53 protein-coding genes (2 of these 53 only partly in view) are annotated in these 55,826 nt (G+C 70.1%); 31 read left to right on the forward strand and 22 right to left on the reverse strand.

The annotated features are described in order from the left end of the window. On the reverse strand, positions 1–438 hold the 5' end (the start) of the coding sequence (locus ACWEQG_RS35115) for a SpoIIE family protein phosphatase (RefSeq protein WP_452291460.1). The gene continues 1,041 nt to the left of window position 1, outside the view; the window shows 438 of its 1,479 coding nt (coding positions 1–438); its start codon is at positions 436–438; the stop codon falls past the left edge of the window. A 384-nt stretch (positions 439–822) separates the two neighbouring features. On the opposite strand from ACWEQG_RS35115, the gene ACWEQG_RS35120 reads away from it, so the two are divergent. The 3 genes from ACWEQG_RS35120 to ACWEQG_RS35130 all read left to right on the forward strand — a co-directional run bounded on the left by ACWEQG_RS35120 (position 823) and on the right by ACWEQG_RS35130 (position 3,580). Beyond that, on the forward strand, positions 823–1,641 hold the full coding sequence (locus tag ACWEQG_RS35120; RefSeq protein ID WP_452291462.1) for a glycerophosphodiester phosphodiesterase: 819 nt from the start codon (positions 823–825) through the stop codon (positions 1,639–1,641). Positions 1,642–1,746: 105 nt separating this feature from the next. After that, positions 1,747–2,976 carry an MFS transporter gene (locus tag ACWEQG_RS35125; RefSeq protein WP_452291464.1) on the forward strand — a complete coding sequence of 410 codons (1,230 nt, stop codon included), beginning with the start codon at positions 1,747–1,749 and terminating at the stop codon, positions 2,974–2,976. A gap of 91 nt (positions 2,977–3,067) precedes the next feature. Beyond that, the gene (locus ACWEQG_RS35130) at positions 3,068–3,580 is read left to right on the forward strand and encodes an SRPBCC family protein (RefSeq protein ID WP_452291466.1); all 513 of its coding nucleotides are present in this window, start codon (positions 3,068–3,070) and stop codon (positions 3,578–3,580) included. Between the two features lie 46 nt (positions 3,581–3,626). On the opposite strand, the gene ACWEQG_RS35135 is transcribed toward ACWEQG_RS35130, so the two are convergent. Next, a complete protein-coding gene (locus tag ACWEQG_RS35135; protein WP_452291468.1) occupies positions 3,627–4,286 on the reverse strand; it encodes a class I SAM-dependent methyltransferase in 660 nt (219 codons plus the stop codon). Positions 4,287–4,457: 171 nt separating this feature from the next. Further along, complete coding sequence (locus ACWEQG_RS35140) at positions 4,458–5,105, reverse strand: PadR family transcriptional regulator (RefSeq protein WP_452291470.1); 648 nt, start codon at positions 5,103–5,105, stop codon at positions 4,458–4,460. A gap of 138 nt (positions 5,106–5,243) precedes the next feature. Here ACWEQG_RS35140 and ACWEQG_RS35145 point away from each other — a divergent pair, with 138 nt between their 5' ends. Continuing rightward, positions 5,244–5,822, forward strand: coding sequence for an RNA polymerase sigma factor (locus ACWEQG_RS35145; RefSeq protein ID WP_363468143.1), 579 nt, complete (start codon positions 5,244–5,246; stop codon positions 5,820–5,822). 2 nt (positions 5,823–5,824) lie between these two features. Next, a complete protein-coding gene (locus ACWEQG_RS35150; protein ID WP_452291472.1) occupies positions 5,825–6,877 on the forward strand; it encodes an LCP family protein in 1,053 nt (350 codons plus the stop codon). A gap of 31 nt (positions 6,878–6,908) precedes the next feature. Here the strand turns inward: ACWEQG_RS35150 and thrS are convergent, their stop codons facing one another. After that, complete coding sequence (gene thrS, locus ACWEQG_RS35155; protein ID WP_452291474.1) at positions 6,909–8,204, reverse strand: threonine--tRNA ligase; 1,296 nt, start codon at positions 8,202–8,204, stop codon at positions 6,909–6,911. 207 nt (positions 8,205–8,411) lie between these two features. Between thrS and ACWEQG_RS35160 the strand changes: the two genes are divergently transcribed. Genes ACWEQG_RS35160 through ACWEQG_RS35170 form a run of 3 tightly spaced genes read left to right on the forward strand, consistent with a single transcriptional unit; the run spans position 8,412 to position 10,222 of the window. Next, positions 8,412–9,146, forward strand: a complete 735-nt coding sequence (locus ACWEQG_RS35160; RefSeq protein ID WP_452291476.1) for a CPBP family intramembrane glutamic endopeptidase — start codon at positions 8,412–8,414, stop codon at positions 9,144–9,146. Positions 9,147–9,176: 30 nt separating this feature from the next. After that, the gene (locus ACWEQG_RS35165; protein ID WP_193201864.1) at positions 9,177–9,515 is read left to right on the forward strand and encodes a PadR family transcriptional regulator; all 339 of its coding nucleotides are present in this window, start codon (positions 9,177–9,179) and stop codon (positions 9,513–9,515) included. Beyond that, entirely contained in the window at positions 9,512–10,222 is a 711-nt protein-coding gene (locus ACWEQG_RS35170; RefSeq protein ID WP_452291478.1) for a hypothetical protein, read from the forward strand. Before ACWEQG_RS35165 ends, ACWEQG_RS35170 begins: the two co-directional genes overlap by 4 nt. A gap of 9 nt (positions 10,223–10,231) precedes the next feature. On the opposite strand, the gene ACWEQG_RS35175 is transcribed toward ACWEQG_RS35170, so the two are convergent. Together ACWEQG_RS35175 and ACWEQG_RS35180 are read right to left on the reverse strand one after the other, a co-directional pair. Next, positions 10,232–11,368: a serine hydrolase domain-containing protein gene (locus ACWEQG_RS35175; protein WP_452291480.1), complete on the reverse strand. Its 1,137-nt coding sequence runs from the start codon at positions 11,366–11,368 to the stop codon at positions 10,232–10,234. Between the two features lie 59 nt (positions 11,369–11,427). Beyond that, a complete protein-coding gene (locus ACWEQG_RS35180) occupies positions 11,428–12,099 on the reverse strand; it encodes a DUF4097 family beta strand repeat-containing protein (RefSeq protein ID WP_452291482.1) in 672 nt (223 codons plus the stop codon). Positions 12,100–12,320: 221 nt separating this feature from the next. Here ACWEQG_RS35180 and ACWEQG_RS35185 point away from each other — a divergent pair, with 221 nt between their 5' ends. Together ACWEQG_RS35185 and ACWEQG_RS35190 are read left to right on the forward strand one after the other, a co-directional pair. After that, positions 12,321–13,049, forward strand: a complete 729-nt coding sequence (locus tag ACWEQG_RS35185) for a helix-turn-helix domain-containing protein (protein ID WP_452291586.1) — start codon at positions 12,321–12,323, stop codon at positions 13,047–13,049. A gap of 121 nt (positions 13,050–13,170) precedes the next feature. Continuing rightward, positions 13,171–14,337 (forward strand): methyltransferase, encoded by a 1,167-nt coding sequence (locus ACWEQG_RS35190; RefSeq protein ID WP_452291484.1) that lies wholly within the window; start codon positions 13,171–13,173, stop codon positions 14,335–14,337. On the opposite strand, the gene ACWEQG_RS35195 is transcribed toward ACWEQG_RS35190, so the two are convergent. After that, positions 14,338–15,204: a DUF72 domain-containing protein gene (locus tag ACWEQG_RS35195; RefSeq protein ID WP_452291486.1), complete on the reverse strand. Its 867-nt coding sequence runs from the start codon at positions 15,202–15,204 to the stop codon at positions 14,338–14,340. Positions 15,205–15,432: 228 nt separating this feature from the next. On the opposite strand from ACWEQG_RS35195, the gene ACWEQG_RS35200 reads away from it, so the two are divergent. The 3 genes from ACWEQG_RS35200 (at position 15,433) to ACWEQG_RS35210 (ending at position 17,713) form a co-directional block, all read left to right on the forward strand. Further along, positions 15,433–16,065, forward strand: a complete 633-nt coding sequence (locus ACWEQG_RS35200; protein WP_452291488.1) for a bifunctional 4-hydroxy-2-oxoglutarate aldolase/2-dehydro-3-deoxy-phosphogluconate aldolase — start codon at positions 15,433–15,435, stop codon at positions 16,063–16,065. Beyond that, the gene (locus tag ACWEQG_RS35205; protein ID WP_452291490.1) at positions 16,062–17,006 is read left to right on the forward strand and encodes a sugar kinase; all 945 of its coding nucleotides are present in this window, start codon (positions 16,062–16,064) and stop codon (positions 17,004–17,006) included. Before ACWEQG_RS35200 ends, ACWEQG_RS35205 begins: the two co-directional genes overlap by 4 nt. Positions 17,007–17,233: 227 nt before the next feature. Then, positions 17,234–17,713, forward strand: a complete 480-nt coding sequence (locus tag ACWEQG_RS35210) for a hypothetical protein (RefSeq protein ID WP_452291492.1) — start codon at positions 17,234–17,236, stop codon at positions 17,711–17,713. Positions 17,714–17,736: 23 nt separating this feature from the next. Here the strand turns inward: ACWEQG_RS35210 and ACWEQG_RS35215 are convergent, their stop codons facing one another. After that, positions 17,737–21,981, reverse strand: a complete 4,245-nt coding sequence (locus tag ACWEQG_RS35215; RefSeq protein ID WP_452291494.1) for an nSTAND1 domain-containing NTPase — start codon at positions 21,979–21,981, stop codon at positions 17,737–17,739. Between the two features lie 367 nt (positions 21,982–22,348). On the opposite strand from ACWEQG_RS35215, the gene ACWEQG_RS35220 reads away from it, so the two are divergent. From ACWEQG_RS35220 to ACWEQG_RS35230, 3 genes are all read left to right on the forward strand, one after another. Next, positions 22,349–22,897 carry a dihydrofolate reductase family protein gene (locus tag ACWEQG_RS35220; RefSeq protein ID WP_452291496.1) on the forward strand — a complete coding sequence of 183 codons (549 nt, stop codon included), beginning with the start codon at positions 22,349–22,351 and terminating at the stop codon, positions 22,895–22,897. A 38-nt stretch (positions 22,898–22,935) separates the two neighbouring features. Beyond that, positions 22,936–23,475, forward strand: coding sequence for an NUDIX domain-containing protein (locus tag ACWEQG_RS35225; protein WP_452291498.1), 540 nt, complete (start codon positions 22,936–22,938; stop codon positions 23,473–23,475). A gap of 108 nt (positions 23,476–23,583) precedes the next feature. After that, positions 23,584–24,132 (forward strand): dihydrofolate reductase family protein, encoded by a 549-nt coding sequence (locus ACWEQG_RS35230; RefSeq protein ID WP_452291500.1) that lies wholly within the window; start codon positions 23,584–23,586, stop codon positions 24,130–24,132. Between the two features lie 7 nt (positions 24,133–24,139). On the opposite strand, the gene ACWEQG_RS35235 is transcribed toward ACWEQG_RS35230, so the two are convergent. Further along, a complete protein-coding gene (locus tag ACWEQG_RS35235; RefSeq protein WP_452291502.1) occupies positions 24,140–24,565 on the reverse strand; it encodes a nucleoside deaminase in 426 nt (141 codons plus the stop codon). Continuing rightward, the gene (locus ACWEQG_RS35240) at positions 24,562–25,413 is read right to left on the reverse strand and encodes an LLM class flavin-dependent oxidoreductase (protein WP_452291504.1); all 852 of its coding nucleotides are present in this window, start codon (positions 25,411–25,413) and stop codon (positions 24,562–24,564) included. Before ACWEQG_RS35240 ends, ACWEQG_RS35235 begins: the two co-directional genes overlap by 4 nt. A gap of 93 nt (positions 25,414–25,506) precedes the next feature. Here ACWEQG_RS35240 and ACWEQG_RS35245 point away from each other — a divergent pair, with 93 nt between their 5' ends. After that, positions 25,507–25,953, forward strand: coding sequence for an Lrp/AsnC family transcriptional regulator (locus tag ACWEQG_RS35245; RefSeq protein ID WP_452291506.1), 447 nt, complete (start codon positions 25,507–25,509; stop codon positions 25,951–25,953). A gap of 11 nt (positions 25,954–25,964) precedes the next feature. On the opposite strand, the gene ACWEQG_RS35250 is transcribed toward ACWEQG_RS35245, so the two are convergent. Then, positions 25,965–26,483 carry an SgcJ/EcaC family oxidoreductase gene (locus ACWEQG_RS35250; protein WP_452291508.1) on the reverse strand — a complete coding sequence of 173 codons (519 nt, stop codon included), beginning with the start codon at positions 26,481–26,483 and terminating at the stop codon, positions 25,965–25,967. Positions 26,484–26,573: 90 nt separating this feature from the next. Between ACWEQG_RS35250 and ACWEQG_RS35255 the strand changes: the two genes are divergently transcribed. Beyond that, positions 26,574–27,026, forward strand: coding sequence for a MarR family winged helix-turn-helix transcriptional regulator (locus ACWEQG_RS35255; protein WP_452291510.1), 453 nt, complete (start codon positions 26,574–26,576; stop codon positions 27,024–27,026). 24 nt (positions 27,027–27,050) lie between these two features. Here ACWEQG_RS35255 and ACWEQG_RS35260 read toward each other — a convergent pair whose 3' ends face one another. Next, a complete protein-coding gene (locus tag ACWEQG_RS35260; RefSeq protein ID WP_452291512.1) occupies positions 27,051–27,563 on the reverse strand; it encodes a MarR family winged helix-turn-helix transcriptional regulator in 513 nt (170 codons plus the stop codon). A gap of 92 nt (positions 27,564–27,655) precedes the next feature. Between ACWEQG_RS35260 and ACWEQG_RS35265 the strand changes: the two genes are divergently transcribed. Both ACWEQG_RS35265 and ACWEQG_RS35270 read left to right on the forward strand, forming a co-directional pair. Continuing rightward, the gene (locus tag ACWEQG_RS35265) at positions 27,656–29,926 is read left to right on the forward strand and encodes an LLM class flavin-dependent oxidoreductase (RefSeq protein WP_452291514.1); all 2,271 of its coding nucleotides are present in this window, start codon (positions 27,656–27,658) and stop codon (positions 29,924–29,926) included. Between the two features lie 94 nt (positions 29,927–30,020). Continuing rightward, positions 30,021–31,139, forward strand: coding sequence for a hypothetical protein (locus ACWEQG_RS35270; protein ID WP_452291516.1), 1,119 nt, complete (start codon positions 30,021–30,023; stop codon positions 31,137–31,139). Positions 31,140–31,158: 19 nt separating this feature from the next. Here ACWEQG_RS35270 and ACWEQG_RS35275 read toward each other — a convergent pair whose 3' ends face one another. Next, positions 31,159–32,112: a helix-turn-helix transcriptional regulator gene (locus ACWEQG_RS35275; RefSeq protein WP_452291518.1), complete on the reverse strand. Its 954-nt coding sequence runs from the start codon at positions 32,110–32,112 to the stop codon at positions 31,159–31,161. A 94-nt stretch (positions 32,113–32,206) separates the two neighbouring features. Here ACWEQG_RS35275 and ACWEQG_RS35280 point away from each other — a divergent pair, with 94 nt between their 5' ends. The 3 genes from ACWEQG_RS35280 (at position 32,207) to ACWEQG_RS35290 (ending at position 35,582) form a co-directional block, all read left to right on the forward strand. After that, positions 32,207–32,764, forward strand: coding sequence for a DinB family protein (locus tag ACWEQG_RS35280; protein WP_452291520.1), 558 nt, complete (start codon positions 32,207–32,209; stop codon positions 32,762–32,764). A 620-nt stretch (positions 32,765–33,384) separates the two neighbouring features. Further along, entirely contained in the window at positions 33,385–34,992 is a 1,608-nt protein-coding gene (locus tag ACWEQG_RS35285) for an ABC-F family ATP-binding cassette domain-containing protein (RefSeq protein ID WP_452291521.1), read from the forward strand. A gap of 158 nt (positions 34,993–35,150) precedes the next feature. Then, the gene (locus ACWEQG_RS35290) at positions 35,151–35,582 is read left to right on the forward strand and encodes a hypothetical protein (protein WP_452291523.1); all 432 of its coding nucleotides are present in this window, start codon (positions 35,151–35,153) and stop codon (positions 35,580–35,582) included. 60 nt (positions 35,583–35,642) lie between these two features. Here the strand turns inward: ACWEQG_RS35290 and ACWEQG_RS35295 are convergent, their stop codons facing one another. The 3 genes from ACWEQG_RS35295 to ACWEQG_RS35305 form a co-directional block, all read right to left on the reverse strand. Continuing rightward, entirely contained in the window at positions 35,643–36,485 is an 843-nt protein-coding gene (locus ACWEQG_RS35295; RefSeq protein ID WP_452291525.1) for a carbohydrate ABC transporter permease, read from the reverse strand. Positions 36,486–36,495: 10 nt separating this feature from the next. Then, positions 36,496–37,455 carry a carbohydrate ABC transporter permease gene (locus tag ACWEQG_RS35300; RefSeq protein WP_452291527.1) on the reverse strand — a complete coding sequence of 320 codons (960 nt, stop codon included), beginning with the start codon at positions 37,453–37,455 and terminating at the stop codon, positions 36,496–36,498. A 72-nt stretch (positions 37,456–37,527) separates the two neighbouring features. Further along, positions 37,528–38,805 carry an ABC transporter substrate-binding protein gene (locus ACWEQG_RS35305; protein WP_452291528.1) on the reverse strand — a complete coding sequence of 426 codons (1,278 nt, stop codon included), beginning with the start codon at positions 38,803–38,805 and terminating at the stop codon, positions 37,528–37,530. A gap of 514 nt (positions 38,806–39,319) precedes the next feature. Here ACWEQG_RS35305 and ACWEQG_RS35310 point away from each other — a divergent pair. After that, positions 39,320–40,252, forward strand: coding sequence for a helix-turn-helix domain-containing protein (locus ACWEQG_RS35310; RefSeq protein WP_452291530.1), 933 nt, complete (start codon positions 39,320–39,322; stop codon positions 40,250–40,252). A 170-nt stretch (positions 40,253–40,422) separates the two neighbouring features. On the opposite strand, the gene ACWEQG_RS35315 is transcribed toward ACWEQG_RS35310, so the two are convergent. Then, on the reverse strand, positions 40,423–40,728 hold the full coding sequence (locus tag ACWEQG_RS35315; protein WP_452291532.1) for a hypothetical protein: 306 nt from the start codon (positions 40,726–40,728) through the stop codon (positions 40,423–40,425). A gap of 799 nt (positions 40,729–41,527) precedes the next feature. On the opposite strand from ACWEQG_RS35315, the gene ACWEQG_RS35320 reads away from it, so the two are divergent. Next, positions 41,528–41,668 carry a hypothetical protein gene (locus ACWEQG_RS35320; RefSeq protein ID WP_452291534.1) on the forward strand — a complete coding sequence of 47 codons (141 nt, stop codon included), beginning with the start codon at positions 41,528–41,530 and terminating at the stop codon, positions 41,666–41,668. A 22-nt stretch (positions 41,669–41,690) separates the two neighbouring features. Here the strand turns inward: ACWEQG_RS35320 and ACWEQG_RS35325 are convergent, their stop codons facing one another. Next, complete coding sequence (locus ACWEQG_RS35325) at positions 41,691–42,947, reverse strand: MFS transporter (protein ID WP_452291535.1); 1,257 nt, start codon at positions 42,945–42,947, stop codon at positions 41,691–41,693. Positions 42,948–43,031: 84 nt separating this feature from the next. Here ACWEQG_RS35325 and ACWEQG_RS35330 point away from each other — a divergent pair, with 84 nt between their 5' ends. Beyond that, positions 43,032–43,670, forward strand: coding sequence for a FadR/GntR family transcriptional regulator (locus ACWEQG_RS35330; RefSeq protein ID WP_452291537.1), 639 nt, complete (start codon positions 43,032–43,034; stop codon positions 43,668–43,670). Between the two features lie 544 nt (positions 43,671–44,214). On the opposite strand, the gene ACWEQG_RS35335 is transcribed toward ACWEQG_RS35330, so the two are convergent. Further along, positions 44,215–44,556 (reverse strand): transcriptional regulator, encoded by a 342-nt coding sequence (locus ACWEQG_RS35335; RefSeq protein ID WP_452291539.1) that lies wholly within the window; start codon positions 44,554–44,556, stop codon positions 44,215–44,217. Further along, a complete protein-coding gene (locus tag ACWEQG_RS35340; protein ID WP_452291540.1) occupies positions 44,553–44,975 on the reverse strand; it encodes a hypothetical protein in 423 nt (140 codons plus the stop codon). The genes ACWEQG_RS35335 and ACWEQG_RS35340 overlap by 4 nt, the downstream gene beginning before the upstream one ends. Positions 44,976–46,398: 1,423 nt before the next feature. On the opposite strand from ACWEQG_RS35340, the gene ACWEQG_RS35345 reads away from it, so the two are divergent. From ACWEQG_RS35345 to ACWEQG_RS35355, 3 genes are all read left to right on the forward strand, one after another. Further along, complete coding sequence (locus tag ACWEQG_RS35345) at positions 46,399–46,929, forward strand: RICIN domain-containing protein (protein WP_452291542.1); 531 nt, start codon at positions 46,399–46,401, stop codon at positions 46,927–46,929. 801 nt (positions 46,930–47,730) lie between these two features. Then, complete coding sequence (locus ACWEQG_RS35350) at positions 47,731–48,705, forward strand: phosphotransferase (protein ID WP_452291544.1); 975 nt, start codon at positions 47,731–47,733, stop codon at positions 48,703–48,705. Positions 48,706–49,104: 399 nt separating this feature from the next. Then, positions 49,105–49,323 carry a helix-turn-helix transcriptional regulator gene (locus tag ACWEQG_RS35355; protein WP_452291546.1) on the forward strand — a complete coding sequence of 73 codons (219 nt, stop codon included), beginning with the start codon at positions 49,105–49,107 and terminating at the stop codon, positions 49,321–49,323. A gap of 586 nt (positions 49,324–49,909) precedes the next feature. On the opposite strand, the gene ACWEQG_RS35360 is transcribed toward ACWEQG_RS35355, so the two are convergent. Beyond that, positions 49,910–50,833 carry an NADP-dependent oxidoreductase gene (locus ACWEQG_RS35360; RefSeq protein WP_452291548.1) on the reverse strand — a complete coding sequence of 308 codons (924 nt, stop codon included), beginning with the start codon at positions 50,831–50,833 and terminating at the stop codon, positions 49,910–49,912. A 267-nt stretch (positions 50,834–51,100) separates the two neighbouring features. Between ACWEQG_RS35360 and ACWEQG_RS35365 the strand changes: the two genes are divergently transcribed. Together ACWEQG_RS35365 and ACWEQG_RS35370 are read left to right on the forward strand one after the other, a co-directional pair. Beyond that, on the forward strand, positions 51,101–51,421 hold the full coding sequence (locus ACWEQG_RS35365; protein WP_452291550.1) for a type II toxin-antitoxin system Phd/YefM family antitoxin: 321 nt from the start codon (positions 51,101–51,103) through the stop codon (positions 51,419–51,421). Continuing rightward, positions 51,418–51,828: a PIN domain-containing protein gene (locus tag ACWEQG_RS35370; RefSeq protein ID WP_452291551.1), complete on the forward strand. Its 411-nt coding sequence runs from the start codon at positions 51,418–51,420 to the stop codon at positions 51,826–51,828. Before ACWEQG_RS35365 ends, ACWEQG_RS35370 begins: the two co-directional genes overlap by 4 nt. A gap of 627 nt (positions 51,829–52,455) precedes the next feature. Here ACWEQG_RS35370 and fxsT read toward each other — a convergent pair. Continuing rightward, positions 52,456–55,826 carry the 3' portion of an FxSxx-COOH system tetratricopeptide repeat protein gene (fxsT, locus tag ACWEQG_RS35375; protein WP_452291553.1) on the reverse strand. 190 nt of this gene lie beyond the right edge of the window, so the window shows 3,371 of its 3,561 coding nt (coding positions 191–3,561); its start codon lies beyond the right edge, outside the window — the gene reads right to left on this strand; it ends in the stop codon at positions 52,456–52,458.

Raw genomic sequence — 55,826 nt, forward strand, 5'->3', positions numbered from 1 at the left:
TTCGGCCTCGCCGGTGATGAGGCTCCAGTGCCCCCATCCGAGGTGGCCCAGGCGCTCGGTGTGGAGCAGCCGGGCCGACAGGCGCTCCTCCCTGTCGTGGCGCACCCAGGAGGCGAACAGGCCGCCGTGCAGCCGGGCGAGGCGGACGCCGTAGGTGGACAGGTGAGCGACGCCTTCCCCGGTCTCCCGGTGGACGTAGGGATCGACGTCCTCGGGTTCCCCCGTCTCCATGACACGGAGGTAGGCATCCCACAGCGGGGAACCGTCGACGCCCGGATACGCCTCGAGCGTGCGCAGACCGACGAGCTCCTTGCCGGTCCGGTCGCGGACGTCCCTCGCGTCGGGACTGGCGGCGAGCACCTCGAAATCGGCGATCGCGCCGGCCTTGTCGCGGATGGGCACCAGCCAGACACCCTGAATGGAGACCGCATCAAGCATGGCTTGCACCAGCCCGGCCATCACCTCGACAGACGACTCGCCCGCGTCGACAGACGGGCCGCTCACTGGAGTAAGCCGCAGGATGCGATCACCTCCGCTCATCGATCCGCCGGCCACCTTTCGCAAGGCATCCGCAAGAGCGGACTGTAGGGAGGATCGCTCTTGCCTTCCCGAAGAGGTTACCTGCCTCGGCCCAGGATAGGTGCTGGACGCCCTTTGGTATCCCGGCGGTGTTCCGTCACGTCCTGCCCTTCCGCCCTGGGCACACGCGCTTTGTCGGCGCTTGAAAGTTAGAGAATTTTTTACTTTTCGTGTCCTTGTGCCCGGTCGCCCGGCGCCCCGCATCCGCGCACAATGCCTGCTGGCCGGCAATCGGGAGGAACGATGACCGGGGCATGCGCGGGTGTGGCGCTGACCCTCGCGGCCGCGGTGCTCGCCGCTCCCGCGCCCGCCGCGGACCTGCCGCCGTGCCCGCTGGTCTTCGGTCACGGCGGCTACCCGAAGAGCGCCGGGGCCAAGGCGAAGGACGCGATCCGTCAGCCCAACGTGCTGCGGGCGGTCGACGACCAGTGGTCGTGGGGCGCCGACGGCGTGGAGGCCGACGTCCAGCTGACGAGGCAGGGCGCGAAGGCCGTCATGTGGCACAACAGGACGACCAACGGGCTGACCGGCCCCCGGCAGGAGATCCGCGAGACCTGGTGGGCCGACGGGCCGGGCGACCTGCGGGACCGCCGCGTCGCCCGCGGCCCGTACGCGGGCGAGCGTGTGCCGACGCTGCGGGAGTGGCTCGACCACGTCCGCGCCCGGGGACTGGTCGCGCTGCTCGAGATCAAGAAGTCCGCGGCGCCCGTCCTGGCCGACCCGGCGTACGGACCCTCCGCGTGGCGGGAGATCGTCGATCCCGTCGTCGAACGGCAGGACGCCCAGCCGATCCTCGTCTACTCGCGGGACCCGTGGATCAAGGCGGAGCTCGCCGACCGGCTGCCCGGGCATCTGCGCGGCTCGGCGGCGAAGTGGACCGACGGCGTCACGTGGGACGAGCCACCACCTCCCTGGCAGCTCAACGTGCCGCGGTGGCAGGCCGTGTTCGACGAGGCCCCCACCAGCGTGATGACCAGTCACACCCCCGACTACCGCGCCTGGCTCGGCGCCAGATGCCGCCGCCATTCCGCTTCCACTGCCGTCGGCGCGCCCACGGCGTAAATGAGGTGACGAGCGCGGGCGGGGACGGCACGATGGAGTGTCCCCCTCTTCGTGTTCCACGTCATCCGGAGTTCTCTCATGCCTGGCTTCCGCCATGATCTCGGCATGCTCAGGGATCGGCGGTTCGCCCTGTTGCTGGCGGCCCGGACGATCTCCGTGCTCGGCACCGCCTTCGCGCCGGTGGCCCTCGCCTTCGGCGTGCTCGGCCTCCCGGGCGCGGACGGCAGGACGCTGTCGGCCGTGCTCACCGCCGAGGCGTTGCCGATGGTGCTCTTCATGCTGGTGGGCGGGGTGATAGCCGACCGGCTGCCGCGCCACCGGGTCATGACGGCGGGGGAGTCGATCAACGCGCTGGCGTACTTCTGCCTGGCCGCGATGATGCTGACGGGGTGGACCCCGCTGCCCGCGCTGGTGATCGCGAGCGCGGTGAGCGGCGTCGCGACCGCGATCCTGTTCCCCGCCCTGACCGGCATCATCCCCGACGTCGTGCCCGCCGACCGGCTGCAGACCGCCAACGCCCTGCTGGGACTGGGACAGAACATCTCCCGGGTCGCCGGCCTGGTGCTGAGCGGCGCCGCCGTGGTCCTGCTCGGCGGAGGGTGGGCGCTGGCCGTCAGCGGGGCGATGTTCGCCACGGCCGGCGCGCTGATCACGCTGCTGCGTCTCACCCCCGCCGAGCGGACCTCGGCCGGCGGGCACTCGGTGCTGGCCGACCTGCGGGCCGGCTGGCGCGAGTTCGTCTCCCGGCAGTGGCTGTGGGTGGTCGTCGCCCAGTTCTCGATCCTGGTCATGGCGTTGCAGGCCGCCCACGGCGTGCTCGGGCCGCTGGTCGCCAAGGAGTCGCTCGGCGGGGCGCCCGCCTGGTCGGCGGTCCTGGCGGGCGAGGCCGTCGGCATGATCGTCGGGGTGGTCGTCACGCTGCGGCTGCGGCCGCGGCGGCCCATCCTGCTCGGAACGCTCGTCACCCTGCCCACGGCTCTGCCGTACCTGCTGCTGGGCATGAGCGCGCCCCTGTGGACGGTCGTCGGCGGCGCGTTCGTGATGGGGGTGTGCTTCGACATCTTCGGCGTGCTGTGGCAGACCACCATGCAGCGCGAGATCCCGGCCGAGTCGCTGTCGCGGGTGAGCTCCTACGACGCGCTCGGGTCCCTGATGTTCGGGCCGCTCGGCCTGCTGCTGGCCGGGCCGGCGGCCATCGCGGTCGGGCCGCGACCGGCGCTGGTCGCCTGCGGGACGATCATCGTGCTGGTCACGCTGGCCGCGCTGCTGGCCCCCGGCGTACGCCGGCTGCGGGTCGCCGACGAGGAGCCCGCCGCCGTCGCGGCCGTGTCCTGAAACCGCGCATTCTGCGATAACAGCCGGTCTGTTCACCGGCACGCCGTTGGTCCATGGTGAGGGGAACGGGACGCCGCACACGGAGGTCAGCATGGAGGACTACGGCATCACCGGCTCGCGGGTGGACCTCGAGGTCGTCGTCGACATGCCGCGGGAGCGGTTGTGGGACCTGATCACCGCCGTCCACCGGGTGAGCGAGTGGAGCCCCGAGTGCGAGCACACCGCCCTGCTCGACGGCGGCGAGGGACCGGTCACCGTGGGAACCCGCTTCGAGGGGCGCAACCGCCGCGAGGACCGGGTCTGGACGGTGAACTGCGTCGTGACCGAGGTCGAGAAGCCGCGTTCGTTCGCCTGGCTGGTGCTCGACCGCGCCGCCGACCCGGAGCGCCCGTCGTCGTCCTGGCGCTACGACCTCGAACCCGGCGACCTTCCCGGCCAGACCCGGGTGCGGCACAGCTTCGTGCACGGCCCGGGGCACAGCGGCCTGCGCGAGATGATCCACAGCCACCCGGAGATCGCGCCGATCATCCTCGACGTACGCCTCGGGGAGCTGCGCACGCACATGACCGAGACGCTCGGCGCGATGACCGCCGCGTACGTCTGACGGTACGCCCGGGGCGGGGCCGGGAGCCCCGCCCCAGGCTCTGGACCTACTTCGTCAGCCGGACTTCGGCGGTGATCCCCTCCGTGCGGATCTCGCAGGCGCCGAACGCGCTCTCGGCGGCGAGGCGGGCGAACAGGTCGCGGGAGTAGGCGCGGCGGCGCAGCATCAGCAGCGGCACCTTGGTCAGGACGGAGTTCAGCGGCGTCAGCCCCATTCCCCTTACCTCCTCGTCGATGTTGGCCCGGGACGCCTCCCTGCTCATGTCGTGCACCACGGCGGTGCCACCGGGACGCAGCACCCGGTGCATCTCGTCCAGCGCGCGGACGGGCCGCCCGAAGTTCTTGAACGCGGCCTGGCAGACGACCAAATCGAACGAGCCGCCGGGGAAGGGGAGGTCGGCGGCGTCGCCCCGCCGCACGTCGACGCGCACCCCCGCCCGCCGGGCGTTGTCCGCGGTGATCTCCACGAACGTGCGGCTGAGGTCGAGCGCGGTCACGGCGAAGCCGAGCCGTGCCATCTCGACGGCCAGGTAACCGGGCCCGGGAGCCACCTCCAGGACGGCCGCCCCGGCGGGCAGCCCGGCGGTGACCCGTGCGGCGTACCGCCGTACGACGGCGATCTGGGGTGCCGAGGCACGCTGCCGCGCGTACCACCGGGCCATCGCGCCCTCCATGCCGGGCGCCTGGGTCTTCGTGATCTTTTCCATGGTTCTCCTCCGGTTCCGGATCGTGCGTGTCCGAACCGGCCCGCGGAGGGAGCCCGGTTATCCTTGCGGTTGCCACCTTCCGGCCGGATTCCGCCCGCGGTTTCGGTTCGGGGGTCACGGGCCCCGGCCGGGTGTTCCCGCACCTCGCCGGGGTCCGTCTTCTTCCGGGGTTCAGTCCGTCGTACGGCCCCTTTCCGCGAGTTCGGCCGCCTCCGGCGGCATCCGCCCGGACTCGTGCCAGGCCCGCCACAGCTCCAGGCCGGGGAACGACCCCGTGGTCAGCTCCTCCAGGAAGGAGCGGACCCAGGACGCCTCGGCCTCGCGGACGGCGAGTTCGTACTCCGCCTCCACGAGGAACAGCCGCGGCACCTCCCGGCGTGAGGTGTCGAGCATCTCCCGCTGGGCCGCGATGTCCTTGTCGAGCAGGGCCAGCCGCCGGCGCAGCAGGCCGGCCAGCTCGTCCGGCGGGAGCACGGCGCCCACCGACAGACCGGCCAGGAACCGCGACTGCTCCCGCTCCGGCGTCGCGATGAGGTCGCGCGCCCAGTCGGTTAGCTCCGCCCGTCCGGCGTCGGTGATGCGGTAGATCGTGCGCTCGGGGTGCGCCCCCTCCCGCACGGTCTCCTCCACGGCCAGGAACCCGTGTTTCTCCAGGTTGCGCACGACCGTGTAGAGCGAGCCCCACTTGACGCCCATGTCGCGGTCCTTGCCGCGGGCGCGGATCAGCGTGGCCATCTCGTACGGGTGCATCGGCCGCTCGACGACGGTGGCGAGCACGGCCAGGCCCAGCAGGTTGTTCACCTTCCGCCGTCCGGCCATTCCCCTCACCTCATCTTGATACTCGTTTGCGAGTATACGTCGACGAGTAGCGCCCGTGAACTCCCCATGGCACGAGTGGCGAGACATGGCTGTCGGATCCCCGAGGATTAGGTGCGGCTCGATGCCATGGTGTCGTTGATGATCCCCCTTGCCACCCCACGCCAGGACTCGGACCTGATCGCCGAGTCCAGGGCGCGGCCCGAGGCGTTCGCGGCGCTGTTCGACCGCTACGCGTCGATGCTCTACCGCTACGTGTCCCGCCGCCTCGGCCCGGAGGTCGCCGAGGACCTGGTGGGCGAGACGTTCCTCGTCGCGTTCCGGCGCCGGGACCGCTACGACCTCACCCGCCCGGACGCCCGCCCCTGGCTGTTCGGCATCGTCAGCAGGCTCGTCTCCCGGCACCACCGCGACGAGGCCGCCCGCTATCGCGCGCTCACCCGCAGTCCTCTCGACGACGTCGCGGAGTCCCCCGCCGAACGGGTCGAGGACGGCGTGCGCGCGACAGCCGTCCGCCCGCTACTCGCCTCCGCGCTCGCGCGCCTGCCGAAGGGCGACCGCGACGTCCTGCTGCTCATCGCGTGGGCGGACCTGTCGTACGACGAGGTGGCGCAGGCCCTCGGCATCCCCGTGGGCACGGTGCGCTCACGCCTGAACCGGGCCCGCCGCAAGGTGCGCGAGGCGCTCGGCCACACCAATCCGCTGCGGGACGAGGAGTGACCATGGACGACCTCACGACGCTCCGCGATCTCGGCCGGGGCCTCGAGCACGAGCCTCCCGCCGGGCTCGTACGCCAGCGGGCCCGCCTGCTCGACGTGGCGGCGGGCGGGCGCGGGCGGCGCCCGGCGAGATGGCCGCGCGGCCGCCGGGCGGGCTGGATCGCCCTGGCGGCGGTCGCCGTGGTGACCGCCGCGCTGGTCGTGGTGCCGACCGTGCTGCTGCGCGGGAGCACCGGCGCGCACCTCCTGACGCCGGCCACGGGAGACCGTCCGTTCAAGCAGGGCCAGGCGCTGACCGTGCTGCTCCTCGGCACCGACCAGCCGCCCCCGCACGGCGCACGCGACCTCGGCGATCGCAGCGACCTCATGGTCCTGCTGCGGTTGTCCGCGGACCGGAAACGGGCGACGGCCGTCAGCCTGCCCCGTGACTCCCTGGTCCGGATTCCGCAGTGCCGGTCCGCCGACGGCCGGACCGTCGCCGCGCACCGCGACATGATCAATCAGGCGTACGCGATCGGCGGTCTGTCCTGCGCGTGGAAGACGGTGGAGACCACGACGGGCGTGCGCGTCGACCACGCCGTCGCCATCCGCTACGACGGCCTGGCGAAGCTGGTCGACGCGCTCGGCGGCGTCGCGGTCACCCTCCCCCGCGCGGTGGACGACCCCAAGTCGAAGCTGAAACTGCCGGCCGGCCGCTCCATCGTGAACGGCGAGACCGCGGTGGCGTACGCGCGCCTGCGGTACGTGGGCGACGGCTCCGACAGCGCCCGCATCAAGCGGAACATGGCTCTGATGCAGGCGATGCTGAAGAAGGCCTCCCGTCTCGACGAGCCCGCCGCCCTGGTCTCCTTCATCCGCGTGGCCGCCGCGTCGGTCACCACCGACGCGGGGCTGGACCTGGACGCCATGGTCACGCTGGCCGTGGACGTGCAGCGGGCCGGCACCCGGATCACGGCCCTGACCGTGCCGTGGCGGCCCGCGGCGCGGGATCCGAACCGGATCGAGTGGAAGCAGCCCGACGCCTCCCGCCTGTTCGCCCAACTCGCCGACGACTGAAGCCGCGGCGCCGCCGGCGCCGGCGGCGCGGTCAGGCCCGCTGGACGGCCGGTTCCCACAGGTCGGCGGAGCGGGCCTCGGCGAGAGCGCCGATGCGGGCCAGCGCCTCGGCGGCGGGCATCGGCTCCAGCGCGCGCCCGCCGCGCAGGCGCAGCGCCACCTGGCCGCTCCCGGCCTCCTTCGCGCCGATCACCGCCTGGTACGGCGCCAGACGGGCGGCCCGGACGCGGGCGCCCAGGCTGCCGTGCTCGGGGCCGGAGATCTCCGCCCGCAGGCCCAGCTCGGCGCAGCGCCGTACGAGCGCCTCGGCCGGGGCCGCCTCGGCCTCGGTCACCGGCAGGACCACGACCTGGGTGGGGGCGAGCCAGGCGGGGAAGGCGCCGCCGTACACCTCGATGAGGTGCGCGACCGCCCGCTCCACGCTGCCGATGATGCTGCGGTGGACCATGACGGGCCGGTGCCTGCCGCCGTCCGGGCCGATGTAGCGCAGATCGAACCGCTCGGGCTGGTGGAAGTCGACCTGCACGGTGGACAGGGTGGCCTCGCGCCCGGCGCCGTCGGCGATCTGCACGTCGATCTTCGGGCCGTAGAACGCCGCCTCGCCCTCCACGGCCTCGTACGCCAGCCCGGACCGGTCGAGCACCTCGGTCAGCATGGCGGTCGCCCGCCGCCACATCCCGGGTGCGGCGACGTACTTCCCACCGGCCCCCGGCAGCGAGAGCCGGTAGCGGACCGGGCGGATGCCGAGCACGGCGTACGCCTGCCGGATCATCTCCAGGGCCCCGGCCGCCTCGCCGGCGACCTGGTCGAGAGTGCAGAAGATGTGCGCGTCGTTGAGCTGGATCGCCCGCACCCGGGTGAGCCCGCCGAGCACGCCCGACAATTCGGAGCGGTACATGCCGCCCAGCTCGGCGACGCGCAGCGGCAGCTCCCGGTAGCTGTGCGCGCGGGAGCGGTAGATCAACGCGTGGTGGGGGCACAGGCTCGGCCGCAGCACGACCTGCTCGCCACCGAGGGCCATCGGCGGGAACATGTCGTCGCTGTAGTGGGACCAGTGCCCCGACATCTCGTACAGCTCCCGTTTGCCCAGCACGGGGGAGTACACGTGCCGGTAGCCCGCCCGCCGTTCGGCGTCGCGGATGTACTCCTCCAGGGTGTGCCGGATGACGGCGCCGTCGGGCAGCCAGTAGGGCAGCCCCGCGCCGATCAGCGGGTCGGTGTCGAACAGGCCGAGCTCGCGGCCCAGCTTGCGGTGGTCGTGCATCGCGGTCTCCTCGCGTGTCGTCCGCGGCGAGGCGAGTGACCGGACGACGAAGCCCCGGGGCACTCGCCCCGGGGCTTCGGTGAAAGGTACGTGTCAGCGCGCCGGGACGGTCTCCGGCGTCGTCGTCAGGCAGGCGCGCTTCATGTCGCGAACGCTAGCACGGCCGTCGATCGTCTCCGGGCTAATTCCGCCTTCGCTACCTAGGTTGCAATCCTAACTAGCTCGCTTTATCGTCTAAGTCGCCAATACGGGTAAGAAGGACGGCAATCCATGAACATCTCCGCGAGCTTCTCGCCCCCCGGCCTGCTCCTGGCGGTCGCGCTGACCGCCTATCTGGCCTTCGTCGCCCCCCTGCTGGGCAAGCGTCAGTACGACCGGCTGGCACGACGCCGCGACCACGAGCCCAGGGCGCTGGTGCGGGCCTACCGGCTGTGGATCACCGAGGAGTGGGCCTGGGTCGCCGTGACGGCCGCGGTCCTCGTGCTGTCCCCGGGGGCCCGCCCCGCGGACCTGGGCTTCGCCATGCCGAGCAACTTCGGCGCGGTCGCCCCAGCGGTCGCCGGCATGTCCGGTGCCCTCGTGATCAGCGTCGCGATGGCGCGCCGGCTGGCGAGCTCCGGCCGGGAGATGCCCGGTCAGGCGGGTGTGCGGGAGCTGCTGCCGCGCACGTCCGCCGAGCGGTGGCACGCCCTCGCGATGTCGGTGACCGCCGGCGTCTGCGAGGAGATCGTCTACCGTGGCCTGCTCATCGCGCTCGGCGTCGGCGCCCTGGGGCTGAGCACCACCGCGGCCGCCGCCCTGGCCCTGGCGGTCTTCACGGCGGGCCACCTCTACCAGGGATGGAGGAGCATGCTCGCGGTGGCCCTCGCGGGTTGCGCGCTCACCAGCCTCTACCTCGCCACCGGCAGCCTGCTGCTGCCGATCCTGATGCACGTCCTGATCGACATCCGGGGCCTCGTGTGCACGCCGCAGCCCGCCCCGAAGACGGTCGGCCACGCGGCCTAGGTAGCAGTCCTACCGTGCGAGGATGGGCACATGGCGACCGACCGCCGCGCGAGCTGGCTCAAGGGAGTCCTCGACCTGCTGGTGCTGGCCAGCCTGACGGAGGGCGAGAACTACGGCTACGAGATCGCCAAGATGCTCGCAGGCTCGGGGCTCGGCCAGATCCGGGGAGGCACGCTCTATCCCGTGCTCAACCGGCTGGAGGAGGCGGGCCTGGTGTCGGCCGAGTTCCGGGTGACCGAGCGCGGGCCGGGCCGGCGCTACTACCGGCTGACCGAACAGGGCAGGCAGACGCTGGCCGAGCAGGGCCGCCTGTGGCTGGCGTTCGACGAGTCCGTACGCACAGTGCTGGCCTCGGGAGGGCTGAAGTGAGCACCTACCTCGACGAGTTGAAGGCCCTGCTGCGCGAGGGCGGCGTGCCCCCGGAGCAGGTCGAGGCCACCGTCTCCGACCTCGCCGCGTACGTCGCGGAGACCGGCGCCGACCCGGAGGAGGAGTTCGGTCCTGCCGGCGACTTCGCGGGGCAGTTGCTGGCGGCGCGCGCGCCCGAGGCCGACCCGGCGGACGCGACCGAATGGCGGTGGACCGCGGACATCTTCGCCGACCGGCAGACATTGGCCCGGTTCGGCGACCAGGGGTGGGAGATCGACCGGATCGACCATCTCGGCAGGTTCGTCAGCCACCGCGATCCGGAACGGCCGCAGCGATGGGAGTACCGCAGGGAACTGGTGCCGCCGGGCGGGGGCCGCGCGCTGGCTGCGCGGCTGGCGCCCGAGGGCTGGGAGCCCTGCGGCACCTGGATGTACTACCGATACTTCAAGCGGCCCAGGGCCGCCAGCGTGGGACCTGCCGCGCAGCTCGACTCCCCGCCCGTGGCCCCCGCCCGCAACGTCTTCTTCAGCCGGCGGTTCTATCTGCTGATGGCCGTGGTCCTGCTCGCCGTGGTCGTGCCCGGGATCCTGTGGGGGCCCTCCGACAGTGACGGGCCGGGTTTCCTCGCCGGCATGGCCGTCGGGGGCTGCGTCGCGATCGCCGCCCTGACGTCGCTGTGGTTCTGGATGGCCCGCCGCCGCCCCTGAACGCCGTGCTCAGCCCGTCTGCCGAGCCGACCCGGCCGCGTCAGCCGCCCCGGCCCGCTCACCGCCGAACACCTCGGCGACGAGGCGCTGCGTCGCCTTCTGGAACGCCTCGCCCATGGACAGCGCGGCGTCGTCGACATAGTTCAGCGCGGCGGTCAGGGTCCTGCCGCCATCGGGCGTGCTGTACATCAGCGCCGCGTGACCGGCGGCGCCTCCGTTGTGGCTGATGACGGTGCCACCGCCCGGCGCCTGCTGCACGAACACGCCCAGGCCGTAGCCGGCCTTGGAATCCGGCGTGCACATCTCGGCCAGCAACTCGGCCGGCAGCAGCCTTCCGCCGCACAGCGCGGAGATGAACGTGTGCAGGTCGTGCGTGGTGGAGATCATGTCGCCGCCGCTGGAGATCCAGGACGGATTGTGGCGGGTGACGTCGACCGTCCGGGTCCGGCCGTCCTCCTCGTACCGGTAGTAGGCGTGGGCGTGCGGCTCGGGGATGTCCTGCTCGGAGGTCGGCTGGATGGTGCCCGACAGGCCGAGCGGCCCCAGGATCAGCCGCTGCATCTCCTCGGCGACCGGGCGGCCGGTGACCTTCTCGATCAGCAGCCGGGCCAGCACGTAGTTGGTGTTGGAGTAGCTCCAGTCGGTGCCCGGCTCGAACCTCGCCGGCTTGGACAGCGCCAGCCGTACCAGCTCCTGCGGCCGGTAGGTCGTGAACCGGTTGTCCACCCACTCCTTGCCCGCGGGGGTGGCGGGGATTCCCGGCACGAACGTGCCGTCCTCGAAGTACTCGCCGGTGAAGTTGAACACCCCGCTGGTGTGCTGCAACAGCATCCGCACGGTGATCCGCCGGTCCAGCCCGAACTCGGGCAGGTAGTCGTCCACCGGGGTGTCCAGCTCGATCTTGCCCTCGGCCACCAGCCGCAACACCAGGGTGGCGACGAAGGTCTTGGTGTTGCTGCCGATCCGTACGTGTCCGTTCACCGGCGGCTCGGCGGCCTGGCCCAGCTCGCGCGCCCCGGCGCCGCCGGTCCACTCGCCCCGCTCGTCGTGCACGCGCAGCGACACTCCGACGAAGCCCGAGTCGACCATCTCCTCAATGATCTTCTGCAGCTCCGGGCGATCCTGGCCGGTGAAAGTGTTGGACATGGTGGGGCTCCTCAAGGTCTGCGATGGCTCCGCTTTGACGGACGGATGGAGGCTGCGGGTCAGAGGCTGCGGGCGACGATGTCGCCGTAGGCGGTGGTCGCGTGGATGTCGAGCTGGGCGTCCGCGCCTCGCGTGTTGCTGAGCGCGTTGCGGATCCGGCCGTGGGAGGTGCCGGCGTCCAGCGAGGCCGAGACTCCGGCGGCGGCGCCGACCGACACCTCGCCGGCCTCGGTACGGAGCACAACCGTGCCTCGCACGGCCTCGGCGATGCGGATGTCGCCCTTGCCGGTGCTGATCTCCGCGGGGCCGTTGAGCCGGCCGACCGAGATGTCACCGGCAGCGGCGGTGAGGCGGGCGTTCGCGGCCTCGTCGAGTGTGATCGCGCCGTACGCGCCCTCTACGGCGACGTCTCCGAGCCGTCCGACCGCCCGGAATTCGGCGGCGGCCACCTTCGCCTCGACCCGGGAACCGGCGGGCAGCCGGACCGTCACCTCGATGGATCCGGAGGGTCCGAGGATCCGGCTCTTCCCCTCCGGGGCCTCGATCCGCAGGACACCGTCGCCGTATTCGACCTCGACCTGCTCCGCCGCCTTCACGTCGCGGCCCTTCGCGGCGTTGGCGGGCAGGACCTCGACCACGGTGTCGGCCCGATCGGCCGCGATGAACTGGACCCGCCCGGCGGGGACGTCGAGGACGACGGAGATGGGGGCGGGGGTGTCGAACTTCTGCATCGTGCTCTCCGGTGACTCGTTGTTTCGAACACCGGAAACGCTACGTTGCATTTCCTGATCGCACAACGCTGTTGTTGCGTCTGTTCGCCATTCAAGCAGCTCAAGGATGAGAAATCGTTGCGATGGGTTGAGATTTAACGCAACATGTCCCCTTTGTTCGTTGCAACGGATTGAGAGTGAACGCTATGCTGCGGAGGCCACGGAGCATGAAGGAGACCGCGATGCCGGGAGGCAGGCTCACCCAGCAGGACCGCCAGCAGATCGCCCTGGGACTGGCCGACGGCCTCGCCTACGCGGAGATCGCCAGACGCCTCGACCGCCCCACTTCGACGATCACGCGTGAGGTCATGCGCAACGGCGGCCCCACCGCCTACCGCGCCGACCTGGCCCACCGCGCCACCGAACGCCGCGCCCACCGTCGGAGGAAGGCCGCGCCCCGGAACCCCGGCACACCTCCGCAGCCCCACGGACGCGATGCCGAGGCGGTGCGCGAGTACGAGGAGGTGTTCGCCACCGTCTTCATGCAATCGGGCCTGCCCAAGATGACGGCACGAGTGCTGGCAGGCCTCTACACCACCGACGCCGGCAGCCTCACCGCCTCCGAGCTCGCCGGACGCCTGCAGGTCAGCCCGGCGTCCGTCTCCAAAGCGACCACGTTCCTCGAGAGCCAGGGCCTCATCCGCCGGGAACGCGACGAACGCCGCCGCGAGCGCTACCTCGTCGACGACGACGTCCTGTACCAGTCGATGATGGCCAGCGCCCGCGCGACCGCCCACCTCGGCGAGGTCGCACGACAGGGCGTCGGCATCCTGGGCGCCGGAACCCCCGCCGCCGCCCGCCTGGAGAACATCGCCCGCTTCGTCGCCTTCGTCTCCGAGAGCATCGTCCGTGCCGCGGACCAGGCCCGCGAGATCCTCCACACGAAAGTCGAGACGACATCGGACAGCTGAGCGTGCCCGGGTCCCGACGGCCTCGGCCACCACCGCGGGACGCCTGCCGCGAGGCGTCACGCGCGGCTCAGGGGGACTCATCGCACGGACCCGAGCGGCGGGCCCACTAGCCTGAGCGGCGATGGACCGTATGACGACGGCGCGGGGAGATTTCGACCTCGCCCGCTTTCCCGAGGACCCCCGCGACCCGCTCCGCGCGTGGGACGCGGCCGACGAGTACCTGCTGCGGCACCTCGACGAACGCGAGGGCGGGCCGGTGGACCTGTCGGGGACCGTGGTCGTGCTGGGCGACCGGTGGGGCGCCCTCGTCACCGCGCTCGCCGCGCGCCGCCCCGTCCACCGGCCGGTCCAGATCAGCGACTCCTTCCTCGGTCAGCAGGCCACCCGCGCCAACCTGGAGCGCAACGGCCTGGACCCGAGCGCCGTACGGATGCGCACGACCAGGGACGCGCCGCCGGACCGGATCGACGTGCTGCTGGTGCGGGTGCCCAAGAGCCTCGCCCTCCTGGAGGACCAGCTGCACCGCCTCGCCCCGCACGTGCACGAGGGCACCGTGGTCGTCGGCACGGGCATGGTCACCGAGATCCACACCTCGACGCTGAAGCTGTTCGAACGCGTCCTCGGGCCGACCCGGACCTCGCTGGCCGCGAAGAAGGCGCGGCTGATCTTCTGCTCGCCCGGCCCCGGGCCGTCCCGAGGCGTGAGCCCGTGGCCGCGGAGCTACCCGCTGCCCGCCGACGTCGGGGTCGTCTCCGGCCTGACCGTCGTCAACCACGCGGGCGTCTTCTCCGCCGAGCGCCTCGACGCCGGCACCCGGCTCCTGCTCCGCAACCTGCCCGCGCGTACGGGACCCGAGCACGTGGTCGACCTCGGCTGCGGCAACGGGGTCGTCGGGCTCGCCGCCGCGCTGTCCAACGGCGAGGCCGAGGTGACGTTCATCGACGAGTCCCACCAGGCGCTGGCCTCGGCGGAGGCCACCTTCCGGGCGAACGCCCCGGCGGGCGCCACCGCCCGGTTCGTGGCGGCCGACGGCCTGTCGGGCTTCCCTCCGGGCACGGCCGACCTGGTCCTGAACAACCCGCCGTTCCACTCCCACCGGGGCAGGACCGACGCGACCGCCTGGCGGATGTTCAACGGCTCGCGTGCGGCGCTGCGCCGGGGCGGCGAGCTGTGGGTGGTGGGCAACCGCCACCTCGGCTACCACGTCAAGCTGCGCCGGCTCTTCGGCGGCTGCGAGGTCGTCGCGAGCGACCCGAAGTTCGTCGTGCTGCGGGCCGTCAAACGGTGATCAGAACAGGGTGAGCGGCTCGTCCGGCGCCGGCCCCCGCGTAACAGGCTCGGGCAGCGGCTCCACGCCGGGCACCTCGGCGCGCACGTCGTCGTGGAACCGGCGGGCGAGCGTCAGCGCGTCGGCATTGTCGGGCGTGTGGACGAACACCGTCGGCGAGCGGCCCTCGCGCAGCCACCCGGCCACCGCGTCCACCCAGTGCCGCCAGCCCTCGGCCGTACGCTCCGGGTCGTCGCGGCCGATGTAGCGGACGATCGGGCGGTCGGTGAGCGCCGCCGTACGCAGCGGCACGCGCGGCTTCTTCGACCAGGCGTCCCGTTCGGCGTCGCTGGTCGGCGGGCTGCGGAACAGGACGGTCGTGTCGAAGGGGACCCACTCCGCACCGGCCGCCGACAGCACCCGCTCCAGGAGACGCGCGGCCCGGGGGTCGTCGAAGAACGCGCGGTGACGGACCTCCACGGCGTACCGGTACGCGCGGGGAAGGCGGCCGAGGAAGGCCGCCAGCGCGCCGGTGTCCGCCGGGCCGAACGAGCCCGGAAGCTGGATCCACAGCGCGTGGGCGCGCGGGCCCAGGGGCTCGATCGCGTCGAGAAAGGCGTGCAGGTCCTCGTCGGCCCCCGTGAGGCGGCGCTCGTGGGTGATCGGCTTGGGCAGCTTGACCACGAAGCGGAAGCCGGGATCGGTCTGCCCCGCCCACGACTCGACCGTGCTCCGCGAGGGCGTCGCGTAGAACGTCGTGTTGCCCTCGACCGCGTTGCACCAGGTCGCGTAGGCCCGCAGCCGCTCGCCGGGAGGAAGCGGATGCGGCAGCAGACGCCCCCGCCACGGCGCGTGCGTCCACATCGCGCATCCCACATGAAGCCGCATGGCCCAGACGCTATCCAAGCCGGGCGTCGGCTTCCGCGCGCAGGTCCTGCGGCCCCGTGTCCGCGGACGACTCGCCGAGCCACACGTCGGACCGATGCACGGGCCGCCAAGGGGTCTCGGAGCACCACCCGCGGCCGGAAGATGTGGTAGACGATGACACGGCAGCCCGAGGCCGACCAGCCCGAGCCGGCGCCACCCGGCCGCTTCCTACGCAGAATGGTGACCGGCGTGCACCCACACGATCTGCTCGACCTACTCCGTTCCCGGCGGCTCCTGGCGATCGTCCGCGGCGACGACCCGGCGGCGGCGCTGCGCAGCATCGACGTCCTCGCCGAGGAGGGCGTGACCCTGATGGAGGTCTCGCTCAGCGGCGCCGGCGCGCTGCCGGTCATCCGAGAGGCGGCTTCCTCCCTCGGCGAAGGAGTGCACCTCGGCGCCGGGACCGTGCTGACCGCGCGGGACGCCGTCGCGGCCCGGGACGCGGGCGCGACGTTCGTCGTCACGCCCGGCCTGGGCGAAGGAGTGGACGAGGCGCTGCGCCTCGGACTGCCCGTGCTCGCCGGGGCGCTGACCCCCACCGAGGTCATCGCCGCGACCGCGCGGGGCGCCGCCGCCGTCAAGCTCTTCCCCGCCTCGGCGGGAGGGGCCCGCTATCTGCGCGCGCTGCGCGACCCGTTCCCCGCCGTGCCGTTCGTTCCGGTCGGCGGTGTCGGGCTCGACGGCGTGCGCGACTATCTGGAGGCCGGGGCCGTCGCGGTCGGCCTCGGCTCGCCGCTGCTCGGCGACGCCCCACGGGGTGGCGGCCTGGACGACCTGCGCCGCCGCGTGCGCAAGGCGCTCGACCTGGTGGGCGCGCCATGAGGGCGGACGTCCTGACGATCGGCGAGGCGATGGTCACGGTCCGCTGCGCCGGGCCGCTGCGCCTCGGCGGCGACTCGCGGGTGTCCGTGGCCGGCGCCGAGGCCAACGTCGCCATCGCCCTTTCCCGGCTCGGGCACACCGCCCGCTGGACCGGCGCCCTCGGTCGCGACGAGCCGGGCGAGCTCGTCCTGCGCACACTGCGGGCCGAGGGCGTCCTGACCGACCACGTCGTGCGGCGAACCGACGCCCCGACAGGCCTGCTGCTCCGGGACGTGGCCGCCGGGGGCCGGGCCCGCGTCCACTACTACCGCAAGGACTCCGCCGCCTCGACGCTGTCGTGGGACGAAGTCCGCCCCGCCGTCGAGGCGGGTCAGGCGGGCCTGCACCTCACCGGCATCACGCCGGCGCTCGGGCCCGCACCGCTGGAGACGGTCGCCGCCGCCGCCCGGCAGGCGCACCGGTCCGCCGCCTGGGTGAGCCTCGACGTCAACCACCGATCCCTGCTCTGGTCCCGGGAGGCGGCCGCCCGGGCGCTGCGCCCGCTGCTGCCGTACGTCACGGTGCTGATCGCGTCCGACGACGAGCTGGACCTGGTGGCGGACGGCGACGGCGAACGCGACCGCGTGGCGGCCCTGCTGGACGCCGGCGTGGAGGAGGTCGTCGTCAAGCGGGGCGCGGCGGGCGCGAGCTACCACGACGCGCGGACCTCGTTCGACGTCCCGGCTCGTACGGTGCCCGTGGTGGACGTCGTCGGCGCGGGCGACGCGTTCACCGCCGGATACCTGTCCGGGCGGCTCGACGGGCTCGACGCGTACGGCCGGCTCGAACGGGCGACCCTGCTCGGCGCCGCCTCCGTGGCCTGCTCCGGGGACTGGGAAGGGCTGCCCGCCCGAGCGGAGCTGCCCGCCCTGGCCCTGCCGGAAGGGGAGCCGCTGCGCTGACTCGTGACGTGGCGCCCGCGTGAAGGAACCTCAGGCGGCCCACGACCGTATGGAGAACGACATCGCGGCGGTCCCGGACGTGGACGCGGAGCCGGTCGGGCAGCACCCCTGCCGCCGGTACGGACGACGTTCGCAGGCCGGGAGCCGCCGCAGCGTTTTCGACGGGGCCCCGCCGTCCTCCCGCGCAGGCGGGGACGGGCCGCGGGTTCCCCCACGAGGAGGTCGGTGTGGTGATCAGACGGGGCCTGTGTGCCCTGAGCGCACTCGTCGCGGCCGCCGGATGCGCGGCGGGTGGTCAGGCCCCCGAGGCCCGGGACGCCGGGCGGCCGTCGGGCTCGTGCGCGTCCGAGATCAGCCGGGACGCGCTGCCGGCCTGGGCGCGCGGGGGCTTCAGCGACGACGGATCGGGGATTCCGCACGTGTTCGGCGAGCGTGGCGACATACTCGCCGTGCTGTTCGAGTATCCGCCGAAGGCGTCGTCCGATCCCGACGAGAGCAACAAGATCCTGTGGGTCTCGCGGCTGCCGCAGCAGCCGATGCGGCCGCTGACGATCGAGGCGCGTCTCGACGGGACGACGACCTCGGTGACCCGCGAGATCACGGGAGGCGCCGGGCCCTCGTCGGTCAGCCTGCCCACGCCCGGCTGCTGGCGCCTGACCTTGAACTGGTCGGGACACACCGACGCCATGGCGCTCACGTTCATCTGACCGCGCGCTCTTGTCGGCACCTGTCAGCACGTCGGGCGGTAGTCCAGCGCGGGGAAGTAGGCGGTCCACTCCGCGCGGGTGAGGCCGCGGCCGATCTCCGCGCAGAGCCGCCCGACGAGCGCTTCGGGCCGGAGCCCCCAGCGGATGATCCTGCCGTCCTCGCCGCCGGAGATCAGGTCTCCGTCGGCGGTGAAGGCCAGGCCCCTGATCGGAGCCGTGTGACCGGTCAGCGTGGCCGACGGCCGCATCGTCCGGAGGTCCCACACGACGATCGTGCGGTCGTCCCCCGCGGACGCGAGCGAACGGCCGTCCCGGCTGAAGGCGAGGGCCTGGATCGGGGCCGTGTGGCCGGTCAGCGTGCCGCGGCCCGCCCCGGTCCGCGCGTCCCAGAGCTTGACGGTGCGGTCGGCGCCCGCCGTGGCGATCGACGTGCCGTCCGGGCCGAAGGCGACGTCGAGCACCGAGCCCTGTCCGGTCCTGAGGGCGCGTACCTCCCGGTCCCGGGCCAGATCCCAGACGACGAGGTCGCCGGCGGGGCCGGTCGTGGCGAGCAGCGGCTCGCGAGGGCTGAACGCCAGCGCCGAGACGAGGTATCCGCCCGGGAACGGCACCTCGACCGGCTTTCCCGGGTCGCTGACGTCCCAGCGGAACCGGCCGAGCGCGGTGGCGACGAGAAAGCGCCCGCGCGGATCGAAGGCGACGTCGGTGGACGCGCCGAGCCCCTGATACGCGGCCGCGCCGAGCCTGCGTCCGCTGCCGGCGTCCCAGAGGGTGAGCGTGTGACTGCGGGTGACGGTCGCGAGCCGGCGCCCGTTCGGGCTGAAGGCGACGGCCCGCACATGGTCGGGGTGGTCGCCGATCGTGGCGACCGGATTCCCCCGCGCGTCCCACAGCCGGACGGTCCTGTCGCTGCTCGCCGACGCCACGAGCCGGCCGTCCGGGCTGATCTCGATGTCGTTCACGGCCTGGCTGTGTCCGCTGAACGGGGGAACGGCGCGCTCGCGGACCACGATGGTCCGGCCGAGCCCGCCCGAGGCGATCGAGCCGTCGGCGCTCAGGGCGAGGGACAGCGTCTCCGTGCGGCTTCTGTCCTGGTAGGTCTCGACGGGCTGCCGTCGCGCCACGTCCCAGATCGTGATCAGGCCGTCCTCGTCGGCGACGGCGATCCGGCCGCCGACCGGAGCGGACATGTCCCAGGTGTACGGCGACCTCTTCGGCAGTCCAGGCAGTCGAGTCACCCGGTCGTGCGCGATCCGCCAGAACCGCACGCCGTAGTGCGACGATCCCGTGGCGAGGATCCCGCCGGCGGGATCGAAGCCCAGCCTGTGGACGTTCACGGCGTCGAGCGCCGCGACCTTCGCCCCCGAGGAGACGTCCCACACGAGGGGGTTCTCGGTTCCGCCCGTGGCCGACACCAGGAACGCCTGGTCGGGGCTGAAGGCGAGAGCCACGACCTCCTCCCGGTGTCCCTTGAGCGCGCGCACGCTCCCGTCGCGCAGGTCCCACAGCTCGACCACGCCCGCGCCGGCCCCGACCGCGATCCTCGTGCCGTCGGGGCTCAGCGCCATCGCGTCGGTGAGCCTGTCCTGTTGCCGCCGGAACACGGGCCTGCGGGAGGCCACGTCCCAGACCACGGCCACGCCCCTGCTCGATCCGAGCGCGGCGTCCCTGACCACGGAGGCGAGCAGCCTGCCGTCGCGGCTGAACGCCGCCGCCCTGGCGTGGATCTCCCCCGGCCCCGTACGCGTCAGGGGACCGGGGAACGTGGCGACCCGCTCGCGGGCCCGCACGTCCCAGAGGCCGACGGCTCCGTCGGTGCCGGCCGAGGCCAGGCGCGACCCGTCCGGGCTGAAGGCCAGCCCGAAGACCGCCGGCCCCTCCTGGTTGAGCTCGGTGCGGCGGCGCGCGGCGGCCGACACGCTCAGCAGCGCGCCCCGCGTCTCGGGCTCGGGGTCGAGCCGGAACGCCGCGATCGCCAGCAGGCCGGCGAGGTCGGGGTCGGTGCCGAGAAGCGACCGGGCCTGCAGGGACTGCTGCCGCGACAGGGCGACCAGTCGCTGGTGGGCGGCCTCGCCGCCCTGCCGTACGGCCACGCCGCCGCCGAGCAGGGCGAGCAGGAAGAGCACGGCCATCCCGGCCAGGAGGCGTTGCAGCAGCCGGGTGCGGCGCCTCGCCGCCGTGCGCTCGCTCTCCTCCAGCGCGCGGCTGGCCCGCAGGAAGGCGCTTTCCGTGTCGTTGAGCTCCTGCGGGTGGTCCTCCGCCCAGCTCCGGGCGGCGAGCAGCTGGGCGCCCCGATAGAGGGCCCCCTGGTCGCGGTCCAGCTCCCGCCACAACTGCGCGGCGTCGGTGAGCCTCCGGTGGACGAACAGGTTCTCGCGGTCGTCGGTGAGCCAGTGATGGAGCCGCGGCCAGGCCCTGATCAGCGCCTCGTGTGCCACGTCGACCGTCTCCTCCGCGAGGACGACGAGTCGCGCGGCGGCGAGCCGGTCGAGCACGCGTGCGGTGACGCCGGGGTCGGCCACGCCGACGAGCTCCGCCCGGGAGATGGGGCGCCTGGTGTCCTCGGTGCCGTCTCCCAGCGCGGTCAGCCGCAGGAAGATCCTTCGCGCCGCCTGCCGCTCCGCCGGGGCGAACTCGCCGTAGACCCGTTCCGCGCTCTGCGCGATCGCGCCGCGTACGCCGCCGGCGGCCTGGTAGGCCGGCAGCGTGAGCCTCGGTCCTGTGGCGTTCCGCCAGGTCTCCAGCAGCGCGTGCGAGACCAGCGGCAGGCTGCCCGGCTCCTCAGCGGCGTCGGCCAGCACTGTGGCCAGCAGGTCGGGTGCCACGGTGAGCCCCGCCCGGGCGGCGGGCCGTACGACGATCTCCCGCAGGTCCGGCGACGACACCGGTCCGACGAGCATCTGCGCCTCGCCGCCGAGCGCCTCGACCAGGGCGGGGTGCTGGGTCAGGTGGGCGAGGAAGTCGGCGCGTACGCCGAGCACGAGGGCGACGCGGCCCGCGTCGAGGGCGACGCCGAGGAGGGCCTCGACGAACCGGCGGCGCTCCGCGTCGTCGGCGCAGAGCGTGAAGATCTCCTCGAACTGGTCGACCACCAGCAGCGGGCGGGCCTGCGGCGCCCCGCCCGGCACGACGCCCGGTGCGGCGTCCAGTGCGACGGCCAGGGCGTCCGGGTCCCGGGCCAGGTCGTCGCGCAGCGCCGCCGGGTCGCCGCCGGTCGCCTTCGCCACCAGGTCGGCCAGCGTGTCCATCGGGTGTTCGCCCGGCGTCATGAGCAACCCCCGCGAGAGCGCCCCCTGTCCGTCTCCGCCGGGCATGGACCCCAGCAGGCCGGCGCGCAGCAGAGACGACTTGCCGCTTCCCGACGCGCCGAACACGCCGACCACGGGCAGCCGGCCGGCCAGTTCGCGCAGCCGGCCGACCAGGCGGGAACGGCCGAAGAACCACTCCGCGTCCTCCGGCTGGAACGCCATCAGCCCTCGGTACGGGCAGTCGCCCGTCCGCCGCTCCGCGGCCGGGTCCGGGGCCAGGGCGGGGACGAGGTCCTCGTCCCCGCGGAGCATCGCCTCGTGCAGACGCCGGAGCACGGGGCCGGGCTCGATGCCGAGCTGGGCGTTCAGGAGGTCGCGGGCCCGGCGGAAGACCTCCAGCGCCTCGGCCTGACGCCCTGACCGGTACAGCGCGAGCATGAGGTGCCCGTGCAGGCTCTCGCGGTACGGATGCTCCTCGACGAGGCCGGCGAGTTCGGCGGCCACCTCGGCGTGCCGTCCCAGAGCGAGCTCGGTCTCGGCCAGCCGCTCGTACGCGGTGAGCCGCGACTCCTCGAGCCGCCGGGCCTCGTCGGCGACGAGCGGGCAGTCGGCGAACTCCGCGAACGCCGGCCCCCGCCACAGGTCCAGCGCCGCGCGCAGCCGGTCTCCGGCGGTTTCGAGGTCGCCCTGCTCAAGGGCCGCGCTCGCCTGGCCGGTGAGGCCGCGGAACCGTGCCGCGTCGAGCGCGTCGGTGACGATCGCGTATCCGCCGGGACGTCCGGGCAGGACGTGGGCGCCGTACTCCCGCCGCAGCTGGTGGATGTAGAGGTGGACGTTGCGCCGCGCGGACGCCGGCGGCCGGTCGCCCCAGACCGCGGCGATCAACCAGTCGACGGACACCGGCTGGCCCGCTCTGGAGAGCAGCGCGGCCAGGGTGAGCCGGAGTTTCGGCGCTCCGCCGACGGGGGTCAGGCGGCCATCGCGGGAGACGCTGAGCGGCCCCAGAACATGAAATTCCACCCAGATTCCGCCTCTGTCCGGACACCGGAGTGCAGAATCCAGGATCACCGCCCGCCCTGTCAACGAGCCGGTAAAGGCCGTGACCACGTCCGGGCCATGCCGTCGCGCGCGCCTTCATCAGGGGCTATACGACACGTATACCGGCCCGTCCGATGCTCGGTCCGAGCCGCTCGGGCCTCGCCCGGATCCGGCTCCTCGGTCCGCGCCCGCACTCGCCCCGGTAGGGCACGGGCGCGTCGCCAGGCGGGGTATCGGCAGGGGCATACCCCTCCTGGCGCTCTTCCACCGAAAACTTAATTTGTCTTGACAGCTGAACTCGTCGGATGCGAGTCTGGAGCCACGCAAGCGCGAGACAGAGGAGATCCAGATGCGCAAGATCGTCGCCAGCTTCTTCATGTCCCTCGACGGTGTCGTCGAGGCGCCCGACCAGTGGCACTTCCCCTACTTCAGCGAGGAGATGGGCGCGGCCGTCGGCGCACTGATGACGGAGTCCGACGCGATGATGATGGGCCGGGTCACCTACGAGGCCTGGGCGGCCTACTGGCCGGGCAAGACCGACGCGGACGACCCCTTCGCCGGCTTCATCAACAACATCCGGAAGTACGTCGTCTCGTCGACCCTCGACACCGCCGAATGGCAGAACTCCACCCTCGTCGGCGGCGACCTGACAGAGGAGATCACCAAGCTCAAGCAGCAGCCGGGCGGGACCATCGGCATCAGCGGCAGCACGAACCTCGTCCGCTCGCTGATGCGGCACGGCCTGCTCGACGAGCTCCGGCTGCTGGTCCACCCGATCGTGGTCGGCAAGGGCCAGCGGCTGTTCGAGGAGGGCCTGGAGATCCCGATGAAGCTCACCTCCTCGGAGACCTTCCCGACGGGCGTGCTGTCCCTCGCCTACCAGCCCACGGAGAAGTGACCGCCGCGGCCGTCCGGGCGTCGGTAGTATCCGGCCACGTGACCGAAGCGCAGCCCGTGATCCGGCAGGTTTCCTCCCGAGTCGTCTACCGCAACGCGTGGATGACCGTACGGGAGGACGCGATCGAGCGCCCGGACGGCTCCCCCGGCCTGTACGGCTACGTGGTCAGGCCCGACTTCGTCCTGATCGTGCCGGAGGAGGACGACGGCTTCCACATCGTGGAGGAGTACCGATACCCCATCGGCCGCCGCTCGTGGAGTTTCCCCCAGGGCATGGCCGAGGCGGACACCCGTGAGGACGAGGCCCGGCGCGAGCTGCTGGAGGAGACCGGGCTCCGGGCCGACCGGCTGCGCCATCTGGGGCGCATGGACAACGCCCACGGGATGACCGACCAGGGGCTGCACGTCTACTTGGCGACCGGCCTCACCAAGGGCGAGCCCCGCCGCGAGCACACCGAGCAGGACATGCGCCAGCGCTGGGTGCGCCGCACCGAGTTCGAGCAGATGATCCTCGACGGCGCCGTCAGCGACTCGTCGTCCGTCGCCGCCTACATGCTCTGGCGGCTCCGCCGCGCCTGACCGCGTGACCGTACGGCGGGGCCGTGTCGTTTCTGTACAAGACCCGGGCGAGCGGCGCCGCCTAATCTCCTGTTCGCAGCCACCGCACATGGAAAAGGAGCAGAGGACATGGCCAGGATCGTCGCGAACTTCTTCATCTCCCTCGACGGCGTCGTCGAGTCGCCCGACCAGTGGCACTTCCCGTACTGGAACGACGAGATGGGCGCCGTGGTCCAGGCGGGCATGCAGAACTCGGCCGGCATGCTGATGGGCCGCACGCTGTACGAGGAGTGGTCGGCGTACTGGACGACGACGGACCAGGACCCGGAGATCGCCGCGGCCTTCAACAGCGCCCCTAAGTACGTGGTGTCCAGCAGCCTGGAGAAGGCGGACTGGAACAACACCACCGTCGTCAACGGCGACGTCGCGGCGAGGCTGCGCGAGCTCAAGGAGCGAGTCCAGGGCGGCGACCTCCAGATGTCGGGCAGCGCGACGACCGTGCGGTGGCTCCTCGCCAACGGGCTGCTCGACGAGCTGAACCTGCTCGTCCACCCGATCGTCGTCGGCCACGGGCAGCGGCTGTTCGAGGAGACCCCGACGCACAAGCTGAAGCTGGTCAAGTCCGAGACCTTCAAGACCGGCGTGCTCAACCTCAGCTACGTCCCGGACGCCGGCTGACGGCGCGTCAGGCGTAGTAGCCCTCGACGGGCAGGCGCGCCTCGTCGAAGAGCGCCGGCCCCTCCTGCCGTACGGACGGCGGGCCGGCCGGCGGCTTCAGCGTGGCGAGTTGCTCGCCCGAGAGGGCGAAGACGACCCGGCCGAGCCCGGAGCGCTCGATGGCGCCCGCGCACATGCCGCACGGCTGGCAGCTCGTGTACATGGTGGTCGCGGCCGCGGCGGCCGGATCGAGCTCACGGGCGGCCCAGCGCGCGAGCTTCAGCTCGGGGTGGGCGCTGATGTCCGACTCGGTGAGCGTCGTGTTGTGCTCCTCGGCGAGCACGTCGCCGTCCGGGCCGACCAGCAGCGAGCCGAACGGCGGGTTGCCGCCCGCCCGGGCCTGCGCGGCCAGCTCGATCGCCCTGCGGAGGAACTTCTCGTCGTCGGGGGTCATGAATGCTCCGCTCCTCTGTGTGCGGCGGCCACTGCCTCCAGCATGTGCCACGCCGTCTCGGGATGGTTCGTCTCCTCGGGGTCCCCCTGGAAGGGGTCGAGCAGTACGGTCTCGGCGCCCAGGAGGCGCAGCCGTTCCAGGTCGTCCATGACCTGGTCGAGGCTGCCCTCGCCGGCCCGGCGCCCCTCACCGGCCACCGGGGTGCCGGTGAGCCGCAGCAGGATGCGCGGGGCGAACGCGGGGGCGGGGCGTCCCAGGCTCTCCGCGACGGCGGCCAGCCGGTCGATCCGCTCGTCCAGCCAGGGGAGGGTGAACCTCAGTGGGTGCCACGCGTCGCCGAGGAGCACCGCCCTGCGGAGAGCGGCGTCGCTGCCGCCGCCGACCCAGATCGGGACGCGCCCGGCGCCGTAGTCCTCCTCGTCCCGCCAGGCCAGGCGGATCGCCCGCAGGTGCTCGTCGGTCAGCGCCCCCCGCCGTTCGTACGGCACGCCGAGCGCCTCGAACTCCTGCCGCGCCCAGCCGACCCCCACGCCGAGGACCAGCCGCCCCCCGCTCAGCTGCTGGAGGTTGGCCGCCATCCGGGCGGTCAGCAGCGGGTGCCGGTAGGGCACGATCAGCACGGTGGTGCCGAGCCTGATCCTGGTGGTGATCGCGGCGAGCCAGGACAGCGTGGTGAAGGGCTCGTAGAACGGCGCGGGATACTGCTCGGCCACGTCCGGGGTGACCACGACGTGGTCGGAGACCATGAGGAGGTCGAACCCGAGCCCCTCCACCGTCTCGGCCCAGCCGCGCAGCACGTCCGGCCGGGTGCCCGGCCCGAAGTTCGGGACGTTGACGCCTAGTTTCACCGGTCCAGCCTATTCAGGTGATCAGTCCGTACGGAAGAAAGAACTCCCTGCTTGGAGGGCGTTCGGCCGTGGATTCCCCGGTATATTCGGCCGATGGCCGAGAGTCTTGACGTGACGGACTGGTCCATCCTGGCCGAGTTGCAGCGCGACGGCCGCGTGCCGCTCACCGAGCTGGCCCGGCGGGTGAGCCTCAGCGCCTCCGCGACGACCGAGCGGGTACGGCGGATGGAGGCGGCCGGCGTCATCAGCGGATACCGCGCGGTCGTCGACCTGGGGAAGGCCGGATACGCCGTGCTCGCCGTGGTGCGGCTCAAGTATCCGGGCAGCCGGCACGAGCCGCTGCACCGGCTGCTCGGCGAGCGCATGGAGATCCTGGAGTGCCTGCGCACCACCGGCGACGACTGTTACACGCTCAAGGTCGCGGCGACGTCCATGGCCCACCTGGAGAAGGTGGTGGACGACCTGGCGCAGTTCGGCAGCACCACGACCAACATCGTCTACAGCGAGACCCTGCCGTATCGCGGACCGCAGGCCCCGTGAGGTCCGCGCGGTCAGGCGGCGGGCCTGCTGGCGGGCCTGCCGGCGGGCTTCGTGGCGGGCTGAGCCCTGAAGGAGATGGCCTCCATGAGGGCCTTGTGCTTGGTGTTCTGGAAGGCGGCGACCTTCCATTCGCCGGTCGCCTGGCGGACCACGGTGTAGGTCTGGATCTTCCCGAGCTTGCCGGTCCTGCCCTTGTGGACGTCGCCGCGGGTGACGACCAGAGCGGTGCCGGGGCCGGTGAAGCGGATGCCGACGATCTCACTGGCGAGCCGGGTGCCCTTGAGGAAGCTGCCGAACAGGGCCTGGTGCGCGGTGCCGATCTCGGCGGCGCCGACGTACAGGGTGCCGACGTAGGTGATGTAGGTGGCGTCCGCGGTGAACTCGGCACCGTAGGCGGCGCCGTCCCCCGCGTTCCAGGCGGCGGTGAGGCGGTCCAGGACGGCGATGACGGCGGCCGTGTCGCCGGAGCGGACGGCGGTCGCGGCGGTGGTCTCGGCGGTGGTCTCGGCGGTGGTCTCGAAGGCGTTCATGACCCTTCCTCTCATGGTAGCTTCTTCTGAGCATTTACTGCTCTAGAGATTTATCTTCTTTTAGGAAGAGATTAGAGAGGGGTCGGGCACGTGTCAACACGCGACGACGCGGGAGTGGTGTACCGGCGTTACCTCAGCGCCGTGATGCTGCACGGTCACGCCGGCGCCAAGGCCGTCGGCCTGGGCGCGACCGACCTGTACGCACTGAACATCCTGGGACTGGGCGGCGCGATGACCCCCGGCGAACTCGGTAGGCGCACCGGCCTGACCACCGGGCCCACGACCCGCCTGATCGACCGTCTCGAGCAGGCGGGCTACGTGCGCCGCGCGTCCGACCCGGGCGACCGGCGCAAGGTCATCGTCGAACTCGTCGCCCACCCCAGCGGCCTCGACGAGGCCCTGGCTCCGGCCCGCCGGAAGATCGGTGCCATCGTCCAGGGCTACTCGCCCGAGCAACAGGCCGTCCTGTTCGACTACTTCGCCCGCGCCGCCGAGGCGTACCTGGAGGCCACCACGGAACTCCAGGACAAGCGGACCGACTAGCCGCCGCCCGCGGACGGTTCGGTGTCATGGCTCCCGGGTCAGCGCGGCCGACGCGGCGACGGCGGCGCAGCGGTCCTCGCCGGGAGCCGCCCCGGTGGCGGCGTGCTCCAGCAGCGCCAGGAGGACGCGCCGGTCCTCGGGCGGGAGCCCGGCGAGCAGTTCGTCCTCGGCCCGCGCGACGCGCGCGTCGAGTTCGGCGAGGACACCCCGGCCGTGCTCGGTCGGCACGATGCGCCGCGCGCGGCGGTCGGCCGGGTCCTGCCGGCGCTCCACGAGACCGCATCCCTCGAACTTGTCGAGCAGATACGTCATGACGGTGCGGTCGATGCCGAGGCGGGCGGCGAGCGCGGCCTGCGTCGGCGGGGCCTCGTGGACGACCGCGGAGAGCACCTGGTAGCCGCGCACCCCGTGCGGCAGGTCACGTGAGATGTCCTCGACGCGCGCGCTCCACTCCCTCAGCAGCACGGTCAGGGACCACCCGAGCACGGATCCCTGCGTGGACGGCGTCGGGGTGTCGGTCTGTTCGCGCGCGGTCACACCGTCCACCCTAACCCGGAATACGCTGACTCTCCGATAAGTTGTGCCGCATATAGTCTGTTGGACAGATTACTTTTGCGGAGAGGCCCGGCATGACGGACTACGGCCACGATCTGGCCTTCGGCACGTTCCTCACACCCCAGAACCAGGACCCGCGGGGACCGGTCCGGCTCGCCCAGGTCTCCGAGGCCGCCGGGCTGGATCTCGTGACGTTCCAGGATCATCCGTACCAGCCGGGGTTCCTGGACACCTGGACGCTGCTGTCCTGGGTCGCCGCGCAGACCGAGCGGATCACCGTCTCGGGCAACGTGCTGAACCTGCCGCTGCGCCCGCCGGCGGTGCTGGCCCGGGCCGCGGCGTCGCTCGACCTGCTCTCCGGCGGCCGGTTCGCGCTCGGCATCGGCGCGGGCGCCTTCTGGGACGCGATCGAGTCGATGGGCGGCACCCGCCTGACACCCGCCGAGTCGGTGACCGCGCTGGAGGAGGCGATCGAGATCATCCGCGGTGTCTGGGACGTGCGTGAGCGCCGCATCCTGCGGGTCGAGGGCGAGCACCACCGCGTCGCCGGGGCCAAGCGCGGCCCGGCCCCCGCGCACGACATCCCGATCTGGGTCGGCGCCTACAAGCCGCGGATGCTGCGCCTGGTGGCGCGGGACGCCGACGGCTGGCTGCCCTCGCTCGCCTATCTCAAGGACGGCGACCTGCGGCGCGGCAACGAGGTCATCGACGAGGCCGCCGCGGAGGCCGGGCGCGAGCCGGCGCGGGTGCGGCGCCTGCTGAACATCGGCGGCGCGGTCGCCGAGACCCGCCAGGGCTTCCTCCAGGGGCCGGTCGAGCAGTGGGTGGAGGAGCTGACCGCGCTGGCGCTGGAGGACGGCGTCGGCACGTTCATCCTGGGCACCGACGACCCGCGGTTCATCCAGGTGTACGGCGAGGAGATCGCCCCCGCCGTACGCGACGCGGTGGCGCGTGAGCGGGCCGCAACGGGCACCGTCCCCGCGGCCGCCCGCCGCGGCACGGCCGCGATCGCACTGCGCCGCGACGGGATCGACTACGACAAGGTCCCGGCGAGCCTCGCGGCCGGCGCCGTCGAGCCCGGAGACCGCGCGTACGAGTCCGTGCGGCACAACTACCTGCGCGCCGGGTCCCCCGGCCTGGTGCTGCGCCCCCGGACCGTCGACCAGGTCGTCGAAGGGCTCGCGTACGCCCGGTCCCAGGACGTGCCGCTCGGCGTACGCTCCGGCGGGCACGGGATCAGCGGCCGCTCCACGAACGACGGCGGCATCGTGCTCGACGTCGGCGCGCTCGACACCGTCGAGGTCGTCGACCCGGCCACGCGCCGGGTGCGGCTGGGCGCGGGCGCGACGTGGGGCGCGGTCGCCGAGGCCCTGGTGCCGCACGGATGGGCGATCAGCTCGGGGGACTACGGCGGCGTGGGCGTGGGCGGCCTCGCGACCACGGGCGGGATCGGCCTGCTCGGGCGCCGATTCGGCCTGACGATCGACCACGTCGTCGCCGCGCAGGTCGTGACCGCCGACGGCCGGGTGCTGCACGCCTCGCGGGATGAGAACCCCGACCTGTTCTGGGGCCTGCGCGGCGCCGGGGGCAACCTCGGGGTGGTGACCTGGGTCGAGGTCGAGGCGATGGAGCTCGGCGACGTCGTCTTCTCCCAGATGACCCTGGACGCCCGCGACACGGCCGGGCTGCTCGAGCGCTGGGGCGCGGCCGTGGAGAAGGCGCCGCGTGAGCTGACGAGCTTCCTGATCCTGTCCCCGCCGCGCCGCGGCAAGGACGCGGTCGCGCAGCTCATGACGGTCTACGCCGGCGCGGACACCACCGCCGCGGTGCACGAGCTGGAGCGGCTCGCCGAGGCCGGCCCGCTGCTGGGGCACCAGGGATACGTGCTGCCCTATTCGGGCGTGGTGCAGCCGGCCGACAGGCACCACACCGGCGGCGGCGACCCCGCCGTACGCTCCGGCCTGGTCACGCACCTGGACGGCGACGTGAGCCGCGCCTTCGAGAGGATCGCACGCTCCGGGCTGTCCTACTTCCTGCAGATACGCGCCACCGGCGGCGCCGCGCACGACCTGGCTCCCGACGCGACGGCCTATCCGCACCGGCACCAGAACTTCCTGCTCACCGCCATGGGCGCCACGCAGCCGGCCCTGAACGCCGCGTGGGACGCCGAGGTCGCGCCGTACACCGACGGCCTCTACCTGTCCTTCGACACCGACACCCGGCCCGAGCGGCTGGTCGACGCGTTCGGCGAGGCCAACCTCGCCCGGCTGCGGCAGGTCAAACGCGCCTACGACCCGGACAACGTGTTCCGCGCCAACTTCCCCATCCAGCCGGCCGGCGACTGAGCATCGTGCGAGTGATCCATTCGCCGACTACCCTTCGGACATGGCCGGCCGGAAACCTACCTCGCCCCCGCGGCCGATCGCGCCGGGGGACATCGTGACGACATTCTCCGAGTCTCTCGGCGCGTGGACGGCCGCGCAGATAACCGACCTCAATCCCGACTGGCAGACGGCGGGAGTGCTCGAGCTGGACTGGTCGGGCCCGGAGCCGTCCTCGGTGGCGGACCTCGGCGAGGTGTCGCCCCTGGTGCTGACGCATGCGAACGCGTTCAAGGGCCCATCTCACTGCAACTACGAGTGGGTCCTTCCGCGCAGCTACAAGGTCATCGGCACGTTGCCGCTGCTGTGCACCACACCCTCACAGAGCTACTCCATAGGATGGCGGCTCGGCGACCAGCTCGCTCGGCAGAGGCGCTGGGACAGAGGCGAGCGCGGCCCCTGGCCGGATCCGCGCGAGATGATCATCACAGGCGCCGACTTCGACCGGATGACGATCGATCCCGGCGAACCCCGGCGAGACGTCCGTCACCTGCGCGTCACACAGGTCGAGTCGCTCGACTGCGATGGGCTCGCCGAGCGCTTTCCCGAGCTGAGGACGCTCTGCCTGTCCGGCGACCTCGGCTTGCTCGTCCACGCGTCGGGTCTCAACCGGCTGGCGTCGCTTCGAGAGCTGTGGATCACCGATCTCTTCGGCATGAGCGCGTCCGATGTTCTGCTGCCCGAACGCGTTCCCACGCTGGAGTTCTTGTGCCTGCGCAGCATCCCGCACGAGTACGCCGTGGCGATGCGGTCGAGATGGCGCCCACAGGTCGCGTACGGCACCTACGTCGACATCACCGCTGCCCGCAAACCCGAATGGGTCGCGGAGAACCGCGGCAACCCGTTGCGCGACTGGGACGGTCGCGAGCAGATCAGCAGTACCTGCTTCAAGAAGGCCGTGGCGCAGTACAGGAAGACGCGGGCGGCACTGATCGCGGCGCTTTCCGACGGCTCTCAGGAGGACCGGCCGGCCCGGCTGTACGAGATCGGCCGCGAGTACGGCGAGGGCTTCAACCTGCTCGATCGCCGGGCGGGGTTCATCGAGACCGAGGAACGCGAGGAACTCTACGCCGCCCTCGACGTCATGGTGAGCGACGCCGAAGAGGCTCTCGGCGTACGGCTCGAATCGGCGGCGGACATGCTCGCGGCCGGCGTGGACGCCGTACGCGACTGGTAGGGCGACTCGCGGCGGGACCTCAGGCCCGTTGGAAGCGGGCCCCCCACTCACGGAGCTCGTCGCGCAGTTCGGGCGGGGCGAGGACGCGGAACTCCGCGCCGGCCATCCCCAGTGCCATGGCCGGCCAGTGCAGGGAGTGGGTGACCATCCGGACCCGGCAGCGTTCGGCGTCCACCTCCTCGACCGTGCACCAGGTGCCGATCCGCCCGCGCACCGTGACCGCCGGAGCCTCGACGAGCGCCTCCACCCGGTACGGACGGGGCAGGTTGTCCATGGCGGCGCGGACGAACTCGGCGGCGTCGCCGGCGGGCAGGTCCCGGGGGCGGAACCGGGTTCCGGTGCTCTCAGGCTCGGCCAGCCGGTCGACCCGGAAACTGCGCCAGTCGTGCCGGGTCAGGTCGTACGCGACCAGGTACCAGCGGCGGCCGAGCCGGACCAGCCGGTGCGGCTCGACGTGCCGGTCCGTACGCCGGCCGTCCGCGGGGGTGTAGGTGAAGCGCAGCCGTTCATGGTCCCGGCACGCGAGCGCGACCGTGGTGAGCGCGTCCGGGTCGACGCTCGTCGCGGCCTGGCCGTCCCACCCGGCGGGTACGGTCATCGTGCGCAGCGCCTCGACCCGGTGCCGCAACCGGGTGGGCATGACCTGCACCACCTTGGCCAGCACCCGCACCGAGGACTCGGCGATGCCCTCCACCGCCCCCTGGACGGCGGTCTGCAGCCCCACGGCCAGCGCGACCGCCTCCTCGTCGTCGATCACCAGTGGCGGCAGCGCGGCGCCCGCGGCGAGCTGGTAACCACCGTCGACACCGCGCTGCGCCTCGACCGGGTAGCCCAGCTCACGCAGCCGGTCGATGTCCCGGCGCAGGGTGCGTACGGAAACTCCGAGTCGTTCTGCCAGTTCGACGCCCTGCCAGTAGCGGTGGGTCTGAAGGAGGGAGAGCAGCCGCAGCGTCCGCGTGCTGGTGTTCGCCATGGTCGCGATTCTCCCGTCGATTCAGGTCAGGAAGTGACCGTTATGGCTCCTAGCGTGGTCCTCGACCGAGCGGACCAACGGAAGGCAGACGACTGTGACCGTCAACGAGCTGAGCACTCCCGGCCTCACCGGCGCGCCGGCCATCAGCGGTGAGCGCGCGGACATCCTGGCGGCACTGGCCCAGAGCCGGCACTTCTTGCGCCTCACCACCCGCGACCTGACCGACGAACAGGCCGGGCAGCGGACCACCGCCAGCGAGCTCTGCCTGGGCGGGCTGATCAAGCACGTCACCCTGGTCGAGCGGAGCTGGGCGGGCTTCATCTCGAACGGCCCCTCGGCGATGGGCGACGCCACGACCATGACCGAGGCCGACTGGGCCGTGTGGGCCGAGCAGTTCCGGATGCTGCCCGGCGAGACACTCGCCGATCTGCTGGCCGCCTACGCCGAGGTGGCCCGCCGTACGGACGAGCTGGTGGTCACCCTGCCCGATCTGGACGCGGCCCAGCCGCTGCCGAAGGCCCCCTGGTTCGAGGCCGGCGCACGATGGTCGGCCCGCCGGGTGCTGATGCAGATCGTCTCCGAGACCGCCCAGCACGCCGGCCACGCCGACATCATCCGCGAGTCCCTGGACGGCGCCAAGAGCATGGGCTGACGCGCGATCCGAGGACGGGCAGGCCCTGCTCCGAGGGCCTGCCCGAAAATATCCCCGCCATGGCGCGGCTCACCGGCGAGGAAAGCGGTGGCCAGAGAGCAGGAGTGCTGGATCCGACCTGACCGGCGGCCCTGTGGTCGTGCCCCGCCGGCCGCGCTCGGGCGAGACGCGAGGGCTGGTAAGGTGCCGGGCATGGGACTGATCGAAGTGGACAGGGCCTAGCCACCGAACTGCCGGTGGCTTCACTTGTGCGGGGCATCGTCCGCACCAGTGAATGATCCTTTCGCAACGCACGCGCGTGAGTCCGCCCGTTCCGGGCGTTGACACCGTCGCGTGATCTCGCCGGCACGTTCGCATCGCACCGGCCTCGGTCCCGGGTGCGCGAACGCGCGATTACGACCTGCCGGGTACGCGACCTCCTCCTGCCCGGCGTCCGGGTAGCGGCTCCCCTGCCGCAGGAGCGTGATTCGTGCCCGTTCCGGTCGAACCTCTCGCCCGCGTCGGCACACGGCCCCGTGGCCGGTTGTCCTGCCAGCTACGCCGGCTCCCGCGACCCGTTCACGAAGGCATCGCCATGCCACACCGCGCGGTCGGCGGAAGAGGAAAAGAGAAACACCGGAATGTCTACGAAATCCGCCATCACCCTCCGTGATCTGACCTTCGAGTGGCCCGACGGCACCGTCGCGCTCGCCGGGGTCAACGGCACCTTCGGCACCGGCCGGACCGGACTGATCGGCCGCAACGGCGCAGGCAAGTCCACCCTGCTCCGGCTCATCGCCGGCGACCTGCACCCGACCGCCGGGCAGATCGACGTCGTGGGCGAGGTCGGCTACCTGCCGCAGACGCTCACACTGCGGCAGGACACCACCGTCGCCGAGCTGCTCGGCATCCACGGGACCCTCGCCGCGATCAAGGCGATCGAGTCCGGCGACGCCGACCAACGCCACTTCGATGCGATCGGTGACGACTGGGACATCGAGTCCCGTGCCGACGAAGCCCTGCATCAGATCGGATTCTCCGCCGCGGACCTCGACCGCCGCGTCGCCGAGGTCTCCGGGGGCGAAGGCATGCTCATCGCGATCACCGGGCTGCGCGTCCGCCGCACTCCGATCACCCTGCTCGACGAGCCCACGAACAACCTCGACCGCGCCACGCGCGCCAAGCTTGCCGAGTTCGTCGACCAGTGGCCCGGAACGCTCGTCGTCGTGAGCCACGACCTCGAACTGCTGGAGCACATGGACAACACCACGGAGCTGTACAGCGGCACCCTGGCCACGTTCGGCGGCCCGTACAGCGCATGGAAGGAGCACCAGGAGCAGGAGCAGGCAGCCGCCGTACAGGCCGCTCGTTCCGCTCAGCAGGCGCTCAAGGTCGAGAAGCGGCAACGCGTCGAGGCGGAGACGAAGCTGGCGCGCCGCGAGCGGACGGGGAAGAAGACCCAGAAGGACGGCGGCATCCCGAAGATCCTCGCCGGCAACCGCGCCAGCAAGGCCCAGGCGTCCGCGGGATCACTCCGCTCGACACTCGACGACAAGGTCCAGGCCGCGCAGGCCGCGGTCGACGCCGCGGACGCACGCGTCCGCGACGAGGAGCACATCCATCTGGTGCTGCCCGACCCGGACGTCCCGCGCGGACGGCGGCTGGCGGAGCTGGAGGATGAGGGCCGGACCATCGTGATCCAGGGCCCGGAACGGGTGGCGCTCGTCGGCGCGAACGGTGCCGGGAAGTCCACTCTGATCGAGCAGCTCGTGCGCCGTGCCGGGCCGACGCCCGGGCGACCGCACGGCCGCCTGATGACCGAACTCATCGGTTTCCTTCCGCAACGCCTGGACGGGCTCGACGAAGACGCCAGCGCGATGGAGAACGTGCGGGCCGTCGCCCCGGCCGCGCCTGCGGGCACGATCCGCAACCAGCTCGCGCGGCTGTTGCTCCGAGGTGACAGCGTGGACCGCCCCGTCCGCACGCTCTCCGGCGGGGAGCGCTTCCGGGTCTCGCTCGCCCGGCTCCTCCTGGCGGAGCCGCCTGCCCAACTGCTGATCCTGGACGAGCCGACGAACAACCTCGACATCGCCAGCGTCGGGCAACTCGCCGAAGCCCTCGACGCGTACCGCGGCGCGCTGCTCATCGTCAGTCATGACTTCGCGTTCCTCGAGCGGATCGGCGTCGGCACCGTCATCGAACTCGACGGGCACGGACGGATGCACCAGCGCCGGGACCTGGGCGTCTGACCGCACTGGACCGCCCGCGACGACGAGCGGCGGCCTGGGAACTTTACTCGAACTCGTATGAGTTTTTGCCCGGTCTTGTCCAGATACGTTGATCGCGTCAGAATCAGTTCAGCCTTCAACTACTTGGTTGGAGGGTCACTGCACGGATGAGGAGAGGCATGAAGCGCACCATCTCCGTTCTCGCAGTCGCCGCCGGCGTCCTCGGCGCCACGCTCACCGGCATCGGTCCCGCGTCCGCGGCCGCCCCTGCGGTCGACTGCTCCACGGGCGAGTACACCCGGGTCCTGAACAGCTACGTCCCCACCAACGTCGAGCGGCTGGCGGTGGACGGTCACAGCTACAACATCGGCGGTCCGTTGACGTACACGTACGAGGTCTGCCTCGACATCCCGGACACCTCGACGTTCACCATCGAGGTACGGATCTGGAACAACGGGACACAGACGGTGTTCGTGGACGACCGGCCCGGAGACAAGATCATCCGCTACTCGCTCGGCCCCAACAGCTTCTGGCAGGTCTACGGCACGATGACGGGGCCCGGCAGCACCTACATCTACTACACCTGGAACGAGAAGCAGACCGTGGCCTGACTCGGAACAAGCCGGCCGCCTCGCTCGGCGAGGTGGCCGGCCCCTGCCGCTTGGGGCGCTTCAGCCCTTGAAGGCGCCGTCCATGATCCCGGCCACCATGCGCCGCCCGACGAAGACGAACAGGACGAGCAGCGGGAGGGTGGCGAGGAAGGAGCCGGACATGGCGAGCCCGAGGTCGATGTTGAAGCTGTTCTGCAGCGCCTTGATCGCAATCTGAACGGTGTACATCTCCGGCGACTTCAGCACCACGAACGGCCACAGGAAGTCGTTCCACGCGGTGACGAAGCCCAGCAGGCCGAGGACGAAGGCGGCGGGGCGTACCAGCGGAAAGGCGACGCGCCAGAAGATCTGCCAGGTCGACGCCCCGTCGATGCGGGCCGCCTGGAGGATCTCGTCGCTGATGGTGGACGCTATGTGCTGGCGCATCCAGAAGATCCCGAAGGCGTTGGCCAGGCCGGGGACGATCAGCGCCTGGAGCGTGTCCACCCAGCCCAGCGAAGAGATGATCATGTACTGGGGGACGATGGCGAGCTGGGTCGGCACGGTCATCGTCAGGACGACGATCAGGAACAGCGCGTTGCGGCCGCGGAAGCGCAGTTTGGCGAACGCGAAACCGGCCAGCGCGCACAGCACCGCCTGGCCCACGCCGATCGTCCCGGCCACGACCAGGCTGTTGATGATCGACCGGACGAACGGCACCGTCGAGAACACCAGGCCGGCGAGGTGGAAGAAGTTGCCGCCCGGCACGATCTCGGGCGGCAGCGTCGTCGCCGTCGCGGTGTCGGTGGTGGCGACGATGAACATCCAGTACAGGGGGAACATGCAGGCGATGGCGGCGAGCGCGAGCAGCGCGTAGGTCCACCATCGGACACGATCGCCGGAGCGTGGTCTCGTCATGCTCATGATCGCCCCCTCAGCCCTTGACCGGGCGGATCCGGGTGGACAGGAAGTAGTTGAGGCCGGCGAACCCGACGACCATCACGAACAGCGCCACGCCGATCGCCGCGGCGTAACCGAACTTGAACTGGATGAACCCCTGCTCGAACAGGAAGAGAGTGAGCGTCTGGCACTGACGGATCGGCCCACAGGTGTTGGCCGCGCCGCGGTTCAGGAGCAGGGCCTCGGTGAAGATCTGCAGCCCGCCGATCGTCGAGGTCACGATCGTGAACACGATGACCGGCCGCAACGCGGGGAGAGAGATGTGCAGGAACTGCCGCACATTTCCGGCCCCGTCGACGGCGGCCGCCTCGTAGATCGCCCGTGGAACGGCCTGCAGGGAAGCCAGGTAGAGGAGCGTCGTGTAGCCGAACCACCGCCAGGCCACCATGACCGCGATCATTACATGGCTGCCCATCACCGACTGGGTGAAGTCGATGTGCTCGAAGCCCATCAGACCGATCAGCCAGTTCAGCAACCCGTAGTCACGATCGAACATCTGGACGAACACGATGGTGGTAGCGGCCACCGAGGTGATGTACGGCACGAGCATCGTCATGCGGAAGAACACCGCGAGGCGCAGCCGCGCGTGGTTGAGCAGGTGCGCGAGCACCAGCGCGACCAGCAACTGCGGCACGGTGGACAGCAACCAGATGCTCACGGTGTTGCGCGCCGCGTTCCAGAACCGCACGTCCCCGAGCAGCCGGTCGAAGTTGTCCAGGCCGACGAACACGTGCTCGCCGATCGGGTTCCAGTCGAACAGCGCCACATAGAAGGTGAACAGCAGCGGGATGAGGCCGAACACCGCGAAGAGCACGAAGAACGGGGCGATGTACGCGTAGGGGGCAACGATCTCGGTGAGACCGCGGCGCGCCGCCTTCACCGGCGGGGCGGGGGGCAGGCCCGCCTTGGTGGTGGGGCTGATGCTCGTCGTCACGGTCTGCTCACTTCCCCGCCGCCCGCGCGTGCCGTGGGGACGGCCCGCGCCGGGCGGCGCTCGCGAAGGTTCCTAGCCGCCGATCGCGGTCTTGATGTTGGTCACCGCCGCGTCCCACGCCTTCGCGGGATCACCCTTGCCCTGCTCGACGTTGGTGATGGCGTTCGTGAACTCAATACCGATCGTGGTGCTGTCCGGGCCGATGAGGAACGGCTTGAGGCCGAGCAGCGAGTCGGTGTAGATCGTGCCGACCGGTGCGCCGGAGAAGAACTCGTCCTTGGCGGAGGTGAGCTTCGGGTCCTTGTAGACCGACGGAGTCGCGGGCAGCGACCTGGCCTTGGAGAAGTGGTCGAGCTGGCCCTGCGGCGACTGTGTGGCGGCGATGTACTCCCAGGCGGCCTTGGGGTTCTTGGCGCCCTTGGGGATGGCGAGGAAACTGCCGCCCCAGTTGCCCGAGCCGCCGGGGATCGTGGCGATGTCCCACTTGCCCTTGGTGTCGGGGGCGTTGTCGCGGATGGAGCCGAGCATCCAGACCGGTGCGGCGATGACGGCGAAGTCCCCCCTCTTCATCGCGGCGCTCCAGCCCTCGGTGAAGGTGCTCTGCTTGGCGGTGATCCCGGCGGCCACGGCCTTGAGCGCCAGGTCGAAGGCGGCCTTGACCTGGGGGCTCCGTTCGTACACCAGGTTGCCCGCGGGGTCGTAGTACTTCTCCTGCCCCTGGTTGACCACCTGCGAGTAGACGCTCCCGCCGGCGTTGTCGACGAACGCCTTGCCGGTGGCCGCCGTGTACTTCTTGCCGGTCTCGATGAAGGCGTCCCAGGTGGGCCAGAGCTTGCTGACCTCCTCGCGGTCCGTCGGCAGCCCGGCCTTCTTGAACAGGTCGGCGCGATAGGCGATGGCCATGCCGCCGACGTCGGTCGGAATGCCGATGATCGAGCCGTCCTTGGCCGTGGGCTGGCTGATCACCCAGTCGAGGTAGTCACCCTTGATCTTGTCGGCACCCATCGTGCGCAGGTCGACGAAATTCTGCGGCTGCTGGACGAACTTGGGCAGGTCGTCGCCCTGGATCAGCACCAGGTCGGGCACCTTGCCGCCGGCGAGCGCGGTGGTGAGCGCCTGCGCCGTCTCCTGTGCGTTCCCCACCTCGGTCAGTTTGATCTGCACGTCCGGCTTTATCTTCTTGTACTCCTCGGCGGACCCCTTCGCGTCGATCCCGGTGAACGACCAGAACTCGAACGACTTGCCGTCGGACCCGCCGGAGGGAGTCCCGGACGACGAGCCTGAGCACGCTGCCATGCTGAGGGCCGCGGTAGCGGCGAGCACGACCGCTGACACGTTGCGGAACTTCACGGCCACCTCTTTTCGCTTGCTGTGGTCAGGGGAGCGATGCGCGGCCCGGCGCCGAGAGAACACCCTGCGCTCGCCGGACACCTCCCACGTGTGCAGGACGGCCACGGCGCCGTGCTACCTCAGGCTCCGGATCGCGAGCGCCGGACAGGTTCGGCGCCGCCGCGCCGACCTGGTGTTTCACTGCAGAGCCCTCTGACATCACTCTTGAGCCTGAAACTTTCGGGATGTCATGCCGATCATTGCTCCAGGACATTAGGCCGCCGCCGACCTGAGCGTCAATATTCTTGGAGCCATCTGTCTGAAACAATCGGCGCGCCGGTTTTAAGTTTCGGAAGCCTGACGCCTCTCCACCGAGACGACGGAAGCGGCCTGCCTGCGAGATCACCGGAGCCGAAGGAGAGATCCGGCACCCACATGGATCGGGGACCGCGCCCGGCGAGGACGGGTGGTGGTCCACACTCACGACGACCTGCGGCTTGAGTCTCGAGTGGCTCGAAGGTGCAGGCTCGTTCTCGTGAGTGATGGAAGAGAGCTTTACACGGTAGGCCAGATCGCTCGGCGCACCGGTCTTTCGGTCCACACAATCCGCTTCTGGTCCGACAGCGGCCTCGTGGTGCCCGCTGACCGCTCTACCGGCGGGTACCGCCTGTACGACGCCGCTGGCGTGGCCCGGATCGATCTGGTCCGCACCCTGCGCGAACTCGGCATCGGACTGGACGCGGTCCAGAAGATCCTGGCGCGACAAACCACGGTGGCCGAGGTGGCCGACATACACGCCCGAGCGCTGGACGCGGAAATCAAGGCTCTCAAGCTTCGCCGCGCCGTACTCCGCACGATCGCCAGGCGCGGCGGCACAACCGAGGAGGCGATGATGACGCACAAACTTGCCGGGCTGTCCGCCACACAGCGGCAGCACCTCATAGACGAGTTCGTCGAGAACACGTTCTCGGGGATCCCGCTGGATGACGATGCCACGGTGGTCGCACAGTGGATGCGGGAGCTGCCCGATGAGTCGCCGGATGATCCGACGCCGCGCCAGGTCGACGCCTGGATCGAACTGACCGACTTGGTCAACAGCGAAGACTTCCGGCAGCGGCTCCGGCAGATCGCACTGAGCGATGACTCATCGGGCGCAGCGCGCTACGGCTATGAGCTCCGGGCACCGACTCTGGAGCACGCCGGCCGGGCGATAGCCGAATCGATCGCACCGAACTCGGCCGAAGGCCGCGCAGTTCTGAACCGCATCATCAAGCCCGATATGCCGAGCAACGAACGCACCGAACTGCAACGGTGGCTTGAGATTGTCGCCGACCCCCAAGTCGAGCGCTATTGGCAACTGATAGCCGTGCTCAACGGGCGCGAGCCCTCTTCACCGGCTGTGCCCGCCTTCACCTGGCTGATCGCCGCTCTTCGCGTCCACAGCCGAGCCGCCCGCCTCCCGTTGTAACCTGCAAGCGCCGTGGCATGCTGCGATGCGCAAAGCGTGCATGCCGCCCCTGAACTCCGTCGCGTAGATGCCGTGGCCATGTACTACCTGCCGTGGAACGGCCTCCGCCTGGAGCAGCCGGGCTACCCTGCCCCGGCAACCCCGGCGGAGGCCGTTGTAGTGAAACTTGATCAGTCGACACACATCGCGCTGTGGGTGGACTGGAAGACCCACGTGCCGCCACCCGGAGAGGAATAGACCCCTTGGTTGTAGTAGGTCCCAGGGGTGCAGTCGTGGCCGACCGCGAGGACGGCCTGCCGGGCCCGCTGTTCGGCCGCCGCTATCCCGGCCGCGTAGGTGTTGCCCGCCCCCAGAACAGTGGCGCTGCGGGGAGTGTCATAGCCGTCGGCGTGCGCGGCCACGGACGTGGTCGCCAGACCGACCGCCACCACCGCTGAGACGAGGCCCAGCCGGTGTAGCCAAGTGACTTTTCGCATGCTTCTCCTTACGAGGGACGGGCATTTGATCGATCGATACAGATTTAGCGCAGATCGAAATAGCGGCGGTATTGACCGATTGGTCACAGAAATCTGGCGACCGCTGCCCTCATGGTGGAGCACATGGTTAAGAGCACTTCCAGGAATTACCCATTGAGTTGATCTTCGATTGCTGGTAAGGGCCGGTTTCCGCGCCCGTCCACACCCGATGGCGTAGTTCCACTGCGTGCGTGAAAGGTATGCGAGACAGGGGAACAGCGGTCGGCTCCTCGTCGATAACCGTGACCAGATCGAGGTAGACGCCGCCGTCGAGCCACGCCGACGGTCAGCCCGGTTTCCAGTGGTCGTGGGCGCGAGCAGTTCGAGGATGGCACGGTTGGCGACCAGCGTTCGCCTCCCCGTTTGATTCGTCCCCCCTGCCGGAGGTGAACAACACCTTCGGCCACGTACACGCCTCCAGACAGTACGAGCTGTTTCCAGGCCACCGCAGCCGACTTCAGATAATCGGTCTTCAGGAAATATCGGCCCATGAAGGCAGCCCCAATGCCTCGACCTGCAGATCAAACTTTCCGGGGCTTCCAGAACCACCGAATTACGCGGCACGCGGCTATTAGGGTCGCGCTGTATCGCTCGCTGGCGGATGCTAGTTGCTCGGTGAGCCAGGGCTGAGAAACGGAGTTCTGCATCGTCGATCGCCCCCGCCGCCTACGGTGATTGGCCACGATGAGGCGACCGTGGGAGCGGTTGGGGTGCGGCGGCCCGGAGTCCCGCCGACGCCGGGACCGGCGCACCCGAGCCGATGGTGATTGGCGACGACCGGCTGGAACAGGTCGCCGCACCCACCGCGCACGGCTCGACACCCTGCGCGGCGGCACACCCCGAACGCGCCGGCACCCGCCGCGAGTACGTCGAAACCCTCGGCGCCTACCGCAACCGCTAAGGCGGCTTCCAGGTCGCCTCTCTTATCGTCGCGGCTGCTGGTCAGCGTCGCGCTTGGCCGGCTGTGGCGCAGAGTCCTCCACGAAGCGAGGACGGCAAGCGAACCAGCCGGCGATCATCCCTGGGATGGCGCTCGCAGCGAGCACCAGAAGCGGGACCGACCATGATCCGGTCGCCTCGCGCAGAAGGCCCAGACCGATCGGGCCCAAGCACGCCAGCCCATAGCCGATGCCCTGAACGAAGCCCGACACCGCAGAGGCTGTCTGCGGGCTCTTGGTTCGACGGTTGATGAGGGTCATGCAGAGCGGGAATGTGCTCACCCCGATTCCCAGCGCGCACACCCATATCAGCGTGCCGTCGAGCGGGGACAGGAGCAGGCCCAGGTATCCCGCTACCAGGAAGATCGCGCATCCGACGACCACGATGAACGGGTTCACCATGCGCGTGGCCAGGTGTGGAACCACCAAGGCCGCGAGCATGCCCCATGCCGAGTAGAACGCGACCATGGAGCCGCCCAGGGCCGCGCTGCCTCCTGCGTCGGTGAGCACTGCCGGGACCCACGTGATGATCCCGTAGTTGGACAGCGACATCATCGCGAAGAGGATCACCAGGCCCCAGACGGTTGGTGATCGGCTGATCCTCGGTCTCGCATCGGCCGCCGTCACGGCCGCGGGCGCGTGGTGCTCGGCGGGCAGCTTGACTGCCAGGACGAACCAGACCACAGCAGCCACAGCGGCTGGTCCCGCCCAGATACCTACCGAGAGCCGCCACGTCGCCGCTTCTGCCACCGGGACCGCGAGGAGCGGGGCGCTGAACTGGCCCGTCTGCAGGAGGATCAGGTAAAGCGAAGTCCACAGGGCCAGCCGATCGGGGAACCAGGCCTTCACCAACGGAACGACCACGACGTTCGCGGCTCCGATTCCGGCCAGTGCCAGGACGGTCGAAAGCACCAGCAACGCGGGTGTTGGAGAGAAGGCGCGCATCAGGAGCGACAGAGCCGTCAGGCCCAGCGCCACAGTGGCGGTGCGCTCGAGTCCGAACTTCTTCGTCACTGCCGGGGCGAGAAACCCGAAGATGCCGAAGGACGCCGCCGGCACAGTGCCGAGCAGGCCGGACAGCGTCACCCCGAAGCCGAGATCGGATCCGATGATCTCCAGGAGCGGAGTGAACCCGGTTACGGCCGTTCGCAGGTTGACCGCTGTCAGGGCGATGGCGAGCCCGGCCCACAAGGTCAGACGCCCACGATGCACCGGAACGACCGGTGCGGAGAGCGATGTCACGTTATACTCCGGTGTAAGGTCAGCAGATGATGGGATTATGGGATGAGTTACGGAGATTCTGGCACGCCACAGTCGATGCGTCGAGTGGGGCTCATCGAGCAGGCTGCCGAGCGCTTCCGCGAGGAGGTGGTCTCCGGACGCTGGCCGGTCGGTGAGCGAATACCGACCGAGGCCGCCCTGGTGTCGGAGTTCGGGATCGGCCGGAACACGGTGCGCGAGGCGCTGCAGTCGCTGGTGCACGCAGGTCTGCTGCGCCGTGAGCAGGGCCGCGGCACCTTCGTCATCTCCAGCTCCGAGCTGACAGGCACTCTTGAACGTCAGCTCGCCGGTGGCACCCGTCGCCACTACCTGGAGCTCCGCCTTGCCCTTGACAGCGCTGCAGCATCACTGGCCGCGTTGAACCGCTCAGATGCCGACGTCGAGCTGCTGCGCGAGCTGCGCGACCGTCGAGAAGCGAGCTGGTCGAGCGATGATCTCGACCTGCGAGCGAGCGCGGACCTCGCCCTGCATCACGCGATCGTGGCAGCGACGCACAACCCTCTCTACGTCAAGCTGTACTCCAGCATGCTCGACGTCTTCGCTGCCCACATGCGCGACGAGAAGATCGAGGACGAGGACGCGGCACACCGCTGCCACCGCGAGCTGGTCGAGGCGATCGCGGACGGGGACGCCGACCGTGCTGCCACGAAGGTGGTTTCCATCTTCAAACCCTTCATGCGCTGAACCACGCAATCGCCGCTCTCGAAGCGTTCATCGCGGCCGGGCTCGTCGAGCCGGTCAAAGCACCGAAGAAATGGGCGGCCTGGCGGCGGACAATGACGGTCACCGGCGTCTCGGCAGTATCCGCACGCCTCCCTCCGGCCGCTATCAGATTCGCCCTCCCGGCCCTCGCCGATCTCAAGGCGCGGAAAGCGACCCGGCCGCGCCCATCCACCAGCACGCCACGCGTGACGCCGACCGGAAGATCGCCGACTCCCTGCCGACAAGGGTCAATGGCACGAACGCCGTTTTCCTCGATCGGAGAAGCGGCGTTTTGGCTGGTGGAGCCTAGGGCTGCTGTACCGATGCCGGCTCACACCGCGCTCATGGTGAATCCGCCCGGCGGGCGGGAGCTGCCGGCGCGGGTGTTCGCCGGGTACGGCGGGGCTTGTCACTCCTGGCAGTCGGTCGAGCAGCGGCACCCGGTCTCCCATATGGAGCGCTGGTCTCAGCGCCGCACGGGGCCAGCACCTGCGCCGCGCCGCAGGACGATCCGGTTGGTCCGACGTCAGCTGGTGAGATCGGCGATGGCTCGCAGCGCCGCGATGTGCCTCGCGTACGCCGCCTTCCCCTCGTCCGAAAGTGACAGCCACGTACGCGATCGCCGGCCGACGCGCCCCTTTTCGACGTGGACGTAACCCGCCTTCTCCAGCAGCGCCACCTGTTTGGAGAGCATCGCGTCGCTGATCTCCACACTGTCTCGCACTGCGGCGAACTCGGCGTTCGCGAGGCCGGCGAGCGCGGCGACGATCGAGAACCGGACCGCGTGGGTCAGCAGATCGTCCAGATCATGGCGCGGGTGGCTGAGGCTCCCTGCCTGCCCGCGATCGCTGTCTTGCCCGTGGCTCATGCGTACCGCTCCCGGTACGCTCCGATGAGCATGGGCAGTGGGACGATCACACTGGCGGGCAGCCAGTACGCAAGGTCTCCGCTTGACTGGCCGGCGCCTACAGCCAGCGCCACGCCGTAGAGTGCGAAGCTGCCGCCCCAGTAGGGGCTGATGCGCCGACGCGTTCCGGCAAGGTGGACCAGGCGGCCCCGCTCCCACACCGTCATAACCACGACCATCGCCCCCCACGCGGCGAAGACGGCGGCTTTCAACAGCTTCGACTCGATCAGTCCGACGCCTGCCGTGACCAAGCCGATGCTGACACCGAATACGACAAGTTTGGTGCTGGCCCAGCGCGCCCGTGCGCGCAGCCGTTGAGACGCGTTGGCGGCGGAGAGTAGCGCGTCACGAGCCGCCTCAGGTGTGATGCCGTCATCCATGCCTACCAATCTGGCATGTACTTACCGAAATGGCAAGTACATGCCGCTCTGGTTACTCGCCTGGTCACCACGCCCACGGTCTACCTCCGGGGGCTCGTCCTGATCTCTGGTCTGCCGTCGACCCATCGCGAAGCGACGGCGGGCCGGGGACGGAGGGCAAGCCCTGCCCCGCGTGTAGGTGCCTCCCGGCGACCTTCCTCGCACGCTGGTTGTCCTATATGCACGGCTGGGCATGACCTCAAGGAGCCGAGCTGCCGGGCTTGCCCAGGTCGATGGCTATGGCGACAGCTCGTGGCCCCGCTCTCGGAGTCGGAGGCCCCGGGGTTGGGGCAGCGCCCAAGGTCTTCTCGGTTCTCGTCTCTTCGCATCCCTGCTCGGGTGCGGCCGGCGTCGGCGCGGCCGGGACCGGCCCGGAGAGGCGCAGCCTATGTCCTGGTCCTCGTGCTCGGGCTCCGCCGGGAAGATGCGGATCTGGACCGGGCGGAGATGACGATCGGCTGGCAGATCCAGCGGGTCGACGGCAAGCTCCTGCACCGCGAAACAAAGACGCAGGCCTCCGATGCCACTCCTTACCCTTCCTGGACATCGTCACCGCGGCTCTGCGGGTGCGTCTCGCCGACCATCGTGCGGCCCGCGCTGAGGCTGGGAAAGGCTGACACGAGACGGAGGATCACAAAGGCCATCAGCTCCCGCTTACACCAAAGAATTTCAAGGGCCTGGATCATCTGCTCACAGTGGTGCCGGTCGCTCGACCACGGTGGGACGGCGCTTGAGAGGTACTTCCACCCGCAGGAGTCAATCAAAGCTCAGGCAGGGGACATAGCTCCTGGCCTGGGCTTATCAATGGGTGCAATCTAGGGATTCGCTCGCGGCCGCGCGACCAGCAGGCGAGGTGGCGGCGCCACTTCCCGTTCTGCTGGGGGCACGAAAATCGAGGTTCACTTCGAAGAGCCTGTAAAGAGCGGCATAAATCCTTTCCGAAGTCTCCCGGCCCTTTCCCACCCTTATGACGCATGCATCCGCACCGACGGGTCGGCGAATCAGCTCGTCACATGGGAGAACGTGTCAGCGGTCAGCGAAGCTGATCGCGAAGCGACGCCGTAGGAGCCCTTGACTTGGCGGGCACGTCCGGGACATTTGGCTGGCGAGAAGGACGAAGGCCATCGAATCGATGCGGAGATCTTTTCTTGCTCAGGCATGGCCCTGGCCTGCTCATCTCGCTGTTTCTGATCGATTGGCGATGAGATCATTTCGAGTGCTTTCCGGATCTTGCCGGAGCTGTGAACCTTCTCTGTCGGCGCCGCCGCCTCCGACGGCCCTCGGTTCCGCAGCACGACAGGACGCACGCGGCCGGTAATTGATCAGTGACGGTGAGTGATGACATGGTGCTTGCGTCTCGATCAACTCTCTCGGGAGGCAAACCATGCTTGCTCACCGTCTGCTCGCCGTCGCCGTCATCTCCGCCGCGGTGGGTGCGATCACCACCGTGCCCGTCATGGCCTCGGTTCACCAGCAGACCGGCCGCCCGGCCCGGGTCGGCCCGCCGGCGTGCGTCGACGTCAGCAACAACCGCGGCAACGGTACCCAGATGTACCTGTGGGAGTGCCAGGACAACAACCCCAACCAGAAGTTCGTCTTCCAGGACGGCCTCATCAAGGTGGAAGACACCATCGGTAAGGCCCAGGAGATGTGTCTGGACGCCTCCAACGGCCGCGCCAACGGTACCCGCGTGTACCAGTGGCAGTGCGTCGGAAACGCTAACCAGCTCTGGGTTCTCCAGAGGGGCCAGATCATCCTCAAGTCCACCCTCAACACAGGCAGCCGCATCTGTCTGGACGTCACCAACAGCCGCGCCAACCTCTCACCGGTCTACCTGTGGCAGTGCGTGCCCAACAACAACCAGAATTTCGTGATCGAGGACGGCCAGATCGTGGTCAAGGACACCCTCTCTTAATCTCTGGTCACACCCGGCACCTTCGCGACACACCGCAGGGCATCAGCGGGCAGAAAGGACAGCAACCCGGTTCTCCGCTGAGCGGGGTTGAGGAATGAAGTCCCGGACCGTCGATCGCCCCCACTCGTGTGACGGCCGGCCATAGCAGGGCGATCGTCGTGCCGCATCAGTACGGCGGCGGTGCGTCTGTAGTCGGCGGGTGCGGCTTGGTACGGCGAGCGGTGTACGGCGGCGGCCCGAGCCGCTGCCGGCCGGGACCGGCCCCCAGGCCGCACGCCCGGACGGCGGGCACTGAACGGCCGCGGAAGAGCGCGAAGGCCGATCAACGATCAAAGCCCAGGCGGGGAAAGGGTCCCTGGCCTAGGCTTTTGAGTGGGTTGAGCCTAGGGGATTCGAACCCCTGACTTCCTGCTCGCCAATCGGCCCGATCTCCAGGGACAACGGCCCCGACCTGGGCGAGGAGCCGCCCCCGAGTGACCGCGAGCACCCCCTGTTGACCGCCCTCAATGGCACGCTAACGGCCCGGCGATCACGCCGCGACCTAAGCGGCCGGCCATTCGCGTCCCGTCCTCTGGTTGTGACTCGGCGGGAATGCTTGGGACATACGGGCAACGTGGAGGACGCGGCACCGAATTAGAGACGAGGCTCCTTCCCGAGGCAGAAGCAACGAGGAGAGAGCAACCCGCTTTGCGTCATGAGGCTTCAGTTACCCTCTCTGCAGTAATCTGCGGCCCTGCTACGAGTGAAACAGAATGCGGGAGCATGAGGGATAGACCGGCAGGTCTGACGGAGGCCGAACTGATGGCGGCACTGACCGAGGGCTGGGGCATCCAGCCCCACTCGGTCGAGTACCTCCCGGTGGGCGCAGGCAGCTACCACTGGTCGGTAATTGATCAGCGTGAGACGGCGTGGTTCGTCAAGGTGGATGACCTCGGCGTCGAGGACGCTGGACGTGATGATGCGTTCGACCGGCTCGGTCGATCGTTTGGTACCGCCCTGGCACTGCGCCAGGACGCGGGGCTCGACTTCGTCCTCGCGCCGATCCCGACCAGGACCGGCGCCGCGATCTGGCGGCTGACCTCGCGGTACGCCCTGTCGGTGTTTCCTATGATGTCGGGTGCCGCTGGGCACTTCGGCGCGCACCGGCCCGAGGATCGCGTCGAGGTAATCGACCTGCTGGCCGAGCTGCACGAGGCAACCCCGACTGTGGCGCACATCGCATCACGGGCTGACCTGGTGTTGCCCGGCCGGGACAAGCTGGAAGAGGCGCTGCAGGATCTCGATCGGGAGTGGACCGGCGGGCCTTATGCCGAGCCAGCCCGCAAACTGCTGTCCGTCCATGCCGGGCACGTCCAACGATTACTCGCCGACTTCGATCGGCGGGTCGACCAGGTCCGGAACACCGCGGCGGTGTGGGTGGTCACGCACGGCGAACCGCACCCCGGAAACGTCATGCGTACCTCGGCTGGACTGCGGCTCGTCGACTGGGGCACCGTGCAGATCGCTCCGCCGGAGCGGGACCTGTGGATGCTCACCTCCGGCCTTGCCCAGATGCTCGGCGAGGACCCAATTGGCGGCGATGGGGTACTCGTCCGTTACACCCAGGCCACCGGCCGGGCCGTCTCACCGGCCGGCCTCGCTCTCTATCCGCTTTGGTGGCGGCTCGCCGACATCGCCATCTTCATCGACGAGCTGCGCCGGCCACATGGCACCGGCGAGGACATCGCCGCATCGTTGACCTATCTCACCGGCTATCTCGAATCCAGCCGAGACTGACCTGCGGTCTGGATGGCGGCGCGCCGCGCCGCCACATTGACAGCCTCGCACGAGGACAACGAGGAAAGGGCCCCTGGCCTGGGCTTTTGAGCGGGTGGAGCCTGGGGGATTCGAACCCCTGACTTCCTGCTTGCAAATCGGCCTGATCACCAGGGACAACGGCCCCGACCTGGCCGAGAGGCGTTCCGCGAGTGACCGTTTGTACCCCCTGTTGACCGCCCTTAATGGCACGGCGAACATCTCCCCCAGTTACCGGCGCCGTACTTCGCACGGCTGCTACAGCGAAGATCGATACGTACATAACCGCAGGTTACGGAACGATTGATCCTCCTCGGTGGCGTGGCGATCTGGCTGCTGATCGCGGACCTGCGTACCCGCCTGCATCGGTGAGGGCGCAATATGAAGAACCGACTACGCGAACTGCGTGCAGCTCGCCGATGGAGCCAAGCCGACCTGGCCGACCGGTGCCACGTCTCCCGGCAGGCCATCAACGCCATCGAAACCGAGCGGTACGACCCCAGCCTGCCTCTGGCGTTCACCATCGCCGACGTCTTCGGCCTGACCATCGAGGAGATCTTTCAACCTGACCAGGCGGAAGATGCGAGCAACCCGGCCTGACATCAAGGAGGATGGTCGGCACGATTGCGGGGGCGCGACGTTGGCGGAACCGCAATCCTGCACTCGCCCCGGCCGTGTACGGACGCACCGCAGCCGCCTCCGCCAAGTCCGCCATTGCACAGCCAGCCCCGGCGTTTCGGCAATATCCGCAAGTTTCCCTCCGGCCGGGCTCCAAGACCGACGCCGACCGTGCGCTCACGCTGATCGAAGCACAGATGATCTCTGGAGAGTGGCCGGACTCCGGTCCCGGCAAAGTCCTGCTCGGCGACTATGCCCGGATTGGATCAAAGAGCGGCCGGGCCTGCGGCCCAAGACGGTCGAGCTCTACACCTGACTCCTTGAACGGCACATCGTTCCTGGTCTCGGCGAGGTGTCGGTCGGCAAACTCACCACGGCACTTGTCCGCTCCTGGCGAGCCGCCCTCCTAGACAGAGGCGTCTCGGTGTCCACGGCCGTAAGGCGTATCGGCTGCCGCGGGCATCAGCGCGGCACGGTCGCTGTCATGGCCCCGATTGATGATGCGGTGACCACGAGTTCTCGTCAGTCCGCAGTGGACGGTCGACAGCGTCAGACGGCCGGGCACTTCTCATGCCACCTTGATGACAACCTTGCCCGAGGCGTGACCGTTCTCGACGGTGGCGAGGGCGGCGGGGGCGTCGGAGAGCGGATGGACCACGGTGATTACGGGTGCGAGGAGTCCGTCGAGGGCCAGCCGGGCCGACCGCTCCAGGTTCTCGCGGTCGACGCGACGCTCAACGAAACGCCCACCGAGATCGGACACAGACATATCACCCACAGCGATGACGTTGCGGGGATCCTGGGCCAGCGGAGCGACCGTCCGCAGCGAGGTGCCTCCGGCCAGGTCGACGATCCCGTCGAAGCCGTCCGGAACCAGCTCGCGTGCTGCGGCGGCGACGTCCTCGGCGGTGTAGTCGATGAACCGCACCCCGATGGCCTCGGCGTGCTCGCGTTTGGCGGTACTCCCGGTGCCGGTCACACGCAGCTCGCGTCCGATAGCCAGCCGGGCGACGGCGAGGCCTACCCCGCCCCCGACTCCGTTGACCAGGACCGTGGCACCGGCCGGGAGGTTGAGCTGGTCGAGCACGTCCACCGCGGTCGTCCCGGCTACTGGCAGCGTCGCCGCCACGGTCGCTGACAGACCCTCCGGGATGCGCGCGGTGTTCGGCGCGGACAGCACCGTGGTCTCGGCGTAGGTGCCGCCGCCGGTGAGTGCGAAACCGAAGACCGCGTCACCCACGTCGAGCCCGTTGACGTCTTCGCCCCGGGCGAGAACGGTTCCGGCTGCCTCCATGCCCAGCACGCGGGGAAACGGACGCCCGCCGTCGAGCCCGTCGACCAGACCCGAGCGCAGAAGGTGGTCGAGGGGATTGACGCCGGCGACGTCGACCTGGATCAGCACCTCGCCACGACCGGGGACAGGGTCGGGACGATCGAAGAACTCCTGCACCTCGGGCCCGCCATACCTGCCGAAACCCCACGCCTGCCCCATCTTCCGCCGCCTCTCGTTTGAACCGACCCGGTGCTTCCGGGCGTTGTCGCCATCCTTACCCCTGACATTGATGTGAGGGGCAACCGACTGAGGTGCAGATCACAGCATCAGGCCGACTGCGCCACCGGTTCCGGGGCCGTGGACAGCTCCGCCCGGTGTCGGCTGTTGGCCCTGATCAGCACGTCGAGTGCATCCCGGGTCTCGAGATAGGCACCTCGTTGTGCCACTCCGTGCCACCAGATGGCACGCTCTCGTTACACTCATAAGGTGAGCATCTCTGAGCCTGAGCGTTCCCATCAGATCTCGCAGCGCGATCTCCGCAACCGGTCTGCAGAGATCATGGATGGCCTGGAACGCGGGGAACGGTACGCCGTGACTCGTAATGGCCATCACATCGGCGACCTCGTGCCAATCCGGCGCCGACGCCGGGCCGTCTCACGAGCGGAGTTCGCCGCGATGTCCCGAGGTATGCCGCGTCTCGACGACCGGAAGTACCGCGAGGACATGGACCGACACGTCAACGACGACCTCTACGACCCCTACGATCGCGCGTACGGCAGAGGCGAGTTCAGCGAGGGCGGACAATGACCCTCACGCAAGGGCTGCTCGACACCAACATCCTCATCCTGCGCGCTGGGATCGACCCGGACGAGCTGCCCGACGAAATGACGATCAGCGCCATCACAACGGCGGAGTTGTCGGTCGGCGTACTCGTGGCGTCCGGGCCACAGGAACTCGCTCAGCGGATGAAGATCCTGCAGGCCGCCGAGGCTGAGTTCGACCCTCTTCCCTTCGACGAAACCGCTGCCCGCGAGTACGGCCAACTCTGGACCGCCGTCATCGCCTCAGGCCGCAACCCGCGTCCCCGCACAGCAGACTTGATGATCGCGTGCGTGGCGATCGCCAACCAACTGCCGCTCTACACCTGCAACCCAAAGGACTTCAAGGGCCTGGATCATCTGCTCGCAGTGGTTCCGGTCACTCGACCACGGTAGGACGGCGCTTGAAACGTGCTTTCGCCTGCCGGAATCAAATCAAAGCCCAGGCGGGGAAAACGGTCCCTGGCCTGGGCTTTTGAGTGGGTGGAGCCTAGGGGATTCGAACCCCTGACTTCCTGCTTGCAAATCGGTCTGATCACCAGGGGATACGGCTACCACCTGGGCGAACGGCAGTCCGCGAGTGACCGTGAGTACCCCCTGTTGACCGCCCTTGATGGCACGCTAATGGCACGACGATCACGCCAGCGAGCTGCCCAGACAGGGGCCGGCGCGGCCCGTCTCCTGGTCTGCCCCCGTCCTCCTCGTAGCTGCCGATCCCTAGGACGGGACCGCCGTGTCAAGGGTCAGCGAAGCTGATCGCGAAGCGACGCCGAAGGCGCCCTTGACCGAACGGGCACGGCTGGGACACTCAAGCAGCAAGGAGGACGAAGGGCCATCGGATTATGAGTGGATGATTCTTTGTGGTGCCAGGATGACCGGTGACCTACTGCTGATCGGATCTGCGGATAAAAGGTCGATCCTGAGATGTTCCGTACGGTTCAATGCAGGCCAAGAGGCGTTCACCTCTCATATCAAACAGGGCCGAACTGCAACCGGCGTTGACCTGTTGTTACCGATATAACGTCAGCCTGCACCGTGGCAACGTTTGTATTTTCTTCCGGACCCGCATGAACATGGCACATTCCGATCTTGTATCCCATAGGCTCTGCGTGCTGCTTCTTCGCGGATCTCTTCCCGAGCGGCTCTCAGGGCTTGCGCGAGTATGTGGTCGGAGCCGTAGGCGCTCTGTGTGATGGTCAGGGCACGTTCGAGCAGGGGGACGGCTTCACCCGGCCGCCCCAGAGCAGAGAAGCTTCCGGCGAGGTTACCCAGGCAGATGGCGACGTCGGGGTGATCGGGGCCGTAGGCGCTCTCAGTGATGACCAGGGCACGTTCGAGCAAGGGGACGGCTTCACCCGGCCGCCCCAGAGCATGGAAGCTGGCGGCGAGGTTACCCAGGCAGGTGGCGGTGGTGGGGTGGTCGGGGCCGTAGGCGCTCTCGGTGATGGTCAGGGCACGTTCGAGCAAGGGGACGGCTTCACCCGGCCGCCCCAGATCATGGAAGCTGGCGGCGAGGTTACCCAGGCAGGTGGCGGTGGTGGGGTGGTCGGGGCCGTAGGCGCTCTCGGTGATGGTCAGGGCACGTTCGAGCAAGGGGACGGCTTCACCCGGCCGCCCCAGATCATGGAAGCTCACGGCGAGGTTGCCCAGCCGAATGGCGACGTCGGGGTGGTCGGGGCCGTAGGCGCTCTCAGTGATGACCAGGGCACGTTCGAGCAAGGGGACGGCTTCACCCGGCCGCCCCAGATCACGGAAGCTCAGGGCGAGGTTACCCAGGCAGGTGCCGACGTCGGGGTGATCGGGCCCGTAGGCGCTCTCGGTGATAGCCAGGGCACGTTGCTCCAGGGGGGCGGCTTCGCCCAGCCGCCCCAGATCACGGAAGCTGGCGGCGAGGTTACCCAGGCAGATGGCGACGTCGGGGTGATCGGGCCCGTAGGCGCTCTCAGTGATGGTCAGGGCACGTTCGAGCAGGGGTACGGCTTCACCCGGCCGCCCCAGAGCACGGAAGCTCAGGGCGAGGTTACCCAGGCAGGTGCCGACGTCGGGGTGATCGGGCCCGTAGGCGCTCTCAGTGATGACCAGGGCACGTTCGAGCAAGGGGACGGCTTCACCCGGCCGCCCCAGAGCAGAGAAGCTTCCGGCGAGGTTACCCAGGCAGGTGGCGGTGGTGGGATGGTCGGGGCCGTAGGCGCTCTCGGTGATGGTCAGGGCACGTTCGAGCAAGGGGACGGCTTCACCCGGCCGCCCCAGATCATGGAAGCTGGCGGCGAGGTTGCCCAGCCGAATGGCGACGGTGGGGTGGTCGGGGCCGTAGGCGCTCTCGGTGATGGTCAGGGCACGTTCGAGCAAGGGGACGGCTTCGCCCGGCCGCCCCAGATCATGGAAGCTTCCAGCGAGGTTGCCCAGCCGAATGGCGACGTCGGGGTGATCGGGGCCGTAGGCGCTCTCAGTGATGACCAGGGCACGTTCGAGCAAGGGGACGGCTTCGCCCGCCCGCCCTAGAGCACGGAAGCTGCTGGCGAGGTTGCTCAGCCGAATGGCGACGTCGGGGTGATCGGGGCCATAGGCGCTCTCGGTGATGACCAGGGCACGCTGTTCCAGGGGTACGGCTTCGCCCGGCCGCCCCAGAGCAGAAAAGCTGGCGGCGAGGCTGCTTAGGCAGACGGCGACGATGGGGTGGTCGCTGTCGTAGGCGCTCTCGGTGATAGCCAGGGCACGCTGTTCCAGGGGGACGGCTTCGCCCGGCCGCCCCAGAGCAGAAAAGCTTCCGGCGAGGTTACCCAGCCAAATGGCGACGTCGGGGTGATCGGGGCCGTAGGCGCTCTCGGTGATAGCCAGGGCACGCTGTTCCAGGGGGACGGCTTCGCCCGGCCGCCCCAGAGCACGGACGCTCCCAGCGAGGTTACCCAGCCGAGTGGCGACGTCGGGGTGATCGGGGCCGTAGGCGCTCTCGGTGATAGCCAGGGCACGCTGTTCCAGGGGGACGGCTTCACTCGGCCGCCCCAGAGCAGAAAAGCTTCCGGCGAGGTTACCCAGGCAGACGGCGACGATGGGGTGGTCGGGGCCGTAGGCGCTCTCGGTGATGGTCAGGGCACGTTCGAGCAAGGGGACGGCTTCGCCCGGCCGCCCCAGAGCAGAAAAGCTGAGGGCGAGGCTGCCCAGGCAGGCGGCGACAATGGGGTGGTCGCTGTCGTAGGCGCTCTCGGTGATAGCCAGGGCGCGTATGGCGAGATTGAGGGCGCGGTGATGCTGGCCCTGTGTGGAGAGGAAGATCGCGGCTTGGTTGAGGAGTAGGCCGAGGTGGGCCGGCTCGTCGCCTTGCGGGAAGCAAATGGTGAGGGCGTCGATGTGGGGCATGAGATCGCGCCAGATCGCCCAGCCGTGAGTGTTGGTGTCGGGGTCGGGTGGGAGCGCGTGTAGTAGTCCTGTCAGTGCATCAAGGCGGGCGTCGTACCGTTGGGGGCCGTCGGGCAGGGTGTGGCGGATCACGGATTGGAACAGCCGGTGCATGCTGATCGTCACGGCCGCGTCCAACCCGGACCTGGTGATCATGCTGTAGGAGGCCAACGTGGCCAGTTCCTCCGCCCACCTGCTCTCATCCCCGGATCCTTCCGCCGTGGTGACGTCGTCCGGTGGTTGGCTGTCGAGCAGGGTGCGGGGGATGTCGTCGGGGGCGTAGCAGGACAGCATCCGGAGCAGGTGTTCACTGCGCTGTCCGGTTCGCTGGTCGTGCTCGCGGAGCGCGGTGAGGTGGTGGTCCCATAGCGCGCCCATGATCCGTTCGGCGTCCGCTCCGGTTGGGGCGCGGTGGTGGGCCCAGGCGGGGTTGGCGCGTATCTCCGACAGGTAGCGGGCGGGGCTGCACCGTTGCTGGCGCATGTAGGCCCCCGCCTGCTCCAACGCCAGCGGCAAACACCCCAGCTCACTCGCGATCCCCGCCAGCTCTTTGTCACGATCGGAATTGCTGGGCGGCGGTGGTCCGATGAGCTGGCCGAGCAGATCGACCGCGGAACCGTCATCCAGCACCGCCAACGCCAGCGGGGTCAACCCGGGCCAGACGACATCACGGCGGGTGGTGACCACCACATGCCCACCCGACAGCCGATCCAGGCAGCTGCGGACATGGGCCGGGTCCTCGACATTGTCCAACACCACCAGCCACCCCGCATGGGCCTGTAACCAGTCCAGCGCCCAATCGGCCGCCGTGCGCGTGTCACCGATCAGCCCGACCGGGGGATGCAACGCCACCGCCAGCCCGGCCAACCCCAGCTCCAGGTTCTCCGGCGTGTCGGCGGTGATCCACCACGCCACCCCATAGCTCCCCCGGTAGGTATAGGCGTACTGGCGGACCAACTCGGACTTGCCCACCCCGCCCATGCCATACACGACCTGGC

It is taken from the genome of Microbispora sp. NPDC004025 (genome assembly GCF_053604425.1).

What these genes read in the sequence shown, in the direction of transcription:
- ACWEQG_RS35120 (WP_452291462.1), top strand. Translation starts at nt 823, where the DNA reads ATGACCGGGGCATGCGCGGGTGTGGCGCTGACCCTCGCGGCCGCGGTG.
- ACWEQG_RS35125 (WP_452291464.1), top strand. Translation starts at nt 1,747, where the DNA reads ATGCTCAGGGATCGGCGGTTCGCCCTGTTGCTGGCGGCCCGGACGATC.
- ACWEQG_RS35130 (WP_452291466.1), top strand. Translation starts at nt 3,068, where the DNA reads ATGGAGGACTACGGCATCACCGGCTCGCGGGTGGACCTCGAGGTCGTC.
- ACWEQG_RS35135 (WP_452291468.1), bottom strand. Translation starts at nt 4,286, where the DNA reads ATGGAAAAGATCACGAAGACCCAGGCGCCCGGCATGGAGGGCGCGATG.
- ACWEQG_RS35140 (WP_452291470.1), bottom strand. Translation starts at nt 5,105, where the DNA reads ATGGCCGGACGGCGGAAGGTGAACAACCTGCTGGGCCTGGCCGTGCTC.
- ACWEQG_RS35145 (WP_363468143.1), top strand. Translation starts at nt 5,244, where the DNA reads ATGATCCCCCTTGCCACCCCACGCCAGGACTCGGACCTGATCGCCGAG.
- ACWEQG_RS35150 (WP_452291472.1), top strand. Translation starts at nt 5,825, where the DNA reads ATGGACGACCTCACGACGCTCCGCGATCTCGGCCGGGGCCTCGAGCAC.
- ACWEQG_RS35160 (WP_452291476.1), top strand. Translation starts at nt 8,412, where the DNA reads ATGAACATCTCCGCGAGCTTCTCGCCCCCCGGCCTGCTCCTGGCGGTC.
- ACWEQG_RS35165 (WP_193201864.1), top strand. Translation starts at nt 9,177, where the DNA reads ATGGCGACCGACCGCCGCGCGAGCTGGCTCAAGGGAGTCCTCGACCTG.
- ACWEQG_RS35175 (WP_452291480.1), bottom strand. Translation starts at nt 11,368, where the DNA reads ATGTCCAACACTTTCACCGGCCAGGATCGCCCGGAGCTGCAGAAGATC.
- ACWEQG_RS35180 (WP_452291482.1), bottom strand. Translation starts at nt 12,099, where the DNA reads ATGCAGAAGTTCGACACCCCCGCCCCCATCTCCGTCGTCCTCGACGTC.
- ACWEQG_RS35185 (WP_452291586.1), top strand. Translation starts at nt 12,321, where the DNA reads ATGCCGGGAGGCAGGCTCACCCAGCAGGACCGCCAGCAGATCGCCCTG.
- ACWEQG_RS35190 (WP_452291484.1), top strand. Translation starts at nt 13,171, where the DNA reads ATGGACCGTATGACGACGGCGCGGGGAGATTTCGACCTCGCCCGCTTT.
- ACWEQG_RS35195 (WP_452291486.1), bottom strand. Translation starts at nt 15,204, where the DNA reads ATGCGGCTTCATGTGGGATGCGCGATGTGGACGCACGCGCCGTGGCGG.
- ACWEQG_RS35205 (WP_452291490.1), top strand. Translation starts at nt 16,062, where the DNA reads ATGAGGGCGGACGTCCTGACGATCGGCGAGGCGATGGTCACGGTCCGC.
- ACWEQG_RS35220 (WP_452291496.1), top strand. Translation starts at nt 22,349, where the DNA reads ATGCGCAAGATCGTCGCCAGCTTCTTCATGTCCCTCGACGGTGTCGTC.
- ACWEQG_RS35230 (WP_452291500.1), top strand. Translation starts at nt 23,584, where the DNA reads ATGGCCAGGATCGTCGCGAACTTCTTCATCTCCCTCGACGGCGTCGTC.
- ACWEQG_RS35235 (WP_452291502.1), bottom strand. Translation starts at nt 24,565, where the DNA reads ATGACCCCCGACGACGAGAAGTTCCTCCGCAGGGCGATCGAGCTGGCC.
- ACWEQG_RS35245 (WP_452291506.1), top strand. Translation starts at nt 25,507, where the DNA reads ATGGCCGAGAGTCTTGACGTGACGGACTGGTCCATCCTGGCCGAGTTG.
- ACWEQG_RS35250 (WP_452291508.1), bottom strand. Translation starts at nt 26,483, where the DNA reads ATGAACGCCTTCGAGACCACCGCCGAGACCACCGCCGAGACCACCGCC.
- ACWEQG_RS35265 (WP_452291514.1), top strand. Translation starts at nt 27,656, where the DNA reads ATGACGGACTACGGCCACGATCTGGCCTTCGGCACGTTCCTCACACCC.
- ACWEQG_RS35275 (WP_452291518.1), bottom strand. Translation starts at nt 32,112, where the DNA reads ATGGCGAACACCAGCACGCGGACGCTGCGGCTGCTCTCCCTCCTTCAG.
- ACWEQG_RS35285 (WP_452291521.1), top strand. Translation starts at nt 33,385, where the DNA reads ATGTCTACGAAATCCGCCATCACCCTCCGTGATCTGACCTTCGAGTGG.
- ACWEQG_RS35290 (WP_452291523.1), top strand. Translation starts at nt 35,151, where the DNA reads ATGAAGCGCACCATCTCCGTTCTCGCAGTCGCCGCCGGCGTCCTCGGC.
- ACWEQG_RS35295 (WP_452291525.1), bottom strand. Translation starts at nt 36,485, where the DNA reads ATGAGCATGACGAGACCACGCTCCGGCGATCGTGTCCGATGGTGGACC.
- ACWEQG_RS35315 (WP_452291532.1), bottom strand. Translation starts at nt 40,728, where the DNA reads ATGCGAAAAGTCACTTGGCTACACCGGCTGGGCCTCGTCTCAGCGGTG.
- ACWEQG_RS35320 (WP_452291534.1), top strand. Translation starts at nt 41,528, where the DNA reads ATGGTGATTGGCGACGACCGGCTGGAACAGGTCGCCGCACCCACCGCG.
- ACWEQG_RS35335 (WP_452291539.1), bottom strand. Translation starts at nt 44,556, where the DNA reads ATGAGCCACGGGCAAGACAGCGATCGCGGGCAGGCAGGGAGCCTCAGC.
- ACWEQG_RS35340 (WP_452291540.1), bottom strand. Translation starts at nt 44,975, where the DNA reads ATGGATGACGGCATCACACCTGAGGCGGCTCGTGACGCGCTACTCTCC.
- ACWEQG_RS35345 (WP_452291542.1), top strand. Translation starts at nt 46,399, where the DNA reads ATGCTTGCTCACCGTCTGCTCGCCGTCGCCGTCATCTCCGCCGCGGTG.
- ACWEQG_RS35350 (WP_452291544.1), top strand. Translation starts at nt 47,731, where the DNA reads ATGGCGGCACTGACCGAGGGCTGGGGCATCCAGCCCCACTCGGTCGAG.
- ACWEQG_RS35355 (WP_452291546.1), top strand. Translation starts at nt 49,105, where the DNA reads ATGAAGAACCGACTACGCGAACTGCGTGCAGCTCGCCGATGGAGCCAA.
- ACWEQG_RS35360 (WP_452291548.1), bottom strand. Translation starts at nt 50,833, where the DNA reads ATGGGGCAGGCGTGGGGTTTCGGCAGGTATGGCGGGCCCGAGGTGCAG.
- ACWEQG_RS35370 (WP_452291551.1), top strand. Translation starts at nt 51,418, where the DNA reads ATGACCCTCACGCAAGGGCTGCTCGACACCAACATCCTCATCCTGCGC.